This is a genomic window from Chryseobacterium sp. (genome assembly GCF_041914225.1).
Lineage (GTDB): Bacteria > Bacteroidota > Bacteroidia > Flavobacteriales > Weeksellaceae > Chryseobacterium.
The window spans coordinates 1-43,540 of the sequence record NZ_JAYSDT010000032.1; the positions used below are offsets into that span (position 1 = coordinate 1).

Here is a 43,540-nt window from a genome sequence, read left to right on the forward strand (position 1 = left end):
CTCCGCCGTGACAGGGCGGCATTCTAACCAGCTGAACTACCGGATCATTTTTTAAAGAACATCGTTTCTTTTTCGTGGTTGCAAAATTACATCTTTTTTTGTTATCTGCAAATTATTTTAGAAAAAAAGCCTCCCAATACTGGAAGGCATTCATTATCAAACTTATTTTTTTTATAAGTGAGCACTTAATTTTTCAGCGATTACCTCTTTTGGAGCTACACCTACTAATTTATCTACTACTTCTCCGTTTTTAAAGATAAGAACTGTAGGAATATTTCTGATACCATACTGCATAGAGATTTCCTGGTTGTTATCCACATCTACTTTCCCAACTACTGCTTTACCTTCAAAATCTGATGCTACTTCTTCGATGATTGGTCCTAAAGTTCTGCAAGGTCCGCACCATACTGCCCAGAAGTCTACTAATACCGGTTTGTCTGATTTTAAAACCGTATCCTGAAATGAGCTGTCTGTAATTTCTAAAGCCATTTTTGTTTCTTTTATTTTATTAATATTATTTTCTTTTTTATCCTCTTATCGGATATTCAAAATTACGATTTTTAGAGCACAAGACTATCTATGCTCAACATTAGTTTTTTCTATAGTGTAATCTTTTGAAATTTCTTTCAGTGCATTTACTAAGGCATCAATATCCGATTTGGTCGTCATATGGCTGAAAGAGATACGCAATGGCGTACAGTGATCCATTTCGTCTTCAGAAAGCACCATCATCATTACCATTGAAGGTTTTGATGCTCCTGACGAACACGCGCTACCCTGAGAGATTGCAATTCCTTTCATATCCAGCTGAAGTCCTATCAATGGATTTTTATAAGGTAGTAATGCACTTAAAACCGTATAAAGACTGTTTTCCTTTTCAGCACTTCTTCCATTGAACTTTATACCTTCAATTTCTGCAGAAAGCCTTTCAATTGCATAATCTTTGATATCCTGCATATGACGGGTATATTCTTCCATATGATTCAGAGAAAGCTCCAATGCTTTCCCCAGCCCTACAATACCGCAAACATTTTCAGTTCCTGCTCTAAGGCTTCTTTCCTGTGGTCCTCCGGTGATAATTCCTTTTAATCCTGTTGCCTTTCTGATAAATGCAAATCCGGCACCTTTTGGCCCGTGAAACTTATGAGCACTGCAGGAAGCAAAGTCTACAGGGATATCAGAGAAATCCAGGTTCATATGAGCCATTGTCTGTACAGTATCCGAGTGGAAAAGCGCATTATGCTCTTTGCACAGCTGTGCAACTTGTTTAAGATTGATGATATTTCCTATTTCGTTGTTGGCATGCATTAAGCTTACCAGTGTTTTTTTATCTGATGCTTTTAAAAGCTCTTCTAATTTAACAAGATCAATATCTCCTTTTTCATTCGGGCGGATATAGTTTACTTCTACTCCTTTTCTGCTTTTCATATCCAGAATACTTTCAGAAACACATTTGTGCTCCAGAGGAGAGCTGATGATTCTTTCTACTCCAAGGTGTTCTACCGAGGATTTGATGATCATATTGTTGGATTCTGTTCCACAGGAAGTGAAAATGATTTCAGCGGGAGTTACATGAAGATAGTCTGCAACCTGTCTTCTTACATTTTCAATAAGGATTTTTGCTTCCTGTCCAAAGCTGTGCGTTGAAGACGGGTTTCCGAAATTCATCTTCATAGTGCCAACCATTGCATCTATAACTTCTTCTGCAAGCGGAGTGGTTGCGGCATTATCTAAATATACTTTATCCATTATTATTTTGAATATTTTAATTCTACGGAGGTAAACTGGTAATCTGCAGGAACAGTGAAAATAAACCAAGGGTTGGAAATTACCTGAATTTCCATTCCACCGGATGGTGCTCCGGCCGGAACTTCCACATATAAAATTTTATTTTTCACAGATACACTTTTGATCTCATCAATGGTGTGGCTTCCTGATCTAAAGGTTCCCAGATTGTATAAAACAACTTTTTTATTTTTAGGAAATTGCGGGTATTTGATGTAAGATCCATCTCCTTCCGGGCCTATAACGCCAAAACTTCCTTTAATTGTATTACGAAAATCTGCTTCTTCCTTAATAATTCTAAAACCTGCCTGCGCTGCACCTCCCTGTGACTGGGATACAATAAGTTCTGCGTCATGCTGACTATCAGCACTCTTTTGAGACGGTGTAGCTGCACAGCTCATAAAGATTACCGCACATGCAATTAACAGGCTTTTCATTTTTTACAATTTTATCTCCCAAAATTAATGAAAAAATTGGTAATGTCCTTCATTTGCCCATTTCAACATTGGCCGATCTCCGGAAGTATCTCCAAATGCAATAATTTTATCGTACTTTGAATCGTTGATTTCTTCTTTAATTCTTATCAGTTTTTCCTTCCCGTTACAGTTTTTCCCCACAAAATTTCCTGTGAAAACTCCGTTCTTAAACTCTGCCCGCGTAGAAACCAGCTCCATTTTAAGTTCTTCAGCAAAAGGTTTTACCCAGATATCCAATGAAGCGGTTACCAATAAACTCTGTGTATTATTCCTATCGATATTTTTTATAAAGTCTAATGCATTCTCCCTCACAATTTTAGGATAATGCTGTTCAAAAAACTGCTTAGATTTCTGTTCGATCTTTTCCTGGCTTTGACCTTTTAAAATAGAGCCTATAAAACTTTTCTTCACTTTTTCAGTTTCAGCCAGTTTCAGCTTCAGCAGGATAAAGAGAGGTACATGTCTCAAAAATTGTATACGGTATTTCGTAGAATCGTAGAATTTAAGATACATAAACATAGTATCTTTATACGTCAGGGTTCCGTCAAAATCAAAACAATACAATTTTTTCATTTTTAAAGCTTTAATTTTTTGAATATAAACTCAGGGATATTCCTGATAATCATCATAATAATACTCCAAACCGGCAAAACATATGCCACGTTTTTTTCCTTTTTGAAGGCTTTATAAATACAGGCAGCTGCCTGTTTGGGTGTTGCTGTCAATTTAGGGTTTAAAGGCAGGCCTTCTGTCATCTTGGTCGCCATAAACCCGGGTTTTATTGTAAGCACATGAACTTTTTTATCAAAAAGGTAATTTCTCAAACCACTCAGATAGGCAGTAAAAGCAGCCTTTGCGCTTCCATAGATAAAGTTGCTCTGCCTTCCCCTGTCACCTGCTACTGATGAAAGGCCAATGATTGTTCCTGATCTTCTGCTTTCAAATTTATGGGCAAAATAATTCATTACAGGAACCAGTTTCGAATAATTGATGTCAATGATACGTTCTGTATTTCTGTTATCATACAATCCTTCTTCTGTTCCTTCCCCTAAATATCCTACGGCACAAAATAATACATTTGAATTGATATGATCAAATCTGTTGTAATCAATTTCTTTCGTCAGATCCAGATCAATGACTTCCGCCTGCTGAAGAAACTTTACATCAATATGTCTTGCAAAACGCTCTGTAGTTTCTTTATTTGAGGTAAAAAGATAAATTTTTTCAAACTTTTCTCCTTCCTGAAGTGCTTTTTCCACAAAAGCCTGTGCCACTTCGGATGTACTTCCCAGAACTATCATTATGAGTTATTATTTATGATTCTTTTGTGCTGTAACGACACAAATTTAGGATTTTGAATATTTTTAAGGTAACTGGTTAGCGATGATCTGCTCATGCTGTCTTTGGTAAGGTAAATTCTTCCTCCGAACTCCTGAACAATAGCATCCAGCTGATCTACAAGCTTTTTCAGCTTTGAATTGACTTTAAAATCCAGCGCTAATGTATACCCTTCTACAGGAAATGAGTTGTATGCCTGAGGATTATTTTTCCCAAAAAGTTTTAAAACAGCTAAGAAAGATCCGTTTCCGCTTTTAGCAATGGTTTCAAGGATTCTTTTCATTCCCTCTTTTCCTGTTTCTTTAGGGATTACCATCTGATACTGAATAAAACCGGACTTTCCATAGATTTTATTCCAGTCATTGATTGCATCCAGAGGATAGAAAAACGTCTCGTAATCGATAAAGTTTTTTACTTCTTTTTTTGACTGCTTCTTATAATACAGCCAGTTGAAAATTTTTACAGTAAGCGCATTCAATACAAACCCCGGAAAATAAAACGGAACTGTAGGAGAAAATTTCTTCTTCAGCCTCAAAGGAGTTTTTGAAAAGTTTTGTGGAAGCTCGTGCTGGAAAGCATGCTCTCCTCTCATCAGGATACTTCTGCCGATATTTTTTCCTTTCTGAAGACAGTCAATCCATGCAACGGTGTAGGTCCAGTTTTCACTTTCGTCAAACAGCTTAAATATCTCATCCAGGTTGTCTGCCTTTATGCTTTCCTGACGGATATAAGCAGATTCTATATTTTTAAGTTTAAATTTTGCTGTAAGAATAATTCCCGTAAGCCCCATTCCGCCAATAGTTGCCCAGAACCTGTCTGAATTTTCTTCCCGGGAACAGGTAATAATTTCACCATTCTCAGTCATGAGTTTAAATTCAATGACATATTCTGAAAAGCATCCTTCCGCGTGATGATTTTTCCCGTGAACATCAGAAGCAATAGCACCTCCTACTGATACAAATTTTGTTCCGGGCGTAACATAAAGAAAGTATCCTTGGGGAACAGCTATTTCCAGCACATCTGAAAGCAGTACTCCGGATTCACACTCTATTATTCCGTTTAGACGGTCAAAGCTGATGAATTTATTTAATTTTTTCGTTGAAAATATAGATTCTCCCAACGAAGCATCTCCATAACATCTTCCGTTTCCTCTTGCAATAATCTCGTTGTGGCTGAGTACAAATTCTTTTATTTTTTTGAAACTGTCCTCAGATCTCATTTCTTTCTCTACTACCGGGAAATTTCCCCAGTTTGTAACTTTCTGTGTGAAATTAGGCTTCATTTCTTAAAATAAATTTGAATTAAAAATGCAACTACCCAAAGCAATAAAGTAACCTGTATATAACGGTCTCTGTAGACAATTTTTGTAGGGGATTCCGTTCTGTTGTAAACAAGCGTCTGCTGAAGGTATCTTAACAATGCGAACACCACGAAAATCACCGTATAAAAAACTCTTTCATGAAATCTTTCCTGTACTTCCGGAGACAGGGTAAACATCAGGTAGCATACTATGGCCAGCGTAATGGAAATAGACAAGGCAATATCTGCAAACTGAACGTTATAACCATCCAATGCTTTTCTTGTTTTTCCTGAAACCTGGGCATTGATAAGTTCACCTCTTCTTTTCCCGATTGCCAGCACCAACGCCAATACAAACGTCAAAAGAATCGCCCATTGCGAAATACTGATTCCGGTAATATAACCACCCGCCAGAACCCTTAATACAAATCCTATGGCAATAATAAAAATATCAATGATAGGTACATGCTTAAGCCTGAATGTATAAGCAAGATTCATTACCACATAAAATCCTATGATGATTGCAAATTTCCAAAGTATTTCATGGAAATAAAGTTGCGTAAAAAATACAAGGCCGATATCTGCAATGATAAGACCTATAAGAATGCCTATGGCTTTTGATTTTGAAATAGCTCCGCTAGCCAGCGGCCTTCTCCTTTTTTCGGGGTGCTTTTTGTCTGCTTCAATATCATTATAATCATTCAGGATATACACAACACTTGCCGCAAGGGAAAATATTAAAAATGCGAAAATGCTCTTAACAAGCAGGTCTATGTTGGTAATATTACCTGAAAAAAACAGAGGGACAAATACAAAAAGGTTTTTCACCCATTGCTCCACACGGAGCAGCTTTAAATATTTCTTCATTTATGTTATTTCAAATACAAAAATAATAAATTCAAAATTGCTAGCATAAAAATACAAAAAAAACCGCCGGGGCGGTCTTTTACGAAAATATTTATATATTAAATTAACTATTGCCCTTGTTTGGCATCATTAATCATTTTTTCATTGGCTGTAATGGCAAACTCCACTCTTCTGTTTTTAGCTCTTCCTTCTTCAGTATCATTGCTGGCTACAGGCATCGCTTCACCTTCACCTTTTGTAAACATTCTGCTTGATGCAATTCCTTTTCCTGTTAAATATGCTTTTACAGCATCTGCTCTTCTTTGAGAAAGCTTAAGGTTGTAATCATCTGAACCTTTGCTGTCTGTGTGACCGTAGATATTGATGTTTGTATCCGGGTTATTGGCAAGTACTTCAGCTAATTTATCAAGGTTGGTCTGTGCAACAGAAGTAAGGTTTGAAGAGTCGAAAGCAAAGTTAACAATACTTTCATTCATTGTTACTTTAATACCGTCTCCTACTCTTTCTACCTGAGCACCCGGTAAAGTTTCTTTAATATCTCTTGCCTGCTTATCCATTTTGTTACCGATAACATTACCTGCAACACCACCGATAATACCTCCCAATACAGCTCCGATAGCTCCGTTTCCTCCTTTACCTACATTATTACCTAGGATACCTCCCAGTACTGCTCCTGAAGCAACACCTACTGCTGTACCTCTTTGTTGGTGATTTGAATTCTGAACCGCTTCACAGCTCGTCAATAATAATGCTGATGACAAGAAAAGGGCTCCTACGTATGTTTTTGTAAATTTCATTTTTTCTGATCTTTTATGTTGATAAATTATTTCATTCCTGTTCTCTGGAAGTTGTAAACTACTTTTACATTACCTCCTTCAAAAGGAACATCCTGCTCAAGAGAAAACTGATCTGTTGACTGATTGATCAAGGTAAGGCTGTAACCTACCGTATTTTGTTTTGCTTTTGTACCTGAAGCAATTTTTTTAAACATAAACGTGTTACCGTCTTTTACTTCAAATTTGATAGGCTGTGTAATTGCCGGGCAATTTCCACCACCGTTTAAAGTATAAGCTCCTGTCCAGTTATTAGGAATCAATCTCCAGTGACTTCCTACGAAGCACTGTGCGTCTGCACCTTCGTCAAAAGGCTTAATTTTATAACCTTTATCGTAATCTATGCTCACAATCTGCCAGTCTCCTTTCATTTTCAGGAAATCTGCTCTTTGATTTTGAGATGTAGCAGCTTTGTTAACAGAGGAACACGAAACTGCAAAAAGTGATGTTCCCAACATCCCTGCAAGTAGTAACTTTTTCATTTTGTTGTTTATTATTTTGTTACTATAAAGTTACAAAAAACCGTGCCAAATTTTAAAATAAAAAATAAAAAGTCCGAAAAAAATTCGGACTCTTTATGTTTTCTCCTTAAACACAGGAAGATAAATTATTTTTTAACAGCCTTTTTTACGGATTTCGAAGGCTTGATACTGCCTGATGTCTTGCCTTTGTAGAAATTAGTATAAGCATATTCTGCTGCTTTTTTCAGATCGATAACTCCGCCAGCCTGAGATTGGTCTGCAAATCCGTTTGCCGTACTCGGATTGCTGCTTTTCACAAGTGCTTCAATAATCTGATAAGGCTTCAATTCGGGCATATAAGCCAATAAAACAGCTGCTGCTCCGGCTACTACAGGGGAAGCCATAGAAGTTCCCTGAAGGTATTTGTATTCGTTTTTAGGAACGGTAGAATAGATTTCTTCTCCGGGAGCGAAAACATTCACCATTTTTTTATTGTAATTAGAGAAATCTGCTCTCAGTGCATTATTTTTATTGGTGCTTGCTCCTACGACAAGAACATTGCTCACGAATGGTTTTTCATCAGTAACGTTTTTAAAATTGGTAGGATATGCCAAGTGCTCTGCAACATCTTCATTTTCATTACCTGCTGCCTTCACTAAAAGAACGCCTTTCTCTTCAGCATATTTGAAAGCATCCCAAACGAAATTTTTACCTGGCGAAACAGGTTTACCAAAGCTCATGTTTAAGACTTTAGCACCGTTATCCACTGCATATCTGATAGCATTGGCAACGTCTTTATCCCTTTCATCTCCATTAGGTACAGTTCTTACAGACATAATTTTTGCCACTTTTGAAGCTATTCCGTACTGGACTTCTTTTCCCTGCGGAAGTCCTGCAATAATTCCTGCTACGTGAGTTCCGTGCTCTGCATCCGGTCCTTCGTAATGGTTGTTACCATAGATTTTTTCAGAATAGTCATCATAGTTATCCCCTACAATCTCTTTTCTCGGATCATATGAAAGATCATATTGTTTTGCTGCAGGAGCAAAGTGATCGATAGCGTCCTTCATTTCCTCCTTCATCTTTTTTTCAAACTCTGCAGCTGATTTTCCTTTGAATTCCGGGCTTTGCGAAATCTGACCTAAGAAATCCAATGCTATAGCATCTTTCTGATCTGTCGGTGCCTTGATGGCAGCCAGTGTTTCAGCAGTTACAGGCTTACCTGCCAGTAACTTTACCATATTAGGAATCAATTCGTTCAACATAGAATAAGTTCTGAAATTCTGCTGAGCCTCGACACTTTTCTTATTAAACATGTCTTTAGCCTGCATGTACATATCAAACTCATCTTTCATCTTAGCCTGGTTGGCTTTATTCTTTGCAGAATCATCTCCTTCGAAAATAGGCTTATATTTAGCAACAACCCTTGTTACTTCCATATTATCGATATCAATATCACCGTTTTTACCTCCTATGAAGTTCCATCCGTGTACATCATCGATGTATCCGTTTCCGTCGTCATCTTTACCGTTTCCAGGGACTTCATTAGGGTTGGACCATAGGTTCTTTACCAATCCGGGGTGATCTACCTGCACTCCGCTGTCCAGTACGCCCACCACTACGGTTTTAGGCTTCAGCCCTTTAGATTCCAAGTATTTATAAGCATTTGCAGTATTTACTCCATATACTTTTGAAGTTGCAAAATCTTTATGATACCATGTCATCAGATCTTTATCTTCGTTTGGGTCAATACTTTTAGCTTTAGATTCCTGTGCAAAAGAGAAACTAAAACCTGCTAAAAAAACTGCAGCTAATAATACCTTTTTCATATGTTGATATTTAATTTTTAAAGAGATATGCCAATCGCCGTTATCTGTTTTATGCCTGAAAATTTATCAACAGCGATTGTAACCTAATATTGTTGTTTTACATTTTTAATATACACCAGTGATTCCGGGCCTTTATTACAAATAAGGTCAAGAACCGAAAGATCTTCCAAAAATCCGAATTTATCAGAAAATGTCTGGTAATATTCTTCCATCTGAAATTCTGAAGGAAGTTTTGCCGAAAACTTTTCCCTGAAATTGATGCTTTCAGGATTTTTGATATATTCTTCATTCAAAGAGTGTGCCTTTTCCGTTTTCAGTATCTGTTGGATGACTTCTATACCTTTAAGGTTAAAATCAAGAAGGAACTTTTCTTTAAGATCAAATATTTTTCTGAATTTATCTTCGTAATACTCAAAATAAGGGGAACTCTGGTACGCTGTTTTGATAGATTTCCAGTGAAGTGTTCTCCAGTCTTCGCGGTAAGAAATTTCAATATCTTTAAATTCTCTTTTCCCGTTATGGTGGATAGGAATTATTAATGACAATTTTCCGTTCGCGCCATAGATATTGGCACGGTTTCTATAAGTCTGTTTCGGGAAGTTTTCAAACTGTTCAAATACAATTTCATTCTCAGGATTCAAAAAAACCGAGAACCACGAGATTGGGGGCATATAAAATGCCGGCAATAATACGTTCGTCATATTCATAATGCAAAAATGAAGTATTTTTTCAAATACTTCATTCTATTTTAAGTTTAATTTTTCTATTAATCGTCTTCAGTTTTTTTCTTTCTGAACAATTTCATGAAATACTCCCAACCAAAGAACAGGATCAGAATCATTGCTGCAATCCACCAGTAAGAGGTTTTATTGGCTTCTCCTGTATTGGTTGCTTTAAACATTCTTTCCCAACGGATTTTAAATGGTGCCTGGTAAGTAGAACTGTTGTCTGCAAATGCACCCTGAAGGCTCAGCCATGTAAACATTGGCTTTCCAACGATATTTTCTTCAGGAACGAAACCAAAGAATCTGGCATCCAGTGATGCATCTCTATTGTCCCCGATCATCATATAATAATCCTGCTGAATGGTATATTGATTTGCTTCCTTTCCGTTGATGAAAATTTTTCCGTTCTTTTTTTCCAGGCTGTTATGCTCATACTCAGAGATGATCCACTGGTACATTGGAAGGGTTTCCTGATTGATGGCAACCACATCTCCTTTTTTAGGAATTCTAACCGGGCCATACCAATCAGGGTTCCAAGCTTTATTAACTGGAAATATTGACTGTGTAGTATCTATACTTTTTGTATATGCTGTTTTATCCGCATTCACTTTATATTGAATTGCAGCCATTCCTTTAGGTAAAATACTTTCTTGCATATCAATTACACTCGGCAATTCTTTAATGTCTTTAGCAATTCTGTCAGTTAGTCCTAGGAAAGTATATTTAAACCCGTTATTTGTTTGTTCCTCATTTACAGGTAAAAAGCCATAACCTTTATATAACGTAGGAATATCTAATTGTTCTTTAGTATTCACAACATATGCATGTTGTACTTCCTGGTCTCCCAAAACGGTTTCCGGTTTTCCATTAACGAAAAGTCTTCCGGCTCTCATTTCAAAAGTATCACCTGCTGTTGCCACACATCTTTTTACATAAGGATCTTTTCTGTCAATCGCTGTATGTACGGAATCCTGAGGATAGTTAAAAACCACCACATCATTTTTCTGCGGCTTATTGAATTGTAAGATTCTTGTATAAGGAAGCTTTACAGCATCTACATAAGATTTAGGATCATCTTTCGGGTTTCCTTTCTGCCCTGTATCCATAATGGTTCCCTGAAGGAAAGGTATTGCTACCGGGCGCATCGGAAGTCTGTATCCGTAGCTCCATTTATTTACAAAAAGGAAGTCACCTACCAATAATGTTCTTTCCATAGATCCTGTAGGAATCCCAAAAGGCTGGGTTACAAAAACGTGGATGATGGTAGCAAAAACTACAGCAAAGGTAATAGAACCAATGAATGTATCTTTCTTCTTATCATTTTTCTCTTCATCTGTAAGGAACAGGTCATTTGCATTTTCATCTTCTAACTCTACATCTTTGGAATAGTTGATTACTGCCATGTAAATAAACGGAAGGATCACCGTAAGAATCTGATCTTTGAAAAGTGTTTTCCCAAACTTTTTCACCAAGTAAAGGTGGAAAACAGACATCATGATTGGCCCTACTATCGGAAGATAAGACAGAATTGCCCACCATTTCGGATGTTTTGTTTCTTTCAGAATGATGAAGTAGTTGTAGAAAGGGATAAAAGCAAATAAAGGGCTGTACCCCATTTTCTTGAACAGTTTCCAAGATGAAATCCCCATCAATACGGATAGTATGAGGACATATACTGTATAAGTTAAAAAATAATTCATAAATTTTTTGTGCCTATTCTTATGATATAAATGATAAATGATGAGTAATAAATGATAAAAGCAGTCCGCTGTTTACAATTCACTATTCATCATTTTCTGTATTATTGGTCTGCAATTTACAGAATTTGTTACAAATTAAAGTCCCAAAACATCTTTCATTCCGAAGTTTCCTTTTTTATCTTTGATCCATTCTGCAGCTACCACAGCTCCCAGCGCAAAACCGTTTCTGTTGAAAGCGGTATGCTTGATCTCGATTTCATCAACTTCACTTCTGTAATATACACTGTGGGTTCCCGGAACCTCATCTTCACGTATTGCAAAGATACCAAGCTGTTTTCCTTCTGTTTCTTCCAGCTTCCACGCTTCAAATTTCGGATTGTTCTGGATGATTCCTTCTGCAATGGAAATTGCGGTTCCACTTGGAGCATCTTTTTTATGGATGTGGTGATTTTCTTCCAGCTGACAAGAGTATTCATCTACGTTTTTCATCAGATCTGCCAGCTTTTCGTTTAAAGCAAAAAATAAATTCACTCCTAAACTAAAATTAGAACCGTATAAGAAAGCGGTATCGTTATCCACCGCTAATTTTTCAATTTCAGCTTTTTTCTCAAGCCATCCTGTAGTTCCGCAGATCACAGGAATTTTGTTTTCAAGACAGGCTTTGATGTTTTCAAAAGCCACTTCCGGTAATGAGAATTCAATCACGACATCCGGATTATTAAAATTTTCAGCAGTTGGGGTTTCCTTCAGGCGGGCAACTACTTCATGACCTCTCTTCTGTGCGATCTCATCAATGATCTTACCCATTTTACCGTAACCAACTAATGCTATTTTCATATAATCTTTTTTATTTTTACTCCTGCATTCAATATGGTTTTCCTGCAGGTATGTTGTATTTTAAAATCTATAACTTAAACTGAATCCCGTTTTCGGAGCACTATAACCGTATTGATCCTGAATAACCGATGGCTTAAAAACCAAATCCGGGTCATGGCGGCTTTCGTAAAGGTGTGCATCTACTACAGCGTCTACAATATTCAGGATATAGATCAATCCTGTAATGGCAATGGCATAATCCCTTTGTCTTTTGGCTCTGTCCTGTGCATTTCCTAAGGCTCTTTTATCTAGCCACGGGTGGCTGTCCACAAATTCATTAGGAGTTCCGTTCAGTTTTGCTACGTAATATTCACGGTATTTTTTGTACTGGTTATCATTCCATACAGCAATACCTACTCCAGCCCCTACAGCTCCCCAGACAATCGGAATTTTCCAATACTTTTTATTATAAAACTGCCCCAGTCCCGGCAGAACAGCAGAATACAATCCTGCTCTGGTAGGATTCAGCTTTATGGTTTTTGCAGTGGGGCCATTGGCTTTCTCAAGATCTTCAATGATCTTTGCTTCTGTTTTGCCTGGTTTTACCACACGGGGTTCTTCTTTCGGAGGAGTCTCCATCCGAACGGTATCGATAGGTTTTACTTGTGAATAAGCAAGTGCAGCAATACACAAGAAAAATGTGAAAAATATTTTCTTCATTATTTAATATGGGATAAAATATATTCCAGCTCTTCTTCATTTTTGAAGTCCAGAACAATTTTACCTTTTTTACCATTTCCAGAAGCTTTGATTTCCACTTTTACATCCAGGATGTCAGCGATGGTCTTCTGGGCTTTTTTATAATTATTGGAAAGCTCCACTTTTGCTTTTTTAGCAGCCGGAGACTTTGGATTCTTTAATGCTGCAGCTGCCTGCTCTGCCTGACGAACGTTTAATTTTTCTTTGATAATAAGATCAAACAAAACCTGCTGATCTTCTTCGCTTTCAAGACTGATAATAGCTCTTCCGTGTCCTGCAGAAATCTCCCCGCTTCTGATAGCATTCTGAATATCCGGATTTAATCTTAAAAGCCTGATAGAGTTGGTAATGGTACTTCTGTCCTTCCCTACTCTCTGGCTCAATGTTTCCTGAGTAAGCCCGATTTCTTCCAAAAGTCTATGATAGGTCAAAGCAATTTCGATGGCATCAAGATCTTCTCTCTGGATATTTTCAACAAGAGCCATCTCAAGAAGCTCCTGATCATTCACCAGACGAATATAGGCAGGAATAGTTGTTAAGCCGGCAATTTTAGTCGCCCTGTAACGTCTTTCCCCGGAAATGATTTCAAACTTCTCACCATCTTTTCTCAGGGTAATCGGCTGGATCACACCTAAATTTTTAATTGACTGTGCAAGTTCGTTTAATGCTTTTTCATCAAAATAAGTTCTCGGCTGCGTCGGGTTCGGATAGATATCTTCAAGCGCAACTTCTACAATATTCCCCACAAACTTATCTGCTCCCTCATCAGTAGCGGAGTTGATCGTTGCTTTGGATTCTGCACTTAAAATGGCGCCCAGGCCGCGTCCCATAGCTCTTTTTTTGTCCTTCATAGATATAATTGATAAATGATGTTTGAGAAGTGATGACTGGCATTCACTTTGGCCATTTATTATTAATTTAATTCTTTATTAAGTTTTCATTTTTTAAAAGAACTTCTTCAGCTAACTGAATATACTGAACAGCTCCTTTACTTTCCGCATCATAATTTAGGATACTTTCCCCGAAACTTGGTGCTTCACTCAATCTTACGTTTCTGCTGATAATGGTTTCAAAAACCATCTCAGGGAAATGCAGATTTACTTCTTCAACAACCTGATTAGATAATCTCAATCTGCTGTCATACATGGTAAGAAGAAGACCTTCTATTCCAAGATCTTTATTATGGATCTTCTGAACATTTTTAACAGTGTTCAAAAGCTTTCCAAGTCCTTCTAATGCAAAATACTCGCACTGGATCGGAATAATTACGGAATCTGCTGCCGTAAGGGCGTTTACCGTGATAAGACCCAAACTCGGTGCACAGTCGATGATAATATAATCATAATCATCTCTTACACTGGCTAATGCTTTTTTCAGCATATACTCACGGTCTTCCTTGTCAACCAATTCAATTTCTGCAGCTACAAGGTCGATGTGTGACGGAATAATATCCAGATTCGGAGTTGCTGTTCTTTTGATACAAACCCTTGTATCTGCACTATGCTCCAGCAGATTATATGTAGAATACTGAACATCCTCAACACCCAATCCGGATGTTGCATTCGCCTGAGGATCAGCATCAATAATTAATATTCTTTTTTCCAATACTCCTAATGCTGCTGCCAAATTTACAGCGGTGGTAGTTTTACCAACACCTCCTTTTTGATTAGCAATACCTATGATTTTTGCCATTATTAGAACTTTAAGATTCAAAAATACACTTTTTTCTTTGCTCTCGGTAAGTGGAGAAAATCAAAATTGAGTTAAAATATTGTTAATAAGCAATTTAACGATAAAAAAAATTATCCACAAAAAAAATTCTTTGTGGATAACTATTTGAAATTTACTTTTACATGTTAATTTTCAAATTTCATGGAGATTGGAAATTTGAAATAACTTCTTACGTATTCTCCTTTTTTGTTTTTGGCGGGAATCCATTTTCCTTTACTGGAAATCATTTTAATTGTTCTCATTGCCTCATTGTTAAAATCGGCGTTGGTTCCGTTAGCTTTTACCCCTGAGATGGTTCCGTCCATTTCTACAATAAAGGTAACTGTCGTCTTTACAACATCTTCTGATTCAAATCCTGAACCGTCGAAGCTGTTCATTACTTTATTTCTGAAGGAGTCTATTCCGCCAGGATAACTGGCTTCTACTCCCAATTCTCCTGCTTCAGCAATTTTAGTTTTGTCCACCGGATCAGCAATTACAGGTGGAGGTGTCATGATTACAGGCCCTGTTCCTACTGTTACTGTTGGAACATTAGGTGTATTCGGCGCCACAGGATCTCCTTTAAAATTGTCCTTAAAACCTGCTACTGCATCATCAGGAACAGGATCCTTTTTCACATTATCCTGAGCTGTACTTGATGGCGTAGGCACTGTACTGTCAAATGTTTTTGTATTGGGAGCTGTTTCGGGCTTTACCGGAGTAATTGTTACTGGCGGAGCTACAGGTTCATCTGGTGTAATTGGGGTAAACTCAATCTCTACTCCATCTGTTAGCACTCGTTTCCCCTCTGTTTTAAATGCTGAAATCACAAGCGGTGTTAAAGACGCAGCTGCCAATAAACTTATCCCTACAAAAAGCGCTTTGGTTAATATTCTATCTGATTCGTTTCTTAATACATAGGCACCATAGTCTTTATTGCGGTGCTCGAACAGGACTTCGTTAAACCGAAATTCCTGGTTTTGGTTATGTTGTTTCATCACTACTACTATTTAAACTGTTAAAAAAAATTTGATTATTAGTTTTATTGTTCTTATCGACAAGTACTGTTTCAATATCAAAACATCTGCCAAAATTTTATCAAAACAACATAATATTAGAAAATTTTATGATAAAGTTTAAATTTTAACATTTATAAGTAGAAAGTTTATGCAAGAAATAGGAGTTATTTCTTCTAAAGTAAGTGGTGGAACAAACTTAATGACCTCTTATAAAAACAAAAAAAGAGACCATCAATGATAGTCTCTTTTTTATTTTATGTTGTAAGAAATGTTAGAATAATTCTTTTCTGATGATGTTCTGACTTCTTTCAGGACCTACAGAAACTAAATAAACATTGATTCCTAAGTATTTTTCAATAAACTCGATGTATTTCTGAGCAGTGTCAGGAAGTTCATCATAGCTTCTTGCTTTGGTAATATCTTCGCTCCAGCCTGGTAAATCCTGATAGATTGGTTCGTAGTTGTATAGTTTTTCTGTTGACGAAGTGAAATAATCAATGATTTTTCCGTCTTCAGTTTTGTAATGGGTTACTACTTTCAGGTTTTCAATTCCAGTAAGAACGTCAAGCTTCGTGATCACAAGATTATTGATACCGTTGATCATACAGGCATGCTTTAAAGAAACAAGGTCTAACCAGCCTGTTCTTCTTGGTCTTCCAGTAGTTGCTCCGAATTCACCACCGATCTGTCTGATTTTTTCACCCAGTTCGTTATCTAATTCAGAAGGGAAAGGTCCGTTTCCAACTCTTGTACAGTATGCTTTTGCTACACCGATAAGGTTCTGAAGTGACGTTGGCGGAACACCTGCTCCTGAACAAACACCACCTGTAGATGGAGAAGATGAAGTTACATACGGATAAGTTCCGAAGTCGATATCAAGCATTAACGCCTGTGCTCCTTCGAATAAAACGTTTTTACCGTCTCTGATTGCTTCGTTTAATTCTAATTCAGTATCAACGATTCTGTCCTGAAGCTGCTTTCCGATGGCTAAATATTCATTGTAGATTTCTTCAACGTCTAAAGCCGGTTTCCCGTAATATTTTTCAAAAAGAGAATTTTTAACTTTTAAGTTTTTCTCGATTTTATCTCTTAAAATCTCAGGATTTAAAAGGTCTACCATTCTGATCCCGACTCTTGCAATTTTATCTTCATAACAAGGTCCGATTCCTTTTTTGGTAGTTCCGATCTGAGTTCCCCCGTGTTCCTCTTCACGGTAAGTATCCAAACGGATGTGGTAAGGCATGATCACATGCGCTCTTCTGCTGATAAAGATATGATCTGTTCTCAAGCCCTTGCTCTCGATCTGACCTACTTCTTTAATGAAAGACTTAGGGTTTACCACTACTCCGTTCGCAATGATACATTTCCCTTTGCATTGAAGAACTCCTGAAGGAAGAAGGTGTAGAACGAATTTTTCATCCCCTACATAAACCGTGTGACCAGCGTTGTCTCCACCCTGGAAACGCACTACATAGTCCGATTTTGCTGATAAAACATCCGTGATTTTTCCTTTGCCTTCATCTCCGTACTGAAGACCTACAACTACATAAGTTGACATATTTTACTTTTGTTTTTAGATTCGTGCAAAATTACTTTTAAAAAAAATGACGGCCAAATTCTAGAGGATATTTATTTTAAGTTGGGGTGAAAATCATAAGGTTGAATATTATTTCATCTATATTTTCACTTTCACACCTATATAAAATGGATTATATTTACTATAAATTTATACAATGAAAATTAAAATTCTGATTCTACTTTTAACCATACCTCTTTTCTACGTAAACGCTCAGAATACAGTAAATGATTATTTAAATATACCAGGTCCCATTAAGTTGAATCAAAAGGAATATAAGCTCGTATGGAGTTCACATCCTAATGAAAACTATTTCAAACAGGAATATATCAGTTCAAATGAAAACGTCAACAGATACAACAGTATGGTATTGGTCGATTTTGTAAAAGGTGATTTTAATATCAAGGATGTTGTTGATCAAAAAGCAGCTGAATTGCAGGAAATGAAAAAGGCCAACCCGGTTGTCAATTATAAGATTTTTGAAAATAAGGAAGAGTATATCTTAGATTTTCTTATCAGTGAAAATTCAAAAGACGGCAAGGAAATACTTATTGCAGAAAGAAATATTTACCGCTACAAAATTATTAGTAATGGGAAGAATAAAGGCATTCTTCTTTTTGCGCTGAGTGAAAGAGGGTATCCGGAAAATATGGATTCTTTCTTTAATAATTTAAAAACCAACACTTCAAAATTAATTGAAGCAGTTGGAAATTATAAACTTCCAGATATTGAAATAAAATAATATTCCAATTGTTATGAATTCATCCCAAAAATCAAACTATCTGGTCTCAAAAATAGACACCAACTCCCACCTCTTCCACACCTTATTTTCACCTGAAACCGCAGAAGCCACGCTACTCATTGTTCACGGTATGCAGGAACACAGCGGAAGATATGCAGAGATTGCGGAATATTTTGCAGCTCATGGGATTGCAGTATTGACATATGATCATTTGGGACATGGAAAATCGGTAAAGGAGAAAAAAGACATTGGATTCTTCCAGATTGAAAAACCGGATGAAAGACTTGTTGCAGACACGGAAATGATGGCTGATCATCTTGCAGAACAATACCCGGATGTTCCCCATTTTATTCTGGGACATTCTATGGGATCTTTTATCACACGTTGTCTTCTTCAAAAGGCAAGCAGCAAGTTTGCAGGCGCTGTCATTACAGGAACCGGCGGACCTTTACCGGGGATAGACTTGTTAAGAGGTTACTTATCTTTAGCGACAGCAATCGCACCTCATCATCGTACTTTTCTGAATTCTGTTTTTACGAATGTCAATAACAAGCAATTTAAAAAGGATAAAGATTTCAGTGATACCAGCTGGCTCAGTATTAATCCTGAAAACAGAAAGAAATTTGAAGAGGATGAACTCTGCGGAATCCCGTTCACCCATAATGCTTTTTATACCTTGTTTACCATCTATAAAAAAGCTACATCCAGGAACTGGGCTTCTTCCATTCCGAAATCATTTCCATTTTTATTGGTAAGCGGGCAGAATGATCCGATCGGTGATTTTGGAAAAGGCGTAATACATACGGTCAACAACTTAAAAGTTGATGGTTTTCAAAATGTAGACGTAAAGATCTATCCGGAAATGCGCCATGAGATTCTGAATGAGGAAATACGGGAAGAGGTACTGAACGGGATTTATAACTGGATTGTAACAAAATCATGAGACTCCATATTTTCGGAGCTTCGGTTCCGGCGTTACCACTTTAGGAAAAACACTGTCTGAGAAACTCAATATCGAATATTTTGACAGTGACGATTTTTTCTGGCTTAAAACTGAAGTTCCTTTTACAGAAAAACAGAATCCTGAAATAAGGAACACTATTGTTTCGGATAAACTTCATACCACTGAGAACTGGATTTTCGGAGGTTCTATCATTCATTGGGGTGAAAATATATTTCCGGTATTTGATCTGATTGTATTTCTCTATCTTCCTCCTGAAATACGAATGGAAAGACTGAGAAAAAGAGAATATGGAAGATATGGTGATGAAATTTTCACTCATCCGGAAAAAGCTCAAAAATATCAGGAATTCATGGAATGGGCCAAAGATTATGATTACAATACCGGGATTGCCACCAGAACTTTAAAAGCCCATCTGGAATGGCTGTCTGAGATGAATATTCCTTTCATTGAAATTTCAGGGGATTATGAACTACAACAAAAGATGGATATGGTTCTGGATGCAATCAACAGGAAAAGTGAAAAATAAAAAGCAAAATCCCGGTTATAGTCAGCCGGGATTTTTTATGATAAGTTTTGGCTAAAGCCGATGGATTTCTAATCTTATTGATAGACGCGCTAAAGCCCACCTCTACTGAATATCTGATTAATTCCGTACAATTTACAAAATACAAGCATTATTCCAGCGCTAATTCCCGGTCTATCCCAATCTCTTCCAGGAAAACTTCATCGTGGGAAATCACCAACAGGGTGCCATGATAGTCTTTGATGGAATTGGTAAGGATTTCCACGTTCTGAAGATCGAGGTTATTGGTGGGTTCATCAAGAATGATCATATCGGGTGCCTTATTGCTGATGGAAAGTCCGCAGAGAAGCAACCGTAAGCGCTCTCCTCCACTCAGCATCCCGCATTTTTTGTCCCAGGTATCTTTCCCGAATAAAAATCTGGACAGTAATGTTTTCACTTCAGATTCCTGCATGGCGCTGTCATTGAAAGTCTGTACAAAATCATACAGCGTTGAGTCATTATCAATCAGAGAATATTCCTGATCAATATAGATATTATTGAATTCAGATCTGCTTATCTGTCCTTCCGAAGGCCCTATTTTTCCCAGCAGAAGATTTATCAGTGTCGTTTTTCCGGAACCATTCCCTCCTTTAATTGATATCCGGTCTCCACTTCGGACCTCAAGCGTAAGATTTTCCTTCCAAAGTTTCTGTTCTCCATAACTGAAGTTGATATTTTCAGCAGTAATCAGAATTTTCCCTGAATGCAAACTGGAATCATTAAAATTCACTTTCATCTGATCAAAATTTCTTACCGATGAACGGAGATCCCTTAATTCATGTGAAATACCACTGATTTTCTCTGTATGAACAGATTGTAATTTCGAAGAATTTTTCTCAGCATTATTCCTTAAGGTATTCATCATAATCCTTGCTACCCCGGATTTTTCCTGTTTCCCCTTACCTCTGGCATCCAGCTTTTGTTTTCGTTCCAATGTTTCCCGCTCTTTTTCCTTGGCTTTTTTCAACGCCCGTTCTTTAGCATGAATATCATTATGTAATGCTTCTTCCTCTATCTCTTTCTGTTCTGTATAAAAATCATAATTCCCTCCATAGGCAGCTATTCCCTGATTGCTTAACTCGAAAATGCTATCAACAAGATTAAGTAATGCACGGTCATGACTTACGATCACGACAGTTGCATCTGTTTTGCCAATAAGATCATACAACAACTTTCTGCCTTCCATATCCAGATGATTGGTAGGCTCATCCAATATGATAATATCCGGCTGATTGATCTGGATTCCGGCAAGAAAAACTTTGGTTTTCTGTCCTCCGCTCAAGCCTTCCAGTTTCTGGGTAAGTTCAAAATTGCCAAGCCCCCAAAGTTCCAGGACATGCCGGCATCGTTCCTCAATATCCCAATCATCATTGAGTGTTTCAAAATAGATTTCATCCACCTCTCCGCCGGTGATTTTTTCAAGAGCATGTAGCTTCTGATCTATTTTCAGACATTCGGCAATAGTAAAATGATTGAAATTCCCAAACATTTGGGGTACATAAAAAACATCCCCCTGAATACTGACATTGCCACTTAAAGGATGTATTTCACCTGCAATTATTTTCAGCAGGGTAGATTTTCCCATACCGTTATTTCCCACTAAAGCAGACTTGGTATGAGATTGTATTGTTAAACTGGTATGATTAAATAGAAGATTTCCTCCCGGAAACCCAAAGGATATATTTTGCAGTAAAATCATGATTTCTTTCTTAATAAAGGTTAAACACCGATAACACGATGGTTATCGTTTGATCAAATCGGAAAGAAATTATATCCTACATCTCTGTATTTTTGGGTTTTGAAAGAACAAAGATAGCACAAATACCGGATTAAACACAAAAAGATTTTAATGAAAAATCTAAAATCCGTAACTTTGCCTCCTACTAAAAATTTTATGGAAAGCATTAAAGTTCACGACAAAACTTTCGTTCCTTATTTAAAGGATGCCGAAATTCAGGAGATTGTAAAAGAGACAGCGTTAAGAATTTATGAAGATTACAAGGATGAAGTTCCTGTTTTCATTGGCGTTTTAAATGGAGTTGTTATGTTCTTCTCTGATCTTTTAAAATATTACCCGGGGGAATGCGAAATTGCCTTCATTCAAATGAGTTCTTATGTAGGAACTGAGTCTACAGGAATTGTTTATCAGAAAATGGAACTGACAAAAGATGTGAAAGACCGTCACATCATTCTTGTAGAAGATATTGTTGATACAGGAAATACTGTTGAAAGTCTTTTCAAATATTTTAAAGAAACACAACGTCCTAAATCTGTAAAACTGGCAAGTTTCTTACTGAAACCTGAAGTTTATAAAAAAGATTTCAAACTGGATTATATCGGGAAAGAAATTCCGAACAAATTTGTACTTGGATACGGACTTGATTATGATGAATTAGGAAGAAACCTGCCGAATCTATATCAGCTGGAAGAAGGACAAATCAACCATTAAAGTGCTGTTGGCTATTAGCTGGTAGCTTTTAGCTTAAAATTATATAAAGAAATAAATTTAATAATAACTTAAAAAAGCTGAAAGCAAAATGCCAATTGCCGGAAGCGAATCAACATTATGATAAACATTGTTCTGTTCGGCCCTCCAGGAAGTGGAAAAGGAACACAAGCTCAGAGTCTGATCGAAAAATTCAATTTAAAACAGGTTTCAACAGGTGATCTTTTCAGATACAACATGAAAAACGACACTGAACTTGGAAAACTGGCTAAATCATACATCGATAAGGGAGAATTGGTTCCGGATCAGGTAACAACAGATATGCTGATCGATGAGATCAAAAAACCTACTGATACCAATGGTTTTATTTTTGACGGATATCCAAGAACGACTGCTCAGACAGAAGCTTTGGAAAAGATCGTTAAAGAAGTACTGAATGACGAGATAGACATCTGTCTTTCATTGGTAGTAGAGGATAAAATTTTGGTGGAGAGACTTCTGAAAAGAGGTGAAACCAGCGGAAGATCAGACGACAGCAATGTAGAGATCATCGAAAACAGAATTAAAGAATATTATACCAAAACAGCAGAAGTTGCCGAGCTTTATAAGCAACAGGGTAAATATGTAGAGGTAAACGGTGTTGGAGAAATTGATGAAATTTCCCAAAAACTTTTCGCTGAGGTAGAGAAAATTAAATAATCGGGAATGAGCAAGGGATACAAAATATCGTCCCGCAACCCGCAACACAAACTATATGTCTAACTTTGTAGATTACGTAAAGATCCATTGTAAAAGCGGACACGGAGGTGCTGGTTCTGCCCACCTTCGCCGTGAAAAATATATTCCTAAAGGTGGTCCTGACGGAGGCGACGGAGGTCGTGGAGGTCACATCATCATGAAAGGAAATGCCAACGAATGGACTTTGCTTCCCCTTCGATACACCCGTCACGTAAAAGCTGAACGTGGTGAAAACGGAGGAAAAAACCAGCTTACGGGAGCTTTCGGAGCTGATGTTTATATTGAAGTTCCGGTAGGAACTATTGCCAAAAATGAGGAAGGCGAAATTATCGGTGAAATTTTAGAAGACGGGCAGGAAATCATTCTGATGCATGGCGGTAAAGGAGGTTTAGGAAATGAGCACTTCAAGTCTTCTACCAATCAGACTCCCAGATATGCACAGCCAGGTCTTCCGGGAGAAGAGGGGTATATCGTTTTCGAGCTTAAAATTTTGGCAGATGTAGGTCTGGTTGGATTTCCGAATGCCGGAAAATCTACACTTCTGGCGTCTGTTTCTGCGGCAAAACCAAAAATTGCCAACTACGCTTTTACCACACTGACTCCTAACCTTGGAATTGTGGATTACAGAAATTACAAATCTTTTGTAATGGCTGACATTCCGGGGATTATTGAAGGAGCGGCTGAAGGGAAAGGTTTAGGACACAGATTCCTGAGACATATTGAAAGAAACTCTATCCTATTGTTCTTAATTCCGGCTGATTCCGAAAATCATTTCCAGGAGTTTAAAATCCTTGAGAATGAATTAAAAGAATACAATCCTGAATTACTGGACAAAGATTTCATCATTTCTGTTTCAAAATCCGATCTTCTGGATGATGAACTGAAAAAAGAAATTGCAGCAGAATTCCCTGAGAACAGACAGCCTTTGTTCTTCTCTGGGGTTACCGGTGAAGGCCTTATGGAACTTAAGGATGCTATCTGGAAACAGTTGCACGGATAAAATATTGATTCATCAGTTGTAAAAACTGCATCATAAAAAACAGCCTCAGATTTCTCTGAGGCTGTTTTTTTAAATTAATTTTTCTTCTGCTACATATTATTTTAAACCATTAAGAAGGATTTAAGAGGTAAAGTAAAATTAAGATAAATCATTCTGACTTTTAAGCGTGAAGCGAAGCTTATTCTTAATGTTCTTACCATCTTCATTCGATCTTAATGGTTCAATAAAAATTTGATTTATCATTTTATATTTAACATAAAACAAAAGAACATTTTATCTTTTTGGAACAATTATTGACGTGACCCTTTGAAATTGAAAAAACTATGAAATATTTGCTAACCATTTGTGCAATTGTATTTTTAACATCCTGTACAACCTCTCAAAAAGTAAATTCAAAATATGCTACCATTGAATATGAGGCTACCCCATGTTTTGGATTCTGCCCTGTTTTTAAAATGACAGTTAATCCGGATAGAACTGCTGTTTTTGAAGCAGAACATTTTAATTTTAATGACAAGCCTTCAAAAGATGAGTTTTCCAAGCCGCGTGAAGGAACTTTTAAAGGAACCATTAAAGAAGAGGACTATAATAAATTAATCAGCTTGCTGGATGGGCTGAATGTAAAAGGTTTGAATGACAAATACGGTGAACATAATATCACAGATCTTCCAACCTCTTATCTGAGAATCAAATTTGCTGACGGAACTTCAAAAAATGTAGAAGATTATGGAAAACGCGGAAGTGAGAAGCTTTCTGAAGTCTATCAGTTTTTTGAGAATTTAAGAAAAAACCAGGAATGGACTAAAGTGAAGTAAGCCTTATAAAAATATTTAAACTATCTTTGCCACAATAATTCCTTCTTTTGGGAGGAATTATTATTTTACAGAACTATTAACCATTCAAAAAGAACATGAAGAAGAACATTTTTTTCGCTCTGGCATTTGTTTTATCAACAATAAGTAATGCACAAACAGCTTCCGAATCGATGAGCTTTGGAGTAAAAGGAGGATATACCTTATCCAGCATGAAATTCTTTAACACACAGCTCGATTCAAAATCTTATTTCTACGCCGGAATCCTGGCCGAGCAGCCTTTGTCCTCTAAGTTTGGCTTGCAGGCTGAAGTAGTATATACACAACTGGGTGGTAAAGACGCTTATCCCTGGTATGAATTGGTAGGCAATGAAGTGGTAAACATGGGTAACATGCACTTTAATTATAAATTCAACCAGATACAGGTTCCCATTTCAGTAAAATATTATATTATTCCAGAGCTTTCTGCTTCTGTAGGGATGAACTTAGGATTTAATATATCATCCAAAGTAAAAATGAATACTGTTTTTGATGAGGCTGAAACGCACAATTATGAATCTTTAAAAACCTTGAATTTATTTCCATTTCTTGGAGCAGAATATAAACTTAATGAAAAGTTTTTTGTGGATGCCAGATACAATTTCAATTTTATAGAAATGAATAAAAGCAATGCAGTCCCTATTAAAATCGGATTCCTGCAGGCTGGTGTAGGATATAGATTTAAATAAATTTCAGATTTTCATATCAATACAATGGCTCCTCATGTCTGAGCAGCCATTTAAATTTTACAGGTCAATTATATTTTCACTAAAGACATAAAACGTTAAAATATATCTTAATTTTTTTTAGACTACCTTTGCAGAATGTAATTCTTTCAGACTGAAGGAATTTTTATTTAAATTTTAAAATAATTCATTTGAATTTTACAGACTTAAACTTAATAGAACCTATTGCAAAAGCAATCCAGGAACAGGGTTACACGACTCCTACTCCTATCCAGGAAAGATCTATTCCTGATATATTAGACGGCAGAGACTTTTTAGGCTGCGCGCAGACCGGAACAGGTAAAACAGCTGCTTTTTCTATTCCTATTCTACAGAATTTATCTAAAAATAAAATTCCCAATAAACATATAAAAGCATTAATCCTTACTCCTACCAGGGAACTGGCCATTCAGATTGAGGAAAATATTAATGCTTATGGTAAATATCTTCCGTTAAAGCAACTTGTTATTTTCGGGGGAGTAAAACAAGGAAATCAGGAAGCTGCATTGAAAAAGGGAGTTGATATTCTTGTTGCAACACCGGGAAGACTTTTAGATTTTATTGCCCAGGGAATCATCAGCTTAAAAAATCTTGAGATCTTTGTTCTTGATGAAGCGGACAGAATGCTGGATATGGGATTTGTACATGACGTAAAAAGAATCATTAAACTTTTACCTCAGAGAAGACAGACTTTATTCTTTTCAGCAACAATGCCGGGTGAAATTCAGAAGCTGGCTAACTCAATTCTGAACAATCCTGTGAAAGTGGAAGTAACGCCAGTTTCTTCTACTGCGGATACCATCAAACAATCTGTATATTTCGTTGAAAAAGACAATAAGCTGAACCTTCTTTCTCACATTCTGAAAAATGACATTTCAGATTCCGTACTGGTTTTTGCAAGAACAAAGCATGGAGCTGATAAGATTGCAAGAAAACTTCAGAAAGACAATATTTCTGCTGAAGCCATTCACGGCAACAAGTCTCAGAATGCAAGACAAAATGCTTTGAACAACTTTAAATCCGGAAAAACAAGAGTTCTGGTAGCAACGGATATTGCAGCCAGAGGAATTGATATCGATGAACTGAAATTCGTAATCAATTTTGAGCTTTCCGACGTTTCTGAAACCTACGTACACCGAATTGGAAGAACAGGAAGAGCCGGAGCTGAAGGAACCTCTATTTCTTTTGTAGACGGCCTTGATCTTTTAAACTTAAAGAACACCGAAAAACTGATCGGAAAGAAAATTCCTGTGATTAAGGATCATCCGTTCCATACTGATGACCTGGTTGCACAAAAAAGAGATTCCAATAACAAACCTGTTCCTGCGGGTGGTGAAAAACCTAAAACAGGTGGCAGCAATAACTCAAGGTCCAATAACAATCGTAAAAAGCCTTCTGCGGGAGCTTCAGTAGGATTTAAAAAACCTAAGAATAAGAATTTCACCAGAAAGAAATAAAAACAAACCCTTTTCAAAACTGAAAAGGGTTTTTATTTATCTTGTAATTAAAATTGTATTACTTAAAAAGTTTCTTTGCATTTTCAGTTGTAATACGGTCTATTTCAGAAAAGTCTTTTCCATAAATATTCACCAGTTTTCCGGCTACAAGGTCAAGATATGAACTTTCATTTCTTTTTCCTCTGTGAGGAACCGGTGCCAGGTATGGAGAATCAGTTTCCAGAACAATCTTATCTAATGGAATTTCACTCAGAAACTGATCTATCTTCCCGTTTTTGAAAGTCACTACTCCACCGATTCCTAAAATAAAATTAAGATCAATAGCATGCTGCGCCTGTTCAAGATTCCCTGAAAAACAATGGAAAATCCCTCTCAGCTTCGGGTGTTTCTTTCTTTCCAGCACCTCAAAGGTCTCATCAAAACTTTCTCTCGTGTGAATCACGATCGGAAGGTCTTTTTCTATTGCCCAATCGATCTGCTGTTCGAAAGCTTTCACCTGAATATCCAGCGTTGTTTTATCCCAGTACAGATCGATACCGATTTCTCCGATGGCAGGAAAATGTCTCTGATCAAGATAATTTTTCACAATTTCAAGTTCTTTCTCCCAGGATTCCGGTTTTACATAACATGGATGTAACCCCATCATTGAAAAAATCTGTCCCGGATATTCTGTTTCCAGCTGCAGCATTTTTTCATGGGATTCAGAGTCAATGGCAGGAAGATAAAACCCTGTAATTCCTTTGTCTAAAGCTCTCTGGATAGCTTCTTTTCTATCTTCATCGAATTCTTCTGCGTATAGATGTGTATGTGTATCAATCATTTTTATTTAAATTTCAACAGATCTTCATAAGGATTTTCAAGTCCCAGCAATAATCCGAAAGCCGGTTCTGTTTTTATTCCCTGTTTTTTCAGTTCTATTATTTTTTGTTTAAATTCTTCTCCCTTTTCCTTTAATATTTTATATTCAGCAATCATATGAAGGTATGCATTCTGTTCCGTTGTCGGTTTATTCTGTCCAAAAATTTCAATGGGAAATTCATCCAGCATGAAATTTAATGTAATGCATTTTTCACCGTTTATGATAGGATATTCAACTTTCGTTTCCACATCGTTAGGAATAAACCTGCTGAACATCAAATCATCCAGAAAATCTTCTCCGAATCTTAAATCAACCTCAAAAATAAGATCCAGATCACTTCCTTCTATATCTATTTCAATAGGAAGAGTTCCTGCTAAAATAGGTGAATATGCCTTTAGTTTCTCAAAAAAGCGATGTTTTGTAAGAAGTTCATAAGCTCTTTTCTGCCTTTCATTTCCGTCTTTAAGATAATCAATCTTAGTAAAATCGGGCATTTAGAATATTTTATGTTTTACTTTCCTACGCTGATTTTCTATTCTTTGATCAAGCTTTTCTCTGAACTCAATAAATTTTGGATCCTTCTTATCATTGGTTTTATGCTCTAAGGCTTTGATAATTTTAAAATTCTCCTTGATAAAATCCTTGGTTTCGTCAGAAAAATAAGCATTCCCGAATTTCTCGAAAATATAATTGACAGCCTGCGCACTGGGGTGAATCATGTCCTCTTTATAAAAACGATAATCACGCAGGTCATCCATTAAAATTTCATAAACCGGCAGGTAATGACAGTCTTCAAACATTGAAATTGATTCATGAACGGCCGTAATCAGCTTGGATTTACTTAACTGGTTTTCTACCATTCCATCCTTGGTATGTCTTACAGGTGAAACCGTAAACAGGATTTGTACTCCTTCTTTACAGATGTCTTTAAGATCCAGAATCGTCTGGTAAATCGAGCTGGTCAGTTCCTGATGGGAAAGCAGCCTTTTTTCAAAAAACTTCTGTGGAATTTTGTGACAGTTGGCTACCAGTTTATTTTTGGGCAGAAACTCATAAATAAACGATGACCCATAGGTAATGATGATCCAGTCAGCTTCCTGGAGAAAGGCATTTCCGGCTTCAATGGCACTGTTAATTTTATCTAAGGTCTGATGAATATAACGGGTATCAAAACTGGTGTGGTGGTCCAGAGAAATATATTCATCATTGTAAGTAATCAGTTCCTCTTCCTCATAAAATGCGGAATCATGTAATCTGTTGACAGCATTATTGATAGAATAAGGATTGAAAATGGTGCCAAAAGGATTATTTAAAGTCTGAAGCTGCCCGTCCTGAAGTAAATCTGTCATTTCAGAGGCAAAACAAGAACCTATCGAAAATATTTTATCTTCAATTTCAATCTTTTTATCTGATGCGGGGATATCAACTTCTGTTCTGAATTTCATTGTATAGGGGTTAGGTTGCAGGAAACAGGTTGCAGGTAATTGCTGCTACCTGCGGCCTGCCATCTGTTACCTATATTAACTTTCTCTTCTCAACAAATAATTTGCCAGTTCGATAAAAGGTTTTTTCTTTTCTTCCGGAACATCTATTTTCTGAAGGTAGCTTTGCCCGATTTCATTATGCTTTTCGATCAGACGCAACGCTTTTTCATCTACTTTTGTTCTTCTGAAAATCTTCTCAACCCCATATACCTTATCTACATTTTCAGTTTTTTTAGAATACCAGTAATCCAGTTCTTTTCTTTCTTCATCGGTAGCGTGCTCTCTTGCCAGCAGATACAGAACCGTTTTCTTGTTTTCATAAATATCCCCGGCATGCTTTTTCCCGAACTGAGCCTGGTCTCCGAATACATCCAGATAATCATCCATGATCTGGAAGGCAATTCCAATATGTTTTCCGAAGTTGAAAATCGCTTTGGCGTCTTTGAAATCTGCTTTTGCAATCAAAGCTCCGATCTCAAAAGAAGAAGCACTCAGAACACCTGTTTTGTAAGTAATCATTCTGATATAATCGTCAAAAGTAACATTCTCCTGAGTTTCAAAGTTGATATCATACTGTTGTCCCTCACATAACAGAAGTCCTGTGTGGGTAAAAATTCTGATACATGCTTTGAAAATTTCAGGTTCAAGATCTTCAAAGAATTTATAGGCTTTAAGCATCAGTCCGTCTCCGGAAAGGATTCCCACATTAAGACCATGCAGGGTATGAATAGTAGGCTTATTTCTTCTTAAAGGCGCTTCATCCATAATATCGTCATGAATCAGCGTGAAATTATGGAAAAACTCGATCGCCAATGCAGGTTTGATGGCCTGTTTAAGATCACCTCCGAACATCTCACACGCCATAAGCACCATAATGGGACGAAGGCGTTTTCCACCATGGGAAATAATATAGTTCATCGGTTCATATAATTCCGAAGGTTTGTCTTTAAAAGTATATTTAGTGATGGCGTCCGCAACAATCTGCTGGTATCTGTCTAAAAATTCCATAAAATCTTATAATTTGAACAAAAATACGATTTTTCAAAGCTTTATAAAACAAAAACCTCATCGTTTTAATGAGGTTTTTTGTGATTATTTGCTATTCTAAAAAATTATTAAATTTCTTTTTATTTTCTTCAATTCTTTTTCTGTACTCAGGAGTATTAATTTTACCTTGAGAAGGATCATTAATATATTCTTTACGTTTTTCTATGTATTGAGATTGAGTAATTAACAATCCTTTTTTATATTCTATAGGTAAATTTATTTTAACTATAGAAAGAAGCTCAAAATTAAAATACTTGTTTTCATCGTTAACATCTAAAATTAATCCTGGAAGGCCTTTAAACTTATAAGGACCATCATTAACAGGAATTTCATAAGTAAACCACGCTATGAATATTCTCTTTCCAACTTTAGCAACAGCTTTTGTACATTTATATCCTTGAATAATTTTATTAGTCAGATTATCAACCTCCCAATGGATGTCTTCCGCATGAAAAGTATAAAAATCTCTACCCAGGTGGTTTGATATATAGAGAGAATCATTATCCTTATAAACAGAATGCCTTACTTTCGATTGTATTAATTTACCCGGCTCTACAATACTGCCAGTCTTTATTGCTGTTTCTACCTGTTTTTTAAAACCATCCGAAAATGCTTTATAATTCTCACTATAATAAACAGATTTTTTGCCATTAGTCAAGAGTATCATTGGTTCTGAAACAACATTTTCTATATTCAAAGTGTCCGGTATATATGAAAAGTTGTATTTGACTTCCAGTATCGAAATATCACCCTCCAATTTGGGAGTTTGACTGTTAATAAAGATTAAAAGAAAATAAAAAAATATACTGAAAATCTTTTTCATAAAAAATAAATACAAGGTATTTCAAACAGCTTCAGATAATATTAAACAGGTGGGTTTTCATAGCTGGCATGTCCGCAATCCTGTTGATTATACATTTCCCATTCATTATTTACACAATCATACGTATCAAAATCAGTATCTAAAATAGTTTGATAGGTAGTTCCACAAACAGTTTTTAGTGTTATTAAATAACGTGTAAATAAAACAGCTTGGGTTGTTTTTTCATTCTTAAAATTATTGGCTTTAACAAGTACTGCCAACATAAATACTGAAAGAAGTAATATTTTTTTCATTGTAATTTGTATTTAATAAGCTTTTTGTTCAGAAGTATTTTGCAAAACGTTTGTCTAATGTATGGAACAAACAAACTATAAAGCAATATAAATCAACAAAATAAGAAACTTATTTTAAACAAAATGCAAAAACATGAATCACAACAATAAACATCTTGTTTTTAATTAATAATTTAAGTTTCAACGCTACTATAAAAAAAACTTTGTCCAAATGGACAAAGTTTTTTGTTATGATATGAGATATATCTTTAAGATAAGAAAGTCACCACAAGATAGGTAATTCCTGCTACAATGGCAGAGATTGGAATTGTCAATACCCAAGCCCAAAGAAGGCTTACCGTAATCCCCCATCTTACAGCCGAAACTCTTTTTGTTAATCCTACCCCGATAATGGAACCTGTAATGGTATGAGTTGTAGATACAGGAATACCGAAGTGGTCTGTGATGAATAAAGTAATAGCCCCTGCAGTTTCTGCACTTACCCCTTCTAATGAAGTTACTTTAGTAATCTTGGTACCCATTGTTTTGATGATTTTCCAACCACCGCTCATGGTTCCTAAACCAATAGCAAGGAATGAAACCAGAGGAACCCAGATATAATGCTGAGCGAAATAGTCAAAACGTTCTGCAGAAGGAATATTCAGATACTGTACATCCTGAAGCATGTTAACGTGGTAATAGATTACTGCTGCACCAATGATCCCCATTACTTTCTGTGCATCATTCAAACCGTGTCCCAAGCTGAATAAAGCTGAAGAAGCCAGCTGCAGCCTTTTGAAAGACTGGTCTGCTTTGTGCGGGTTTGATCTTTTATAAAGGTGTATAATAATCAGTGTAATGATAACGGAGATAATCATCCCTATGATCGGAGCCATGAAAATGAACAGGAAGATAGGAATTACTTTATCAAACTTCACCACACTCTGATGTGTTACCTGATTAAAGGCTTCTTTAATGGTGCCCCATGTTCCAAGGTCCGGCTGTGCTACCGCCACATCATGATAATCCATCATGAAAGCATGCATAAGAGCAGCTCCCAGGAAACCTCCGATCAGTGTATGTGATGATGATGAAGGGATCCCGAACCACCATGTAAGCAGGTTCCAGGCAATAGCTGCCACAAGACCGGAAAATATAACTTCAAGGGTGATAAAATTCTCGTTGACTGTTTTGGCAATTGTATTACCAATTTTGAATTCTCCAATGATATAAGCAGCAATGAAGAACGCTGCAAAGTTCCAAAGCGCTGCCCAAAGTACAGCCTGGAATGGAGTTAAAACTTTTGTAGAAACTATAGTCGCAATTGAGTTGGCAGCATCATGGAAACCATTGATATAATCGAAGATCAGGGCCAGCGCAATAATAACTATAAGTAAAATAGGAAATTCCATTTTTTGCTATGTATTAGGCGTATTTAATCATGATGTTCTCAATCGTATTGGCAACATCCTCTGCTTTGTCCGTTACAACTTCAAGGTAGTTCAGTACAGATGAAACTTTAATAATGTTGATGGCATCATTGGTTTCAAATAATTCTACCATTGAATTGGAAAGCAGGTCGTCTGCAATATTCTCGATAGAGTTCACCTTAATACAAGCTTCTTTCACCTGTTCCATATTTTTAAACCCTTTAAGGTTTTTCATGGCATTCTGAATTTCAAGACATGCTTTATGGATCAATAAGGAGAAGTCTGAATAAGCCTTCATCTCTGGTGATTTGTAAAGGAAAATATATTTTGTGGAAGCGTAGATATAATCAGCAATATCATCAAGTCCTGTTGCCAGCGTGTGGATATCCTCACGGTCAAAAGGTGTAATGAAGTTTTTCCCTAATTCTACGAAAATTTCGTGTGTAAGTTCATCGTTCTTGTGTTCGAAGTCGCTCATTTTCTTCAACATTGAATCATCATTAAGATCGAAATCCTTGATTCCTGTGTTGAATTCTTCTGACATTGCAACTAGATTTTCAGTTACTTTTTCGAAAAGTACAAAGAAGATTTTATCTTTTGGTTGAAAAGCGTGGAAAATATTACCAATTCCCATTTTTTAGTATTTATAATTCGTGTGCAAATTTCTTAAAAAAGGATTGTACGTGAAACTATATAACATTAAGTTTTGTTAACATTCGCTTAACAACTGATTATCAAACAAAAAAACCGGCACTAATGCCGGTTTTGTATGGTTGGGAAAGAGATTAGTTTGCTACTTCAGCTCTCATATCTTTTCCTTTGAATTTCATAGATTGAATATTGCTCAAAACATTGTCTTTGAACGATTTTTCAACTTCGAAGAAAGAGAATTTCTCTAAGATTTCAATATCACCGATTTCCGCTCTTTTCTTGCTTTTTCCGCCAGCAGTAGCTTTGTTGATAATATCTAAAACATCAAGTTTCTTTAAATGGTCTTTTTTACCAAGGTTGAAGAAGAATCTTACCATGTTTTCATCTTTTCTTCTTGGTTTTCCGCCACGTTCCCTGTCTCTTCCTCTGTCTCTGTCGCGACCTCTATCTCGGTCTCTGTCACGTCGGTCTCTTCTTGAGTAATCATCGTCTCTGCTGCTTAATTTCTGCTCAACAAGGTCATGCTTGTCTTTGTAGTATAAAGCAAGATCTCTCAACTGGAACTGCAGAAGCTGGTGTACCAGTTCTTCTTTTGTAAAGTTACTCAGATCCGGGATTAAGCTGTCATCAAATTCGAAAAGATCTTCGTGCTCCGTCAATAATTTTTCGAATACACCTCCTACCTGAGCTTTGATAATATCATCACCTGTAGGAATCGTTCTTTCATGAATCTCAATTTTTGTTGCAGACTTGATCTGTTTCAGTTTTCTGCTTTCTTCAGGCTTGATTAAAGCCATAGAAATACCGTCTTTTCCTGCTCTACCTGTTCTTCCGCTTCTGTGAACGAATACTTCAGGGTCATCCGGTAAAGAGAAGTGAATAACGTGAGTCAGTGAGTTTACATCCAGCCCTCTTGCTGCAACGTCTGTCGCTACAAGAATATCGATATTTTTCAATCTGAATTTCTTCATTACCGTATCTCTCTGCGCCTGAGAAAGATCACCATGAAGAGCATCAGCTGCATATCCGTTCTGCATTAAGAAATCAGCAACCTCCTGAGTTTCCATTCTCGTTCTGCAGAAGATGATAGAATACTGGTTAGGGTTGGCATCAATTAATCTTTTCAATGCTTCTTTTTTCTGGCGGTACCCTACCACATAATATTCGTGCGTAATGTTCTTCTTCACTTCGTTGATAGAACCTACAGAAATACGGTGAGGTTTTGTAAGGTAATTTTTGGAAATTCTTTCCACTTCTTTATTCATCGTTGCAGAGAATAAGAAAGTCTGTTTTGTTTCCGGAGTTTCGCTTAGAATGGTTTCCAATTCATCTTTGAATCCCATTGAAAGCATTTCATCAGCTTCGTCTAATACCAACCAATGAATTGCAGAAAAGTCTAATGCCTTTCTGTTGATAAGATCAATTACTCTTCCCGGAGTTCCCACAATGATTTGCGGTTTGTCCTTCAAAGATCTCATCTGCTCTACAATACTACTTCCACCATAAACCGCAGTAGTTTTGATGTCTTTCATGTACTTAGAGTAATTCTTTATGTCTTTAGAAATCTGAAGACATAATTCCCGTGTCGGACAAAGCACCAATAATTGGATTTTGCGACTCGTATCGTCAATCATATCCAAAATCGGAAGCGAAAACGCTGCTGTTTTGCCTGTCCCTGTCTGCGCAAGTGCGATCAAGTCGCGAATATCTGAAAGAATGAAAGGGATAGTCTGTTTTTGGATTTCTGTCGGGCTTTCGTAACCCAGTTCGCCAATTGCCTTAAGGATATCAGGACTTAAATTGGTTTCCGTAAATAAATTCATTAACTATTTTAAAATTTTTGCAAAGATACAATAAATATTTGATTTGTTTTTGAATAAATTTTTAAATATGCAAACTTAAATTCACAATCCTTTAATATATCTTCGATTTTTAGAAAATTAAATCTAAAAAAAGAGGCTTCAAATTAAAAAGTTATTAAACATTATTTTTTTTTATTAAATTGGATTGATTTTTTCCGTACTATTTATGAATTTTCGAAAATAATACCATGAAAAATATTTTTTTTGACATTTTTCCCTGTCTGTTTAAGCACATTATTGAGATATGAATAGTTTTTGTACATTTGAGTTATGACATTCGGGATGCAGGATTCGAGTTACGGAAATTCGGGATTTGAGCTCAGAAACTGTTTCGAATATCATTTTAACAATAATGAAAAACACCTTACACAATATGTCTACAAGCATTTCTTCCAAAACATTTGATTTTTTAAAAAAGTTAAATAAAAACAACAACCGCGAATGGTTTAATGAGAACAAAAATCTTTACACGGAAGCTCAGCAAAATGTCGTTTCTTTTTTAGATGAACTGATTAAAGAGATGTCCGGTTTTGATCAAGAACTTGCAAAAATAGACAGCAAAAAAGCCCTGTTCAGAATTTACAGAGACACCCGTTTTTCTAAAGACAAATCGCCTTATAAAACCAATTTCGGGGCTTCTCTGGGAATGGGAAAAGGGAACCAGAAAGGAGGCTATTACCTTCACATGGAACCCGGAAAATCCTTTTTGGCAGGAGGAATTTATATGCCCGAATCTTCTGTACTGAAAGAGGTTCGTAAAGAAATTTCGCTGTATGGGGATGATTTCCTTAAAATCCTCAATAATAAAGACTTCAAAAAACATTTTCCCGAACTTGATCAGGACGACAAACTGAAAAAAATCCCTCAGGGTTTCGAAAAAGAAGATCCTATGGGAGAATATCTTAAGCTTAAAAATTTCATTGTAATATATGCTCTGAAAGATGATGAAGTGCTGGATAAAAATGCAGTAAAGAATATGAGCAGAATTTTCAGACTGATAAAGCCCTTCAATGATTTCCTGAACGCTCCTTTTCTTTGATTCCTGGCTTATTTCTTTGACGGCACATCCTATTCTAACAAAATCTTAATCTGCCTGGCTTTTAAATAAAAATCCAGTTGTTACCTCATTGTTCAATCAATCACAATTTTACTGAAATACAAATATTTACTAAAACAAACTACACAAACCTCCACTGAAAATCAACTTATTATCATTAACATTTTTTAAGAAAAGTTTTACATTTTTACGTATCTTTGCTGTTCGCCAAAAAGCCTACAATGTCTTTATACCAAAAAATTGCAGAAAAACTACAGTATATAAGTCCGAATTTCTACAAAAAAAGATATTTTAAAACTTTAAATAATCTTAGTAAAAATAATTTTTCGGAGCGTAATGTAGAACCGGAACTGGTATGGATTAAAGAATACCTTTCTAAAAATGCAGTGATATTAGACATTGGTGCCAATGTCGGAACCTTCCTGTATCAGCTGGAAAACGCACTGAATCATGAAAACATTTATGGTTTTGAGCCCAATAAGAAACTTTACCGAAGACTGAAAAGGCTGTTTCCTGCAATGCATATCCTTCCTCTGGCACTTTCTGATGAAAACAGAATTGCAGAGTTCAAAGTACCTGTTATTAATGGAAAAACGATTGCTTCACGCGGTACTTTAAACACTTCTTATAAAGAAAAAGGGGAAGAGAAAAGCTATACGGAGAGAGTAAAGGTTATCAAGCTGGACGAATGGGCTGCACTGGAACATTTCAACAGACTTGATTTCATTAAAATAGACGTTGAAGGAAATGAAATAAAAACATTATCCGGGGCGAGAGAAACCATCAGACGATTTCAGCCGACTTTAATGGTCGAAATGGAACAAAGACACCACGACACGCCTATCTGGAATGAAATATCCGAAGTGATGAACTGGGGATACGAAGCCAAATACCTGAACAGAGACAGCTTTATGCTGGAAAATCTTACAGAAGATATTATAACACAAAATACAAACGACGAAAAAAATAAAACTCAGTACATCAACAATATTATTTTTATACCTAAAAACATTTAAAACAACTTTATGAGTGTAGTAGCGAGACAAGGCTTCAAATATTCCATTATCGGTTATATTGGTTTTTTGCTGGGCACCGTTTCCGCAATATTCATATTTCCAAATGATTTTGAATTTTATGGAAAGCTGCGCTACATTCTTCCCACCGTAGAAATGCTGGTTCCTTTTGTTGTATTGGGTATCTCCTATTCGAATATAAAGTTTTTTCACACCGTGGAAAGAGATGGCAAAAAGCAGAATATGCTGTCACTATCACTGCTTACTGTTTTTATCAATTTTCTTATTTTCACAGTGGTATTTTTCTTACTTCCTTATTTTTATCCGAAGTTCAGGCATTCAGAGGCATGGAAGATTAAAGAAATGATTCTTCCGCTGATCTTAATCCTTTCATTTTGTGCTATTTTTAATAAATATACTTCCAATTATAAGAGAATTGTAGTTTCCAATATTTTCGATAATTTATTTCCGAAAATTGCCAATTTGGGAGCATTCTGTCTTTTTTTCTTTGCTTTATCCCAGAATATCAGTGCAGCAATATCACAAAAAATTGCGTTTGCTTTCTTTTTGGGAATTTTCTTTTTGATGCTTTTGGGTTACATTTATTACACCAATAAGCTTGAAAAGATTCAGCTGGATTTTAACACAGATTATTTTAAGAAGAATAATTTCTGGAAAGAGTTTTTCAATTACAGTTTCTTCGGATTTCTGGGAACTTTCGGAAATTATCTGGCCATCAACAGTTTTATGATCGGGGAATTTATGGGAATGGAAGAAGTAGGTATTTACTCGGTTTTATATGCCCTTATTTCACTGATTTCTATCCCACAGCTGGGATTATTCAATATTTCTGCTCCTATCATTAATAAAACACTGGCAGACGGAGATATGGTAGAGCTGGACAGGTTCCATAAGAAAACATCTTTAACATTATATTTCCTGGGTGCTGTTCTATTCTCCTGTATTATGGTTGGCTTCCCCTATCTGACTCAATTTATGCCAAAGAACGGAACCATGCTCAGAGAATATGAGCCTGTGGTATGGATCTGGGGCTCTGCTGTATTAATAGACCTTGCCACCGGCTTCAATGGAAATATTATTTCACTGTCAAAATATTACAGATTCAATATCCTGGTGATGCTTTTGCTTGCCGGGCTGACTATTGGGCTTAATTATTATTTCATTAAAAATACGGATCTCAAACTTATTGGAATTGCTTTATCTACGGCAATTTCCCTTACGATCTACAATGTTGTGAAAATCGTTTTCAATTATATCGTCTTTAAGGTTTCGCCGTTGAGTATTGAAATGATTTTTGTTTCCATCATATGTACGCTGGCAATTACAGTAGCGATCGTTCTCCCGAATTTCAACAGCAATCTGCTTAATCTTGTTTACAAGCCTGCAGTTGTACTGATCCTCATCTATATTGGAAATTATTTCACAAAAATATTCCCTGTTGAAGAGTACCTGAATATGAGGTTTATTAAGAGTGTATTTAAAATTAAATAAACATTTCCGGGTTTAAAATAACTGAAAAGAGCCTAAAGATCAGATTAAGCTGTGTAAAAATTGTTCCAGTTTTTTCTGGATCTCTTTCCTGCCATACGTTTTGTAAAAATCAAATGAAGCTTCTGAAAGTTCAGTTAGCTGATCAATAACATTTTCTTTTTCAGGAATGATAAAATCTAGTTTTGAAGGATAATTTCCCGGAAAAACAGCTAATTTTCCGTAAGCGACTGCATCACCAAGGTTCCCCGTCATTTTAGTCACTCCATAGGTTTCTTTCATGCTGAAAAATTCCGTCTCCTGCTGAATCGGACACCATAAAACATCTGCTTTCTGCATCCATCTTTCAAAATCTTCAGATGAAACTCTTTCAGAAAAATAAGTGATTTCAATATTTCCAGGCAATTTTTCAGACAACTGTGTGAGTTGTTTCAATTCATGCCCGGTTGCTTTTCCAAGGAAAACAAACTTACAAGGTTTATCAGTTTTCAGATTCTGAATAGTTTTAAAAATATAGTCATAATCCCTTCTTTTTTGAGATAATCCGCCGGGAATAAGTATAATGAGATTTTCATTTTTTGTTTTGTTGAAATCCCTCGTATAAAATAGCGGTAGAAACTTATACTTTTCTGAGATTAAAGCTTCGTCCAATACCAAAAGAGATCCGGAAGTCTGATATACCTTGGTTTTGTAGAATAGCCCTTCTTTAAGCCACAGTTTTAATCTGAAAACAACGTCTCCTTTGAAAACGCTTTTTATCAGATCAAATTTTGATGCTTTGATAAAATTAAGATTGTGGGAAATGACTGCTGTATTATACTTTTTTGTTATCGCTAAAAATATATTAAAATAACGGTGAACCGTTCCAATAACAACGAGATCATAATCTTTCTCTTTTAACTGATCCAGGATCATTGAGCTGTCTGATAAAAATACAGGCTCATCACTATGATTAATCTGATCTTTAATTCTTTTTGAAAAATAATAGTCTACTGAAAACTCCTGAGAGTCTTTCATAATATCCATGAAAGCCTTGGCAATTTCTGCGTGGGTATCTATTTCTATGTAAGCTATTTTTTTCACGATGGGAGTTACATTCTTAAGTTTCGGCTAAAGCCGATGGATTTTTTTTGATTAAATGGGTTAAAGCCCGTTCCTATTTAATTTTTCCAACAATGATTCATGAAGTCTTCTATAATTCCTGGATTTACACATCTTACATCTTCAGCCATTTTTTCTTCAGCATTTTCCAGCGTTGATCATTTGCAGCTTTCTGTTCTTCTTTTGTAATTTTCAATTCCAGTTTCTTTGATCTGCAGCCTTCATAAGACTTAACAATGTCTAAGAAAAAACCGACAGACTTGCTTTTCATCGCTTCTTTTGAAGCGGCAATATATGCAAGAAACCTGTTCAGCCCAAGGAAATAAAAATATCTTCCGTAATAATCGGCAGGACGTATTGTGTAATCAGCTCCTTTTACTTTGATCAGCTTTACATGGAGTTCAGGTAAAACAGCTTCCTTCCATCCCAGATTTTCAAGCAATATGGAATCAATATTATCCCAGCCCAGTGTTTCTCTTAATCCTCCGATCTGCATAAAACATTCTTTACGATAAGCCTTCATAGGGCCTCTTACATGATGCTTATTGGAATTCCCTTCATATACCCATTTGCCGTCTTTTTCTATATACAGAAGCCCTCCAACCAAACCATATTTGGGGTTATTGGCAAAAGCCGCTTCTACAGTTTCCAGATAATTATCCGGAAGAATGATATCGGCATCAAATTTACAGATGATATCAAAATCATTAAGGGATTGAGTCTGAAGTCCGTTTTTAAAGGCATGAACAACTTTTGAGCCTGGCTGATGTTCTGATTTCTGAAGGGCAACGGTTTCGAAACGGGAATCTGATTCCGTGTATTTCCTGATGATTTCAGGTGTTCTGTCTGTAGAACCGTCATTCACAACCACCACTTTAAAATCCTTGCTGCTTTGCTGCTGTAAAGAATCAAGAGTAAAGGAGAGATTGTCTTCTTCGTTATGAGCAGGAATTATGATTAAAAACCTCACGGGAATGATAAATTGATGAATGATCAATGATAATGATCAATGATAAGAACCCACTAAGAGCATCAATTATCACTGATCATTATTGTTTATAAATTATTTGTTATGCGGTTTCAGCATGTTTTTCGGATCAAGGATTTCATCCAGTTTTTCCTGGGAAAGAATTCCTTTTTCCAGCACAAGGTTGTAAACACTTTTTCCGGTTTCCAATGCTTCTTTTGCAATCTGTGTAGACTGTTTGTACCCGATATAAGGATTCAATGCCGTTACAATTCCGATGCTGTGTTTTACCATATTCAGGCAAACTTCTTTGTTGGCTGTAATTCCAACCACACATTTCTCACGGAGGGTATCCAAAGCATTACAAAGGAAATTGATGTTTTCCATGATAGCATGGGAAAGTACCGGTTCCATTACATTCAGCTGCAATTGACCTGCCTCTGCGGCAAAAGTTACGGTAAGATCGTTTCCGAATACTTTGAAGCAAACCTGGTTCACCACTTCCGGAATCACAGGATTTACTTTACCTGGCATAATAGAAGATCCCGGCTGCATCGGCGGAAGATTGATTTCAAAAAGACCTGCTCTCGGACCTGATGAAAGCAATCTTAAATCGTTACAGATTTTAGATAGTTTAACAGCCAGACGTTTCATTGCAGAAGAATAGATCACATAAGATCCTGTATCAGGAGTAGCTTCTACCAAATCCGGCGCAGAAACAATCGGGAATCCTGTAATCTGGGCTAAGTTTTTAGCACAAAGCGTGGCATAACCTACCGGAGCATTCAATCCCGTTCCGATAGCAGTTGCCCCCATATTCACTTCCACGAAAAGGCTCGCATTATTATTCAGTTTGGAGATATCCTCTTCCAGAGTGGCAGCATAGGCTTCAAACTCCTGTCCCAAAGTCATAGGAACAGCATCCTGAAGCTGTGTACGTCCCATTTTGATCACATCATGAAACTCCTGCCCTTTGGCGCGGAAAGCCTCAATAATTTTTTCAAGTCTTTCAACCAGTCCGATATTCATCTGAAGCAATCCCATTTTGATCGCTGTAGGGTAAGCATCATTGGTTGACTGTGAAAGGTTGATATGGTCATTAGGTGAACAGAATTCATATTCTCCCTTATTTTTGCCTAATTTCTCCAGCACGATATTGGCAATCACTTCGTTTGCATTCATGTTGATGGAAGTTCCTGCCCCACCCTGGATCATATCTACCGGAAACTGGTCATGATATTTCCCTTCTACAATTTCATCACACGCTTCCGCTATCTTGAAATACAGGTTTTCATCTAAAAGTCCCAGTTCATAGTTGGTTTTTGCTGCAGCTTTTTTAACAAAAGCCAGTCCTTTTATAAACTCCGGATACGAAGACAAAAGCTGTCCTGAAATTTTAAAATTGTTGATAGCTCGTTGTGTCTGAACCCCATAATAAGCATCTAAAGGCACATTAAGTTCGCCTAATAAATCGCTTTCTTTTCTGAAATTTTCCATTACAGATATTTTACTGTTTTTGATCGTTTAAAGATAGCAAAAACGCATCTAACCGATGCGCTTTAATCTGAATTATTTTACCGGATATTTTTGGTTTAACGCCTGCAGTATTGCCCATGTTTCGGCATCCATGATCCCGTCATAATTCTGAGGACGGAAATGATACTGGAATGCCTCAATTGTTTTCTTGGTAGCATCATCCCATTGTCCGTTGGGATCAAGTGCATATCCGAATTTCTGCAGTGAAGTCTGGATAAGGAAGATAAAGCTGGAGTCATTATATCTTGTTGTAATGTCTGCCTGAGCTGCTTCAAGATAAGTCTGCTTGGCTGCTTCATCATACCACATTCCAATCTGGTATTCATCATAAAGTTTTTTCCATGGGAACATAGGCCCCGGATCCTGCTTTCTCGTAGGAGCAATGTCTGAATGGGCAAGCACATTGGTAGGCTGGATCTGATATCTTGTCACAATATCTTTAACCAATGCTGCTACTTTTTTTACCTGATCATCACTAAAAGGAGCAAATGTTCTTTTACCTGTGCTATCTGTAGTATATCCTGTATTTACAATCTCAATACCAATAGAAGTATCATTAAGGTTTTTATCATTTCTCCATGCACTTACTCCGGCATGGTAAGCGCGTTTGTTCTCATCTACCAACTGATAGATCTCGTTATCTCCTGTATTATTTACCAGATAATGGGCACTCACTGCCTGCTGGGTAAGAACTGTAATTGATTTATCGTCCGGAAGTGCTGTATAATGTAATATTAAGTAACGCTGTCTGAAGTTCTGGGCAACGGCCGGAAAATAGGTCTTCACTACTTTATAGCCGGCTGGTTTTGCAGACACAATAGAACCATAACTTGCCGTATTATCATTTTTTGTTGGATCTGCTATATTGGTAGTAAAAAAGTCGCCCCCATGATCAGATACCACTTTTGGTTTTGGAGCAACCGGAGGTGTTGTCTGAACTGTTGGTTTCGCCTGTGTTACCGGGGTTTTCGGTTTGTACGTATTTTTTTTTACATTTTGTTGGGAAGTACATGAAAAAACAAATGTGCTTAATCCGATGATATATAATGTCTTACGCATCAGTTTGATTTTTGGATGATTTATTACTTCAAAAATACACAAAATTTTCTTGAATTTTATTTGGTAAATAAAGAAATCTGTTCTATATTTGCACTCGCAATAACGGAACAACGATCATTAAAAAATAAACAAAAAGGAGGGTTGCCGGAGTGGTTAACGGAGCAGTTTGCTAAACTGTCGACGCGAAAG

The 43,540-nt window shown here is 36.5% G+C and carries 44 protein-coding genes; 12 read left to right on the forward strand and 32 right to left on the reverse strand.

Annotated features, from left to right (window positions below; translation table 11 throughout):
- Nucleotides 1-171: 171 nt before the first annotated feature.
- The 18 genes from trxA to ACE3RB_RS14055 all read right to left on the reverse strand — a co-directional run bounded on the left by trxA (nucleotide 172) and on the right by ACE3RB_RS14055 (nucleotide 17,175).
- On the reverse strand, nucleotides 172-489 hold the full coding sequence (gene trxA / locus ACE3RB_RS13970; RefSeq protein ID WP_027374941.1) for a thioredoxin: 318 nt from the start codon (nucleotides 487-489) through the stop codon (nucleotides 172-174).
- Nucleotides 490-573: 84 nt separating this feature from the next.
- A complete protein-coding gene (locus ACE3RB_RS13975) occupies nucleotides 574-1,749 on the reverse strand; it encodes a cysteine desulfurase family protein (protein WP_374464771.1) in 1,176 nt (391 codons plus the stop codon).
- A gap of 2 nt (nucleotides 1,750-1,751) precedes the next feature.
- A complete protein-coding gene (locus ACE3RB_RS13980) occupies nucleotides 1,752-2,222 on the reverse strand; it encodes a hypothetical protein (RefSeq protein WP_374464772.1) in 471 nt (156 codons plus the stop codon).
- A 24-nt stretch (nucleotides 2,223-2,246) separates the two neighbouring features.
- Entirely contained in the window at nucleotides 2,247-2,834 is a 588-nt protein-coding gene (locus ACE3RB_RS13985; protein ID WP_002981245.1) for an HAD family hydrolase, read from the reverse strand.
- Nucleotides 2,835-2,836: 2 nt separating this feature from the next.
- A complete protein-coding gene (locus ACE3RB_RS13990; protein WP_278354046.1) occupies nucleotides 2,837-3,562 on the reverse strand; it encodes an SDR family NAD(P)-dependent oxidoreductase in 726 nt (241 codons plus the stop codon).
- The gene (locus tag ACE3RB_RS13995; RefSeq protein WP_374464773.1) at nucleotides 3,562-4,881 is read right to left on the reverse strand and encodes an FAD-binding protein; all 1,320 of its coding nucleotides are present in this window, start codon (nucleotides 4,879-4,881) and stop codon (nucleotides 3,562-3,564) included. Before ACE3RB_RS13995 ends, ACE3RB_RS13990 begins: the two co-directional genes overlap by 1 nt.
- Entirely contained in the window at nucleotides 4,878-5,765 is an 888-nt protein-coding gene (locus ACE3RB_RS14000) for a decaprenyl-phosphate phosphoribosyltransferase (RefSeq protein ID WP_374464774.1), read from the reverse strand. Before ACE3RB_RS14000 ends, ACE3RB_RS13995 begins: the two co-directional genes overlap by 4 nt.
- Before the next feature lie 107 nt (nucleotides 5,766-5,872).
- Nucleotides 5,873-6,562: an OmpA family protein gene (locus ACE3RB_RS14005; protein ID WP_002981254.1), complete on the reverse strand. Its 690-nt coding sequence runs from the start codon at nucleotides 6,560-6,562 to the stop codon at nucleotides 5,873-5,875.
- A gap of 26 nt (nucleotides 6,563-6,588) precedes the next feature.
- A complete protein-coding gene (locus tag ACE3RB_RS14010) occupies nucleotides 6,589-7,080 on the reverse strand; it encodes a hypothetical protein (RefSeq protein ID WP_374464775.1) in 492 nt (163 codons plus the stop codon).
- Between the two features lie 125 nt (nucleotides 7,081-7,205).
- Complete coding sequence (locus ACE3RB_RS14015; RefSeq protein WP_374464776.1) at nucleotides 7,206-8,888, reverse strand: S8 family serine peptidase; 1,683 nt, start codon at nucleotides 8,886-8,888, stop codon at nucleotides 7,206-7,208.
- A gap of 83 nt (nucleotides 8,889-8,971) precedes the next feature.
- Nucleotides 8,972-9,595 (reverse strand): WbqC family protein, encoded by a 624-nt coding sequence (locus ACE3RB_RS14020; protein ID WP_232721830.1) that lies wholly within the window; start codon nucleotides 9,593-9,595, stop codon nucleotides 8,972-8,974.
- 59 nt (nucleotides 9,596-9,654) lie between these two features.
- Nucleotides 9,655-11,313: a signal peptidase I gene (lepB, locus tag ACE3RB_RS14025; protein ID WP_374464777.1), complete on the reverse strand. Its 1,659-nt coding sequence runs from the start codon at nucleotides 11,311-11,313 to the stop codon at nucleotides 9,655-9,657.
- A 135-nt stretch (nucleotides 11,314-11,448) separates the two neighbouring features.
- Nucleotides 11,449-12,150, reverse strand: a complete 702-nt coding sequence (gene dapB / locus ACE3RB_RS14030; RefSeq protein ID WP_374464778.1) for a 4-hydroxy-tetrahydrodipicolinate reductase — start codon at nucleotides 12,148-12,150, stop codon at nucleotides 11,449-11,451.
- 60 nt (nucleotides 12,151-12,210) lie between these two features.
- Nucleotides 12,211-12,849: a DUF5683 domain-containing protein gene (locus tag ACE3RB_RS14035; protein WP_332386002.1), complete on the reverse strand. Its 639-nt coding sequence runs from the start codon at nucleotides 12,847-12,849 to the stop codon at nucleotides 12,211-12,213.
- Entirely contained in the window at nucleotides 12,849-13,739 is an 891-nt protein-coding gene (locus ACE3RB_RS14040; protein WP_002981266.1) for a ParB/RepB/Spo0J family partition protein, read from the reverse strand. The genes ACE3RB_RS14035 and ACE3RB_RS14040 overlap by 1 nt, the downstream gene beginning before the upstream one ends.
- Before the next feature lie 67 nt (nucleotides 13,740-13,806).
- Complete coding sequence (locus ACE3RB_RS14045) at nucleotides 13,807-14,580, reverse strand: ParA family protein (RefSeq protein WP_002981269.1); 774 nt, start codon at nucleotides 14,578-14,580, stop codon at nucleotides 13,807-13,809.
- A gap of 164 nt (nucleotides 14,581-14,744) precedes the next feature.
- Entirely contained in the window at nucleotides 14,745-15,596 is an 852-nt protein-coding gene (locus ACE3RB_RS14050) for an energy transducer TonB (RefSeq protein WP_374464780.1), read from the reverse strand.
- A gap of 292 nt (nucleotides 15,597-15,888) precedes the next feature.
- Nucleotides 15,889-17,175 carry an adenylosuccinate synthase gene (locus ACE3RB_RS14055; protein ID WP_374464781.1) on the reverse strand — a complete coding sequence of 429 codons (1,287 nt, stop codon included), beginning with the start codon at nucleotides 17,173-17,175 and terminating at the stop codon, nucleotides 15,889-15,891.
- A gap of 175 nt (nucleotides 17,176-17,350) precedes the next feature.
- Here ACE3RB_RS14055 and ACE3RB_RS14060 point away from each other — a divergent pair, with 175 nt between their 5' ends.
- From ACE3RB_RS14060 to ACE3RB_RS14070, 3 genes are all read left to right on the forward strand, one after another.
- On the forward strand, nucleotides 17,351-17,935 hold the full coding sequence (locus ACE3RB_RS14060) for a hypothetical protein (RefSeq protein WP_374464782.1): 585 nt from the start codon (nucleotides 17,351-17,353) through the stop codon (nucleotides 17,933-17,935).
- A gap of 13 nt (nucleotides 17,936-17,948) precedes the next feature.
- The gene (locus tag ACE3RB_RS14065) at nucleotides 17,949-18,878 is read left to right on the forward strand and encodes an alpha/beta fold hydrolase (protein WP_374464783.1); all 930 of its coding nucleotides are present in this window, start codon (nucleotides 17,949-17,951) and stop codon (nucleotides 18,876-18,878) included.
- Nucleotides 18,879-18,948: 70 nt separating this feature from the next.
- Entirely contained in the window at nucleotides 18,949-19,425 is a 477-nt protein-coding gene (locus ACE3RB_RS14070) for an adenylate kinase (protein WP_374464804.1), read from the forward strand.
- Nucleotides 19,426-19,573: 148 nt separating this feature from the next.
- Here the strand turns inward: ACE3RB_RS14070 and ACE3RB_RS14075 are convergent, their stop codons facing one another.
- Entirely contained in the window at nucleotides 19,574-21,163 is a 1,590-nt protein-coding gene (locus tag ACE3RB_RS14075; protein WP_374464784.1) for an ABC-F family ATP-binding cassette domain-containing protein, read from the reverse strand.
- A gap of 195 nt (nucleotides 21,164-21,358) precedes the next feature.
- Between ACE3RB_RS14075 and ACE3RB_RS14080 the strand changes: the two genes are divergently transcribed.
- From ACE3RB_RS14080 to ACE3RB_RS14105, 6 genes are all read left to right on the forward strand, one after another.
- Nucleotides 21,359-21,913 (forward strand): phosphoribosyltransferase, encoded by a 555-nt coding sequence (locus ACE3RB_RS14080; RefSeq protein ID WP_041461548.1) that lies wholly within the window; start codon nucleotides 21,359-21,361, stop codon nucleotides 21,911-21,913.
- Nucleotides 21,914-22,030: 117 nt separating this feature from the next.
- Nucleotides 22,031-22,609: an adenylate kinase gene (locus tag ACE3RB_RS14085; RefSeq protein WP_374464785.1), complete on the forward strand. Its 579-nt coding sequence runs from the start codon at nucleotides 22,031-22,033 to the stop codon at nucleotides 22,607-22,609.
- Nucleotides 22,610-22,664: 55 nt separating this feature from the next.
- Nucleotides 22,665-23,648 (forward strand): GTPase ObgE, encoded by a 984-nt coding sequence (gene obgE / locus ACE3RB_RS14090; RefSeq protein ID WP_002981284.1) that lies wholly within the window; start codon nucleotides 22,665-22,667, stop codon nucleotides 23,646-23,648.
- A gap of 323 nt (nucleotides 23,649-23,971) precedes the next feature.
- On the forward strand, nucleotides 23,972-24,463 hold the full coding sequence (locus ACE3RB_RS14095; RefSeq protein WP_374464786.1) for a DUF6438 domain-containing protein: 492 nt from the start codon (nucleotides 23,972-23,974) through the stop codon (nucleotides 24,461-24,463).
- A gap of 95 nt (nucleotides 24,464-24,558) precedes the next feature.
- Complete coding sequence (locus tag ACE3RB_RS14100; RefSeq protein ID WP_374464787.1) at nucleotides 24,559-25,188, forward strand: porin family protein; 630 nt, start codon at nucleotides 24,559-24,561, stop codon at nucleotides 25,186-25,188.
- Between the two features lie 188 nt (nucleotides 25,189-25,376).
- Nucleotides 25,377-26,681, forward strand: a complete 1,305-nt coding sequence (locus tag ACE3RB_RS14105; protein WP_374464788.1) for a DEAD/DEAH box helicase — start codon at nucleotides 25,377-25,379, stop codon at nucleotides 26,679-26,681.
- 58 nt (nucleotides 26,682-26,739) lie between these two features.
- Here ACE3RB_RS14105 and ACE3RB_RS14110 read toward each other — a convergent pair whose 3' ends face one another.
- The 9 genes from ACE3RB_RS14110 to ACE3RB_RS14150 form a co-directional block, all read right to left on the reverse strand.
- Complete coding sequence (locus tag ACE3RB_RS14110) at nucleotides 26,740-27,501, reverse strand: TatD family hydrolase (protein ID WP_374464789.1); 762 nt, start codon at nucleotides 27,499-27,501, stop codon at nucleotides 26,740-26,742.
- A gap of 2 nt (nucleotides 27,502-27,503) precedes the next feature.
- Nucleotides 27,504-28,034 carry a DUF4269 domain-containing protein gene (locus tag ACE3RB_RS14115; RefSeq protein WP_374464790.1) on the reverse strand — a complete coding sequence of 177 codons (531 nt, stop codon included), beginning with the start codon at nucleotides 28,032-28,034 and terminating at the stop codon, nucleotides 27,504-27,506.
- Nucleotides 28,035-28,985 (reverse strand): GSCFA domain-containing protein, encoded by a 951-nt coding sequence (locus ACE3RB_RS14120; protein ID WP_374464791.1) that lies wholly within the window; start codon nucleotides 28,983-28,985, stop codon nucleotides 28,035-28,037.
- Between the two features lie 75 nt (nucleotides 28,986-29,060).
- Nucleotides 29,061-30,032, reverse strand: a complete 972-nt coding sequence (locus tag ACE3RB_RS14125) for a polyprenyl synthetase family protein (protein ID WP_332386013.1) — start codon at nucleotides 30,030-30,032, stop codon at nucleotides 29,061-29,063.
- A 91-nt stretch (nucleotides 30,033-30,123) separates the two neighbouring features.
- Complete coding sequence (locus ACE3RB_RS14130; RefSeq protein WP_374464792.1) at nucleotides 30,124-30,894, reverse strand: GLPGLI family protein; 771 nt, start codon at nucleotides 30,892-30,894, stop codon at nucleotides 30,124-30,126.
- A gap of 41 nt (nucleotides 30,895-30,935) precedes the next feature.
- Complete coding sequence (locus ACE3RB_RS14135) at nucleotides 30,936-31,187, reverse strand: hypothetical protein (RefSeq protein WP_374464793.1); 252 nt, start codon at nucleotides 31,185-31,187, stop codon at nucleotides 30,936-30,938.
- A gap of 248 nt (nucleotides 31,188-31,435) precedes the next feature.
- A complete protein-coding gene (locus ACE3RB_RS14140; protein WP_374464794.1) occupies nucleotides 31,436-32,578 on the reverse strand; it encodes an anion permease in 1,143 nt (380 codons plus the stop codon).
- Between the two features lie 13 nt (nucleotides 32,579-32,591).
- Nucleotides 32,592-33,230, reverse strand: a complete 639-nt coding sequence (locus tag ACE3RB_RS14145; protein ID WP_002981301.1) for a DUF47 domain-containing protein — start codon at nucleotides 33,228-33,230, stop codon at nucleotides 32,592-32,594.
- A gap of 151 nt (nucleotides 33,231-33,381) precedes the next feature.
- Nucleotides 33,382-35,070: a DEAD/DEAH box helicase gene (locus tag ACE3RB_RS14150; RefSeq protein ID WP_374464795.1), complete on the reverse strand. Its 1,689-nt coding sequence runs from the start codon at nucleotides 35,068-35,070 to the stop codon at nucleotides 33,382-33,384.
- A 412-nt stretch (nucleotides 35,071-35,482) separates the two neighbouring features.
- Here ACE3RB_RS14150 and ACE3RB_RS14155 point away from each other — a divergent pair, with 412 nt between their 5' ends.
- From ACE3RB_RS14155 to ACE3RB_RS14165, 3 genes are all read left to right on the forward strand, one after another.
- Entirely contained in the window at nucleotides 35,483-36,148 is a 666-nt protein-coding gene (locus tag ACE3RB_RS14155) for a DUF2461 domain-containing protein (RefSeq protein ID WP_374464796.1), read from the forward strand.
- Between the two features lie 239 nt (nucleotides 36,149-36,387).
- Nucleotides 36,388-37,182 (forward strand): FkbM family methyltransferase, encoded by a 795-nt coding sequence (locus tag ACE3RB_RS14160; RefSeq protein ID WP_374464797.1) that lies wholly within the window; start codon nucleotides 36,388-36,390, stop codon nucleotides 37,180-37,182.
- 9 nt (nucleotides 37,183-37,191) lie between these two features.
- The gene (locus ACE3RB_RS14165) at nucleotides 37,192-38,691 is read left to right on the forward strand and encodes a lipopolysaccharide biosynthesis protein (RefSeq protein WP_374464799.1); all 1,500 of its coding nucleotides are present in this window, start codon (nucleotides 37,192-37,194) and stop codon (nucleotides 38,689-38,691) included.
- 39 nt (nucleotides 38,692-38,730) lie between these two features.
- Here the strand turns inward: ACE3RB_RS14165 and ACE3RB_RS14170 are convergent, their stop codons facing one another.
- The 4 genes from ACE3RB_RS14170 to ACE3RB_RS14185 all read right to left on the reverse strand — a co-directional run bounded on the left by ACE3RB_RS14170 (nucleotide 38,731) and on the right by ACE3RB_RS14185 (nucleotide 43,351).
- Complete coding sequence (locus tag ACE3RB_RS14170) at nucleotides 38,731-39,771, reverse strand: hypothetical protein (RefSeq protein ID WP_374464800.1); 1,041 nt, start codon at nucleotides 39,769-39,771, stop codon at nucleotides 38,731-38,733.
- A gap of 133 nt (nucleotides 39,772-39,904) precedes the next feature.
- Complete coding sequence (locus ACE3RB_RS14175; protein WP_374464801.1) at nucleotides 39,905-40,759, reverse strand: glycosyltransferase family 2 protein; 855 nt, start codon at nucleotides 40,757-40,759, stop codon at nucleotides 39,905-39,907.
- 93 nt (nucleotides 40,760-40,852) lie between these two features.
- On the reverse strand, nucleotides 40,853-42,253 hold the full coding sequence (gene aspA, locus ACE3RB_RS14180) for an aspartate ammonia-lyase (RefSeq protein ID WP_374464802.1): 1,401 nt from the start codon (nucleotides 42,251-42,253) through the stop codon (nucleotides 40,853-40,855).
- A gap of 72 nt (nucleotides 42,254-42,325) precedes the next feature.
- A complete protein-coding gene (locus ACE3RB_RS14185) occupies nucleotides 42,326-43,351 on the reverse strand; it encodes an N-acetylmuramoyl-L-alanine amidase (RefSeq protein WP_374464803.1) in 1,026 nt (341 codons plus the stop codon).
- Nucleotides 43,352-43,540: the final 189 nt, after the last annotated feature.

Bases quoted from the DNA above. Each gene is read 5' to 3' on its own strand.
- ACE3RB_RS13975 (WP_374464771.1), bottom strand. From the start codon at position 1,749: ATGGATAAAGTATATTTAGATAATGCCGCAACCACTCCGCTTGCAGAA.
- ACE3RB_RS14165 (WP_374464799.1), top strand. From the start codon at position 37,192: ATGAGTGTAGTAGCGAGACAAGGCTTCAAATATTCCATTATCGGTTAT.
- ACE3RB_RS14065 (WP_374464783.1), top strand. From the start codon at position 17,949: ATGAATTCATCCCAAAAATCAAACTATCTGGTCTCAAAAATAGACACC.
- ACE3RB_RS14000 (WP_374464774.1), bottom strand. From the start codon at position 5,765: ATGAAGAAATATTTAAAGCTGCTCCGTGTGGAGCAATGGGTGAAAAAC.
- ACE3RB_RS14055 (WP_374464781.1), bottom strand. From the start codon at position 17,175: ATGTCAACTTATGTAGTTGTAGGTCTTCAGTACGGAGATGAAGGCAAA.
- ACE3RB_RS13985 (WP_002981245.1), bottom strand. From the start codon at position 2,834: ATGAAAAAATTGTATTGTTTTGATTTTGACGGAACCCTGACGTATAAA.
- ACE3RB_RS14035 (WP_332386002.1), bottom strand. From the start codon at position 12,849: ATGAAGAAAATATTTTTCACATTTTTCTTGTGTATTGCTGCACTTGCT.
- ACE3RB_RS14095 (WP_374464786.1), top strand. From the start codon at position 23,972: ATGAAATATTTGCTAACCATTTGTGCAATTGTATTTTTAACATCCTGT.
- ACE3RB_RS14075 (WP_374464784.1), bottom strand. From the start codon at position 21,163: ATGATTTTACTGCAAAATATATCCTTTGGGTTTCCGGGAGGAAATCTT.
- ACE3RB_RS14020 (WP_232721830.1), bottom strand. From the start codon at position 9,595: ATGAATATGACGAACGTATTATTGCCGGCATTTTATATGCCCCCAATC.
- ACE3RB_RS14145 (WP_002981301.1), bottom strand. From the start codon at position 33,230: ATGGGAATTGGTAATATTTTCCACGCTTTTCAACCAAAAGATAAAATC.
- ACE3RB_RS14160 (WP_374464797.1), top strand. From the start codon at position 36,388: ATGTCTTTATACCAAAAAATTGCAGAAAAACTACAGTATATAAGTCCG.
- ACE3RB_RS14125 (WP_332386013.1), bottom strand. From the start codon at position 30,032: ATGGAATTTTTAGACAGATACCAGCAGATTGTTGCGGACGCCATCACT.
- ACE3RB_RS14045 (WP_002981269.1), bottom strand. From the start codon at position 14,580: ATGGCAAAAATCATAGGTATTGCTAATCAAAAAGGAGGTGTTGGTAAA.
- ACE3RB_RS14085 (WP_374464785.1), top strand. From the start codon at position 22,031: ATGATAAACATTGTTCTGTTCGGCCCTCCAGGAAGTGGAAAAGGAACA.
- trxA (WP_027374941.1), bottom strand. From the start codon at position 489: ATGGCTTTAGAAATTACAGACAGCTCATTTCAGGATACGGTTTTAAAA.
- ACE3RB_RS14015 (WP_374464776.1), bottom strand. From the start codon at position 8,888: ATGAAAAAGGTATTATTAGCTGCAGTTTTTTTAGCAGGTTTTAGTTTC.
- ACE3RB_RS14060 (WP_374464782.1), top strand. From the start codon at position 17,351: ATGAAAATTAAAATTCTGATTCTACTTTTAACCATACCTCTTTTCTAC.
- ACE3RB_RS14100 (WP_374464787.1), top strand. From the start codon at position 24,559: ATGAAGAAGAACATTTTTTTCGCTCTGGCATTTGTTTTATCAACAATA.
- ACE3RB_RS14185 (WP_374464803.1), bottom strand. From the start codon at position 43,351: ATGCGTAAGACATTATATATCATCGGATTAAGCACATTTGTTTTTTCA.
- ACE3RB_RS14010 (WP_374464775.1), bottom strand. From the start codon at position 7,080: ATGAAAAAGTTACTACTTGCAGGGATGTTGGGAACATCACTTTTTGCA.
- ACE3RB_RS14135 (WP_374464793.1), bottom strand. From the start codon at position 31,187: ATGAAAAAAATATTACTTCTTTCAGTATTTATGTTGGCAGTACTTGTT.
- aspA (WP_374464802.1), bottom strand. From the start codon at position 42,253: ATGGAAAATTTCAGAAAAGAAAGCGATTTATTAGGCGAACTTAATGTG.
- ACE3RB_RS14040 (WP_002981266.1), bottom strand. From the start codon at position 13,739: ATGAAGGACAAAAAAAGAGCTATGGGACGCGGCCTGGGCGCCATTTTA.
- dapB (WP_374464778.1), bottom strand. From the start codon at position 12,150: ATGAAAATAGCATTAGTTGGTTACGGTAAAATGGGTAAGATCATTGAT.
- ACE3RB_RS14130 (WP_374464792.1), bottom strand. From the start codon at position 30,894: ATGAAAAAGATTTTCAGTATATTTTTTTATTTTCTTTTAATCTTTATT.
- obgE (WP_002981284.1), top strand. From the start codon at position 22,665: ATGTCTAACTTTGTAGATTACGTAAAGATCCATTGTAAAAGCGGACAC.
- ACE3RB_RS14155 (WP_374464796.1), top strand. From the start codon at position 35,483: ATGTCTACAAGCATTTCTTCCAAAACATTTGATTTTTTAAAAAAGTTA.
- ACE3RB_RS14080 (WP_041461548.1), top strand. From the start codon at position 21,359: ATGGAAAGCATTAAAGTTCACGACAAAACTTTCGTTCCTTATTTAAAG.
- ACE3RB_RS13990 (WP_278354046.1), bottom strand. From the start codon at position 3,562: ATGATAGTTCTGGGAAGTACATCCGAAGTGGCACAGGCTTTTGTGGAA.
- ACE3RB_RS13980 (WP_374464772.1), bottom strand. From the start codon at position 2,222: ATGAAAAGCCTGTTAATTGCATGTGCGGTAATCTTTATGAGCTGTGCA.
- ACE3RB_RS14005 (WP_002981254.1), bottom strand. From the start codon at position 6,562: ATGAAATTTACAAAAACATACGTAGGAGCCCTTTTCTTGTCATCAGCA.
- ACE3RB_RS13995 (WP_374464773.1), bottom strand. From the start codon at position 4,881: ATGAAGCCTAATTTCACACAGAAAGTTACAAACTGGGGAAATTTCCCG.
- ACE3RB_RS14110 (WP_374464789.1), bottom strand. From the start codon at position 27,501: ATGATTGATACACATACACATCTATACGCAGAAGAATTCGATGAAGAT.
- ACE3RB_RS14115 (WP_374464790.1), bottom strand. From the start codon at position 28,034: ATGCCCGATTTTACTAAGATTGATTATCTTAAAGACGGAAATGAAAGG.
- lepB (WP_374464777.1), bottom strand. From the start codon at position 11,313: ATGAATTATTTTTTAACTTATACAGTATATGTCCTCATACTATCCGTA.
- ACE3RB_RS14120 (WP_374464791.1), bottom strand. From the start codon at position 28,985: ATGAAATTCAGAACAGAAGTTGATATCCCCGCATCAGATAAAAAGATT.
- ACE3RB_RS14050 (WP_374464780.1), bottom strand. From the start codon at position 15,596: ATGAAACAACATAACCAAAACCAGGAATTTCGGTTTAACGAAGTCCTG.
- ACE3RB_RS14150 (WP_374464795.1), bottom strand. From the start codon at position 35,070: ATGAATTTATTTACGGAAACCAATTTAAGTCCTGATATCCTTAAGGCA.
- ACE3RB_RS14140 (WP_374464794.1), bottom strand. From the start codon at position 32,578: ATGGAATTTCCTATTTTACTTATAGTTATTATTGCGCTGGCCCTGATC.